The sequence below is a fragment of the Blastococcus sp. SYSU DS0539 genome (assembly GCF_054050855.1).
Genome location: NZ_JBJHAF010000001.1, coordinates 227,233 through 284,903, shown reverse-complemented (window position 1 = coordinate 284,903; position 57,671 = coordinate 227,233). Strand labels below are relative to the sequence as shown.

The following is a 57,671-nucleotide window of genomic DNA, read 5'->3' as shown; positions in this document are numbered from 1 at the left end:
CTCGCCCGGTGCCGGGTCCAGCCGGACCAGCCGGTCGGTGACGTTGATGGACCGGCCGGTCGGGTCGACGTCGCACAACCGCAGGAAGACGTCGGCGTACGGGTTGTCCGACTCGTGGAACAGCCGGATCCGCGCTCCACCGAGCAGCTCGACCGGCTTGCGCAGCGGCGCGGTGGTGAAGGTGCGGACGTCGTCGCGCGCCTCGAGCTCGCGGTTGTCCCGCTGGCCGGCGCTGGCGGCGAGCACCCGGCCGCCGACCGACGGCGTCGGGTCCATCGGGTCGTAGCAAAAGGTGGTCGGCTCGTCGGGTCCCGTCGGGACGTCGTCGTCCAGCCGCCCGCCCGCGGCGAGGTACCAGGCGCGGTCGGTGGTGGCCGGGGGCCAGTCGGGCATCGTCCGCCAGGTACCGGCACCGGTGACGTGCACCCGCACCCGGTCCGTGCGCTCGGGGGCGGGTGACGCGCCGGCCACGGGCAGGTGGGTGGTCAGCCAGGCGAGGCTCTCCGGCGTCGTCACGGCGGCGTCGATGGTGAGGTGCGCCCACGGGCCGAGGGTGAGGCCGACGTCGACGCCGCGGTCGTGCAGGACCGCGTACTGGTACAGCGTCTGCTCGACGAACCAGTCCTGCCAGCCGCCGATGAGCAGCGTCGGCACCGTCGAGGAGTGCACGGCCGGGGTGGCGCGGTAGCGGTCCCAGTAGGAGTCGGACAGGTCGGGATGCGCCAGCCATTCGTCGAACCACGGGGCCGGCATGCCGCCGAAGCGCTCGGCCAGGCCCTGCAGCGGCAGCTCGCCCAGGTGCGGGGCCAGCCGCCGCTCGGCCGTCATCAGCCGGTACAGCCCACGCAGGAAGCTGACCCGCTCCTGGTGGGCGACCAGCTCGGTCCAGATGGCGAGATTCGTGAGCTGGAAGGCGCCGTCGACCAGCCCGGCCTGGGCGAGGTCGTGCGGGCCGATGTGCAGCACCATCGCCTTGAGCTCGGGCGGCGGGTCGAGCGCCAGGGCCCACTGCGTGTAGCCGAGGTAGCTGGGGCCCAGCGTGGCGAGCCGGCCGTCGAACCAGGACTGCTCGCGCAGCCAGGCGACGGTGTCCTGCCCGTCGTACTCCTCGTGGACGACGGGGCTGAACTCGCCGCCGGAGCCGAACGTGCCGCGCACGCTCTGCACCACCACGGCGTAGCCGCGCTCGGCGTACGGCACCGTCATGGGGAGGGCGAACCCGAGGCCGCGGCCGTAGGGCGAGCGCAGCAGCACGGTCGGGTGCGGGCCGGTCGAGGCCGGCAGGTAGACGTCGGCCCGCAGGGTGGTGCCGTCGCGCATCGGGACGTCGATGCCGCGCAGCACCCGCACGTCGTTGGTGGCTGCGGGCAGCTGCCACCGGCGGCCGAGCGCTGCGGCGGCGACGCGGGCCGGCCGCGGGAGCGGCGTGGGGAGCGTGCGGTCCTTCCAGGGCACAGGGCCTCCAGGTCGATGGGGACGGCGGTTCCGGACCCTAGCCGCGAGCTCGGTTCGCGAGGTGCGGCTCACGGCTGGGGCAGTCGGAAGGCGCACCGCAGACCGGGCGCAGCGGCGAGACGCCGGTCGAGCGTCCACAGCGGCGCCTCGAGCGCCTCGGCCAGTGCGACGTAGGCGGCGTCGTACGCGGTGACCCCGGGGTGCAGTTCCCACACGCGGTCGGCCAGTGGCTCGAACGGGAAGCTCGTCAGCGGCAGCTCGACGAGATCACGGTGGGCCAGTGCGCCGACGTCCGCGCCGAGCCGGCCGGCGAGCACGGCGCGCCGGAGCACGTCGGACACCTCGACGTACAGGTGCTGTGGCGCGGCGAGGTCCTCGCCGCGCAGCCCGGCCCGCGCCCAGGAGCCGTCCGGTCCCCCGTCGATCAGCGCGGCGACGACGGCGGATGCATCGACCACGATGGTCACCTGCGGTCGGCATCCCGCAGCTCGAGGACCGCGTCACCGGACAGCTGACTGCCGGTGGTGAGCACGCGGTGCTGCACGCGGTCCCACAGGGCGTCCGGGCTGGGGCGCCGGGCCAGCGCCACCAGTTCTGCCCGCAGGTACTCCTGCAGCGACTGCCCGGCTCTGGCCGCGCGGGCCGCCAACTCGTCCCGAACGTCGTCGGGAACGTCGCGGATCGTCATGGATACCGGCACGCATGCAGATTAGCAGCGCATGCAGCACTACGGCGGCGCTGAAGCCGTGGTCGGGCTCAGCCGAGCAGCAGCCGCCAGGTGGCGTAGCCGTCGTCCGCGGCGTCGCCGAGCCGGCGCCATTCGGGAGCGTCCGGATGGCCGAGCACCTGGTCGAGGCGCTGCAGCCGCTTGCGGTCACTACCGGCGAACCGGTCCCGCTCGGCGAGCGGGTCGGGAATCAGACCGGCCAGGAAAGCCGCGTCCCCGCTGTGCCGCTCCCGATCGCGGGCGTCGGTGGCCCAGGCGGCAGCCTTGAGCACCAGGGCGCCGAGCAGGTCCGGCACCGGGACCGACGCCGCCCGCTCGCCCTTCGTCACCTGCACCGGCGTCGCCCGCTGCAGGGCCTGGGTGCCGCCGTCGATGCGGAACGTGTCCCCGCCAACCGTGCGCAGCCGCCGCCGCGGGGGCGTGTGGTCCGGTGCCAGGACGTCGGCGCGTGCCTGGTCCCGGGCCCGGACGAAGCGGTAGACCTTGCCGGCGGCGTCCGGCTGCGGTTCGAGGTCCAGGTCTCGCACCGCGCGCACGCAGCGCACCAGTCCGGCCTCGTCGGTGAGCAGGTCGGCGAGGACGTCGACGTCCTGGCTGGCCCGCGTGGCCACCCGCCCGGCGAGCAGCCCGTGCAGCATGACCATCTGGCCGCCGACGAGCACCCAGCCGGTCGGCGGCAGCTGTTCGGCGAGGTCGAGGACCAGGTCCCAGAGGATGTCCAGCGGACCGGCCACCGCCGGCAGTTCGACATGCGGCTCGGCTGCCGCAGCGCCGGTCACCGGGGAAGGTCGCCCAGCGCGTCGGTGAGCAGGTCCAGGCCGGCCCGCCGGGTACGCACGTCGGGTGACTCGGCGAGGTCGACGGCGACGACCGCAGCCGGCATGTGAGTGCGGCCGGCCAACTCCAACCCGTCGTACCGCGGCACACGCACCACGAGGTTGGCCTCCCCTCGTTCGGACAGGCCCAGTTCGCGGCGCAGCTCGTCCAGCGTGCCGTGAGCGCAGTACACCTCGGCCGCGGCCTCAGCGGCGACGATGTCGGCGCCGACGGCAGCCGCCGCGGTCAGTCCGGAGGGGACGACGCCGTCGGCGGCGAGCAACCGCTGCCGGTAGGCAGGCAGGACCCGCAGCTCGTGGCGCTCCGCTCGGTCCCGGGCTGCGGCGACCAGTCGCTCGGCGTCGTAGCCGTGCAGCCGGGTCAGCAGCCGGGAGCGGTCAGCTGGCGCCAACCAGTCGACGTCCTCCCCGGAGAGCTGCCACAGCGCGGCCCACACCGTCCGCGGGGCCAGAGCACGCCCCGCCGTGATCGGCAGCCGCGCCCGCCCCTCCACGGCATCTTCGTCGAGCACGAGCGTCCGACCGACCCTGCGGGCCGCCAGCTTCCCGGCACGGATCAACCGGCGGACCTGCTCCGGTTCGACGCCGAGACGTTCGGCGGCCTGGTCGACGGTCAGCATGCCGGTCCCCTCGGTCGCACAAATGGGTGTCTGATGGGCCCTATTGTGCCAACACGTCGCGTCGACCGTGTCCGCGACGCGCCGCGCAGCGAACACTCAGCCGGTGGCGACCTCGCCGGAGTGGGGGACCAACTCGACCCAGGTGGTCCCGGGCGCCAGGGCCACGGGGTCGCCGTCCGCATCGGTCAGCTCCACCCGGTCGCCAACGGCCGGCTTGGACCACGTCGCCTCGACCGTGTGCCCGCCGGAGGCGACGAGGGCCCGCCCGCTGCCGGTCAGGATCGTCTCCGGAACGGGGTTGCCGGCCGGATCGCGGGCTCCCGTCTGGACGACGTCGACGCGCAGGACGACGACGTTGGCGGCACCGATCCGCGCGCCGTCTGCCTCGACCGCCGGGGTGCTCCCCTCGGCGCGCAGCCAGCGACCGTCCGCGGCGCTCCAGGCCCACCGGGGACTGCTGATCCCCGACAGCGTGAGGTCCAGCGTGGTCGTCGGCTGCCCCGCGGCGACGGCGGTGGACTGCTCTCCCGTCGCGGCGTGGTCGAACTGGGCGCCGGGCGAGGCCCGATGCGTGGCGTCGGCCTGGTCGACGAGCGTCTGCGGCACCGCGTGGACGTTGTGCGGCGCCGAGCGGCTCGTCGTCCGGAAGAACCCGTCGGCGCCGGCATCCTGCGTGACCACCTGCAGTCCGGCGTCCCGAGCGGCGGTGACGTAGGCGGGCACCCCGCCGGAGAACGCGAGCAGCCCGCCGAGGGGTGCGGCGATCGCGGGGTCCATCGGCCGGATCGACCGCACGGGGCCGATCTCGGGCGGAAGGGTGGAGTGGTAGACGGCGACGAACCGGGTGATGCCGCCCTCGACGACCTGCTCCCACACCATGTCCGCGGCGTTCAGCCCGGTCTGCGGGCGGGCGGCGACGGAGTTCTCGATCTTCACGGCGAGCGCCGGGCGGTCGGGGATCGTGTCGGCCGGCACGCCGGTCAGCGGCCAGGTGGGCCCGGACGGTGACGTGCCGGCGAGCACCGAGTCGAGGAGCGGCAGTGCCGACACGTGCGGCTTGACCGCCGGCCACACGACGACGCCGGCGACCACCAGCACCGCGAGCAGGAGAAGCCGGCCGGCGCGCCGGGGCCCGGAGCGCCGGCGACCTCTCGCGGTCCTCCGCTTCGCCGGCCCCGATCGCCGACCGGAGCCCTTCGTCGGCCGGGAGCGCTTCGGAGACCCGCGGCCGGCCGTCGACCGGGAGCGCGGCCGCGGTGCGGTCGACGTGGGCACGGGGAGCTCCCTGACTCGGTGACGTCTTGCCCCTTCTGTATCGGCACGATTCACCGGACCCCCGACCCGGTCACCGCCGAGCCGCTTCCAGGAACTGGACCGGCTGCTCGTGGATCGGCCTCGCCGAGTCGGCTGCCGCCGCTCAGGTCGGCGTCGGGTCCTCGAACGGCTCGACCAGCCCGGAGAGCGGAGTCGGGCCGTCATCCCCGTCGTACACGTACTCCAGCCGGCCGTCGGTGAGCACCGGACGCCCCAGGATCGGCCGGATGCGGCGCGGCTCCGCCATCGCGGACGCCACGTCCCGGTGGGCGGTGAGGTCGCGCAGGGTCGACGCGGTGGCGTTCATCATGACCAGCGACCCGTCGCGGAATCCCCGGTACGCCTCGGCGACCGGCATCCAGGTCACCCGGTCGGCCTCGCCGCCGACGTCCCGGGTGCGCTGACCGGCCGGGAGCGCGGCGAGGAAGAATCGCGTGTCGAACCGGCGGGTCTGCCACTCGGGGGTGACCCAGTGCGCCCAGGGGCGGAGCAGGTCGGCGCGCAGCAGCAGGGAGCGTGCTCTCAGGAAGTCGCTGAGGGCCAGCGTCCCCTCGATGAGCGCGAGCCGGTCGCGCTCCCAGTCCTCCCCCGTCGTGTCGGTGACCAGGGTGCCGTCCCGGTGCGCGGCGAGCAGGACGCCGGACTCCTCGAACGTCTCGCGGACGGCCGCGGAGACGAGCGCGACCGCCAGCTCGGGATCGCAGGAGAACGCCTCGGCCCACTCGGCGGGTGGCGGGCCGGCCCAGTGCTCCGCGGCCTCGCGGTCGCGGGGGTCGACCGAGCCGCCCGGGTAGACGTGCATGCCGGCGGCGAAGGCCATCGTGGGACGGCGCCGCAGCAGGTAGACCTCCGGGCCGGCCGCACCGTCGCGGAGGAGGACCACGCTGGCGGCGTCGCGAGGCTCGACGACGTCGGTCTCTCCGCGCAGGTACCGCTCGACGAGTTCGGTGCGATCGGCTGGCATGGCCTCATGCTCGCACCGGGGCGCGGCGTTGGCGCCGTGCCCCTGATCGCGCGGGGGCCGCAGGGCTCGCCGCCCGCCGCGGCGAGGCCCTAACGTCCGAGGAGACCTCGTCCCGGTCAACGGAGGAGCAGGCGTGCGTGCGGTGCAGTACCGGACCATCGGCGGCGAGCCCGAGGTGGTCGACGTCCCGACGCCGGAACCGGGACCGGGGCAGGTCCGGTTGCGGGTGACCGCCGCGGGGCTGTGCCACTCCGACGCGTTCGTCATGAGCCTGCCGGCCGAGCAGTACGCCTACGGCCTGCCGCTGACGCTCGGCCATGAGGGGGCCGGCGTCGTCGACGCGCTGGGTTCCGGCGTCACCGGCGTGGAGGTCGGCGAGCCGATGGCGGTGTACGGGCCGTGGGGCTGCGGGCTGTGCCACGCGTGCGCGCGCGGCGCGGAGAACTACTGCCCGCGCGCGGCGGAGCTGGGCATCGCGCCGCCGGGGCTGGGCTCCCCCGGCGCGCTGGCCGAGTACCTGATCGTGGACGACGTCCGGCACCTGGTGCCGCTCGGCGACCTCGACCCGGTGGCCACCGTGTCGCTCACCGACGCCGGGCTGACGCCGTACCACGCGATCGTCTCCAGCCTCGGTGCGCTGCCGGCCGGGAGCACGGCCGTGGTGATCGGCGCCGGCGGGCTCGGGCACGTGGGCATCCAGATCCTGCGGGCGATCACCGGGGCCACCGTCGTCGCGCTGGACATCAGCGAGCAGAAGCTCGAGCTGGCCCGCGAGGTGGGCGCGCACCACGTGCTGCTGTCGGACGCGTCCGCCGTCGGGGAGATCCGGGCGCTCGCCCGCGGCGTGGGTGCGCAGGTGGTGTTCGACATGGTCGGGGCCCCGCCGACCATGGAGATCGCCCGGAAGTCGGTCGCGCTGGACGGCGTCATCCAGATCGTCGGGATCGGTGGCGGGCTGCTGCCCACCGGCTTCTTCTCGACGCCGATGGGCGCGTCGGTGCGGGCGCCGTACTGGGGCACGCGGTCGGAGCTGATGGAGGTGCTCGACCTGGCGCGGGCCGGTGTGATCCACGTCGAGGTGGAGAGGTACTCACTCGACCAGGCGCCGGACGCCTACCGGAAGTTGCACAAGGGCACGATCCGCGGCCGCGCCGTCGTCGTCCCCGGCGACTGATCTCCCGGCCGCCGGAGCCCCCGGTACGGCTACGCCGACGCCGCCGTGGCCTCGCGGTGACGCACGACCTGGGTCGGCGTGCCGGGCGGGAAGTACGCCTGACGGCGTCGCGCCAGACGGTCGAGCTCCCAGGTCCACGGGATGCGGTTCGCCTTGCGTGCGTTGTGCCGGCCACACAGGACCTGGCCGTTGGCGAGGCTCGTCGCCCCGCCGCGGCTGTGCGGGTGCACGTGATCGGCCTGCAGCCTCTCCGTGGTCGGGCAGCGGCCGGACAGCCAGGAGTGGTGCTCGCAGCGACGACCGGCACGCGCCAGGAGCGTCGCCCGATCGGCGCCGACGAACAGCCGCTGCGGATCCCGGGGATGACGCCCGTGGACCGCCGTCCGCACCGCGCGGACCATCCGCCCCAGGACGAGGAGAGCGAGGAACCCGGCCGGCCACGGATGCGCTGCGGCCGCATCCACGAGAGACCGCAGCAGGTCACTCAAGACGTCGGGCAGGCCCGCCTCCACCAGACCACCCGGGACCGTTCCGGGCTCGGTCCCCATGGCTGGAACATCGGTCCCCAGACCGGTCACCTCGAGCGGCAGCAGCGGGTCGAGCCCCGTAGCGGCGTACGCCGCTGTCCCGTCCGTCATGCGGGCACGCGAGCAGGATGACGGCGACGCGGTCGCGGCAAGACGCTCCGGTCGTGGGGGCCTCTGCTCGTGTCGGCTCCAGAAGTCAGCACGGGATGGGACTCCACGTCTTGCCGCCCGGTGCGTAGCTACGGCAGCCGGTGTACGTGCTGGGGTCGAAATCGGACCGAGCCGGGGGAGGTGGCGCAGTCGTCCGTGGCGTGCCGGACGTCCCCGGCGAACGGGAGGTGCTCCCCGACCCGGACGACGACCGTTCGGCTGCACGGGCAGCAGCCGCAGCCGCGGCCCGTTCGGCTTCTTCGGCGGCCTGGCGGGCGGCTTCCTCGGCGGCGATGCGCGCCTCCTCAGCCGCCTTGCGAGCCGCCTCCTCCGCTGCACGGCGGGCCTCGGCTGCCAGCTGACGCTCGCGCGCCTGGCGCGCAGTGCTGTTCGCGGAGGTCGCCCTCTCCACCCGGCTCTCGACCGCCTCCACGAGCGCCCGGTAGACCGCCACGTGCCCGCCGCCGTGGGCGACCAGCGGGAAGGCATCGATGTCCCCGTCGAACAGGTGGATGAGAGTTCTCGCGGACGACGCCACGACAGCGAGCTCGGCCGCGTGTGCATCGAAGTCCGCCAGGTCGGCGGTCGCAGAAGGGGCCTGATCGACCGCTTCCGTCGCCGACTCCTGCAGCTGCTCGACCTGGGCCGGGATGGTGCAGGCGACCTCGGCCGAGTACAGACCGCGACCGGCCACCCGAGCCTCGGCCTCGGCCGCCTGAACGGGAGGAAAGTACTTCGTGTTGCCCCCGACGGACATCGCATATCCCAGACCGGCGCGAGCGATCTCCGCGTTGACGAGTTGCTCTCCGAGGAACACGGCGGCCAGCTCGCGGCCGTACTTGTCCTGGACCTCCTCGTCCCGCTCGAGCCGCACGTCGGTCCCCACGGGCAACCGCTGTTCCAGCCAGGCCGTCGCCTCGGGCCCGAGGCATTCGACCGGCTGATCGGGGTCGACGGACTCGGGGGTGTCCACGTTCAGCAGCCGCACGCGGTGGGTGTCTCCGTCGTACCGGACGTCGATCGTGTCGCCGTCCACGACCTTGGTGACCGTCGCCGTCGTCGTGTCATCCGTGGCCGCGTGCACGATCCCACCGCCGGCGACGACGGCCGCCACGGCGACCGCCGTGGCGGCCTTGTGCGCACTCGCGACGGCGAGCAACTTTGCCAACGTCGATTCCTTGCTCGAAGACGACACGCGACCGAGCCAGGCTAGGGGCCGATCCGGTCATCGACCGGCAGACGCCGAGCTCGGCCACCCGCAGGGGGGATGGCCAGGCCGGCTACGGCCGACGGTCGACGCGGCTCAGCAGAACCGGGCGGGGCAGAGCCAGCCGGGCACGTCGACGTCGTCATCGCCGTCGGAGTACCCGGGGTCCACGTAGACGTCGCTCCCGCCGAGCGCCGCCTGCACTGTGGGCATCGTGGGGTTCGCCTGGAACCTCGCCCACTCGGTGTCGCGCAGGACGAAGAGGTGCAGGTCGGTGCCGTCCGGGTGACGGGCAGCTCGCCGCTAGAACGCCGGAGGTCGAGTCGGCTGGGCCAGCGGCGCCCGGGTTCGTGTCATCAGGTCGATGAGCTCGCCGACGGTCTGGCGAGCCGCGGTGATCTGCTCCGACACCGGCAGCTGCCCGGGACTTCCGGGCGTCGCCGAGGTCGCGATGGTCAGGTCGTCGATCACGAGCGCCGAGCGCTCCAGCCGCTCCAGCTCGGCGAGCTGCGCCAACTCGGCGGAGAGGTCCGCGGCCTGATCGCGGTGACGGATGAGCGCGTCGGCCCGCTCTCCGAGCCTCAGCGCGGCCCGGTCGAGGGCGTCCAGCTGCTGCTGCCAGTAGTCGCCAGCCGGCCCCTCCGGCCGGGCGCCGAGTGCTTCCCGGGCCTCATGGATGCGGATGGCCAGGTCCACGACCGTGTCGACCTCGGCCCGCCCGTCGAAGGCGTCCCGAGTTCCGGCCAGCGCCGGCGAGGACCACGACGGCTCCCGCACCGTCTCGTCCCACGCCCGGCACGCGGCACCAGCCACCCGGGCTTCGACCGAGCGCGAGGCGGCGAGCACGGCCTCCGGCGAGCCCGGCCGTGGGCGTCGCCGCGCGGCGGTCGCCTCGGCGCGGCGGTCCGCCGTGGTGGCCGGGTCGGTCCCGCCTATGAAGAGGAGCATCAGCACGGCGAAGACCACCCCCGCAGGCACCGCGACCGTCTGCAGTAGGAAGAACACGGCGATGGCCAGGGCCCACTGCGCCCACCGGGGCATGCGCCGCCACGCGCACCCGGCCGACATCAGCCATTCGGTGCCGACTCCGGTCCGGTCGTCAGCGGGCGCGCGGGCGATCAGGATCTCGCCGTCGACGAGGTAGCGGCTGCTCCAGAGGCCCGGGTACTGCACGTCGTCGTCGACCGCAGGCTCAGGCGCAGGGACGACGGGTCCGGATCGCATCGGCCCCCCGTTCGGCCGGTCCAGGTCCAGCACCGCCTGCTCGAGGTCCTGATGGCGGTTCGCGCCCGCCGGCGCGGTCAGTTCGATGGCGCCCGCAGCGGTGTGGATGAAGATGGCCTCGGAGGCCAGCCCGACCCGGAAGATGTCGTCGCGAGGCACGACGAGGACCTTCGAGTTGTAGCGGTACTTCGACGGAGCGCAGGCCAGAGCCCGCTGGAGGTGGCGCCCGGGGTGGGCGGCACCCACCAGCAGGGCCCGTGACGTGATGACCAGGGCGCACGAACTGACCAACCCGGGGGCGAGCCGGTGGACGGACACGACCGCGTCGGAGCGACGGACGGCTGCGGCCACCGCCTCGACGTCGAGCTTCTGAGGTCGATCGGACCAGGAGAGCCTCTGGGCTGACCGCCAGAGCTCGTCGACCACTGACGTCACGACCGGTTCCTCCGAGCACTCGAGGGGCGTCTGTCCGGCGCACCGTGCCATCCCCCAGTGACAGCGATCGGGCCTTGCCGCCGCCCACTGCGTGCAACCACCCGAACAGGTGAGTGTCGGCGGCGTCGCCTCGTCCGGCTGGTCAGGCACCCGAGGGGGCCGGCTGTGCACCCGTCATGGCAGGCAGATGGACGGCCTCTCGGCCCGCAGACGCGTGCCGGATCCGCGGTGCCCGGCGCCGATCGGGCCGGAACGAGGACCTGACCCGGCTACGCGGGCGCGGCCTCCGAGGTGAGCCGGCGGACGACGGCATCGCCACCCACTTCGCCGATGAGGCTCAGGTCGCCACAGACGACCAGCAGGTCCCGGGCGCGGGACAGCGCGACGTAAAGCATCTCCTTCGCGCGCGCCTCGTCCCGGAAGCCGTTGACGGCCAGCACGACGGCCGGCCGCTCCAGCCCCTTGAAGCCGAGCACGTGCCCGTAGAAGACGTCGTCGTCCTGCCAGTAGGTCGCCCAGTAGGCGTCCTGCCCCTCGGCCTGCCGCTCCACCTGGACCGGGTGGCGCCGGTGCGTGGTCAGCAGCGCCACCGACTCGGGCGGCCACCCGTCGTCCAGCAGCGACTCGGCGACGTCGTCGGCCGCGTCGACGGCGTCTTCCGTGGAGCACTGGACGAACCGCACCGGCACGCCGGACGAGCCGCGGATCTTCATCTGCTCGGGCGCGAGGCTGGAGAAGGTGCCGGCGATCTGCTTGGTGTTGCGCAGGTTCTCGTTGAGCGGGATGGGCATCAGGTCGACGGTCGGCCGGCCCTGCCGGGCGAAGATCCGCTGCCCCTCGTCGGAGAACACGTACAGGCAGCCGGTGACCGGGTCGCGCAGCGCCGCGAGGACGGCGTCCCACCAGCTCTGGGCGAAGTCCTGCCCCTCGTCGATGACGATCGCGTCGAACCGCTCGCCCACCGGGAGCTCCGCCGCCAGCGACACCATCGCCGCGGGCAGGAACTCCTCCCAGTAGCCGCTGTCGTCGTCCGAGCCCGGCGCGACGCCCCAGCCGATGCCGAGGTTGTGGAAGGTGCCGACGTAGGCCGGCCGCTGCCGCTTCGGCAGCGTCTCGACGCGGCGCTTGAGGAACTCGGCCAGGCCCCGCGAGTAGCACATGACCGCGACCCGTTGCCCGTCCGCGGCGAGGCGGCGGGCCTTCTCGACGGCCAGCCAGGTCTTTCCCGAGCCGGCGCCGCCCCGGATCTCGACCCGGGGGAAGGACGCCAGCAGGTCGAGGACCTTGGCCTGGTCCCTGGTGAGCAGGTCGCAAGCGGCCTCGCGCTCGGCGAGCTGGGCGAGCAGGTGCTGCTGCGGGATGGCGGTGCCGGCCAGGCAGTCGACGAGCATCTCGACGTCCTCGGCGGTCGGTGGTTCGGGCTCGTCGCGGACCTTGTCCAGCGCCGCCCTGATCCGGGCGGCGGCGTGCGGGACGTCGGTCGTGTCGATCGCCATCCAGCGGGCGAGGCCGGGCGCCCTGAAGTCCGATGCCAGCGTGGTGGCCGGCAGCGCGACGAGGTGCGCGGTCCTGGGCCGGCCGGCGGACCAGCGGGGGTGCTCGGCGAGGTAGTTGCACAGCAGGTGCTTGCAGGCGACGGCCTGGACGACCGGGTGGATCACCCGGTCGGTGCCGTCCCCACCCTGCCGCCACTCCCCCCGCTGCAGGGTGACGCTGCCACCCTTGACCTCGACGACGGCGACGCCCACGCCCGGCCAGGCGACGACGACGTCGGCCTCGCGGTCCTGCGAGCGGTCGCTCAGCCGGACGTTGCAGAAGACGGCGGCGTCATCGGGCAGCTGCTCGCGCAGCGTCCGGACGAAGAGCTCCTCGGACGCATGGACGAACTCCGGGTCGTCGGGGAACAGGCGGGCGGTCACGCGCGTGCCCCGGTCACCGAGAGCGCCTCCCAGAACACCGCCTCGCTGATCACCCGGACGCCGAGCGCCCGCGCCTTGCTGGCCTTGCCCGACTGCGAGTGCGGGTCGGCGCACACGAGGACGCCGGTCTGCTTCGACACCGAGGACATCGGCCGCAGGCCGGCGTCCCGGGCGGACTGCTCGAGTTCGTCGCGGGTCCGGCTCATGGTCCCGGTGAAGACGACCCGGTCGCCCGGCGCGAAGACTGCCTCACGCTGGGGCAGCGAGACCCGCGCGCCGCTGCGGACGACCGACAGCGCCAGGTCAACGTCCTTGCTGCGCATGCCGAGCAGCGACGCCACGCGCTCGAGGTCGGTCCGCTCCCCGTCGGTGACCACGCCGTCGGCGTACGCCGCGGTGGCCAGCGCCTCCAGGTAGACGCGATGCGCGGCCGTGACGTGGTCGGGCCCGCAGCCGAGCTCGCCGGCGAGCGAGACGAGCTGGTCGGCCTCGGCGACGCTGACCAGCCGGTCCTCCAGCACCTGGTCGAGGACGGTCAAATACGGCGCCATGCTGGGCGGTGCGTCGTCCAACGCCGGCAGGGCGGTGACGAGGCCGGCGAGGTAGCCGTCCCGTTCGCGGACGGCGGCGGTGGCGGCGTCGCGGGGCAGCGTCCGGCACGGCGGGCACGTGCTGCCGTCGGCGTACGCGCTCGCGGCAGCAACCAGGTCGGTCCAGCCGCCGTCGAGGGCCTCGAAGCCGCGGTAGCTGCCGTCATCGGCGAAGTCGACCCGCACCCCGGCACCGGCCAGCGACCCGCCGCCGAGATCGGAGGCGAGCATGGCAAGCATCAGCTCCGCGGTGGCGCGGGCGTCGTGCAGCGCAGCGTGCCCGTGGACCAGCGGGATGTCGAGGAAGCCGCACAGCGCCTGGAGCGACCGCGTGCCCGACCCGAAGAACAGCGGCGCCAGGCGCATCGTGCACAGCGTCGGCGACAGGGCGGTGGGCTGGCCGGCGCGGCCGAACTCGCGGGCGAGGAAGCGCAGGTCGAACAGCGCGTTGTGCGCGACGAGCACCCGCCCGGCGAGCAGCGAGCGCAGGTGCGCCGCGACGTCTGCGAAGGCCGGTGCATCGACGACGTCGGTCGCGCTGATCCCGTGCAGCGCGGTCGGGCCGACGTCCCGGCCCGGGTTGACCAGGGTCTCGAACTCGGCCTCGACCTCGCCGCGGTCGTCGAGCAGGACGACGCCGATCTCCACGACCCGGTCCGTCCGCGGGGACAGGCCGGTGGTCTCCACGTCGACGACGGCAACGGTCACGACGGCTCCTTCGCGCTCGCGGCCGGACGTCGACCGAGGGGTACGAACGCGCGGACCATGACACGGCGGAGCGACGGAAGCCGGGGTTTCGGGCCGAACCGGTCCGCTCATGCCACATCAGCCCCAGGGCCACCTCGCGGCGATCCGACGTTGGCTCATCGCCGGCCGGGGCGCTACGGGAAGCACTGGACCCGGCCCGGAGGAACACTCAGCGAGAAACGACTCGGAGGCGGGACGCGATCTCCTCGACGTCGACGCCACCAGCCGCCACGTCCATCACCAGTGTGAACGCTGCATCGTCGTCCAGGTCTGGGGCGTGGCCGTTCAGGTCGAGGAAGACGACCGTCGCCAGCCAGCCCAGCCGCTTGTTGCCGTCGACCAGCGCGTGATTCCGGACGAGCGAGTGCAGCAGGGCCGCAGCCTTCAGCGGAAGCGTCTCGTAGGCGTCCTGCCCGAACGCCTGTGCACGAGGGCGGCCGGCGGCGGAGTCCAGGAGCCCGACGTCCCTGACCGGGCCCGCGCCCAGTACTCGGGTCAGGCTCAGCAGGTCCTCCAGGTCGAGGTACTCGACCTCGGTCACGCCGTACCGAGGCGGTGCAGGACATCGCCCCACTGCTCAGCCAGCCGTGCGGAGCTCTCCTGCACCCGCGCGGCGTGGCCGCTGCGCGCATGCCGCTCCAGGACGGCCCGCCGGACGATCTCCTGGCGCGAGGTCCCCTCCGCCTCAGCGAGCGCTGCGAGCGCCCGCTCCAGCTCGTCGTCGATGCGCAGCGTCATGGCCATGAGCGCCATGGTATCGCTCTGATACCACTTCCGGTAACCCATTCCCGCTCCGGCTCCCCCGGCCGCCGCTCGGCCATGGAGCCCGATCAGCCCGCCGACTGGCGATAGCGACGGAGCAGGTCGGCCGGTATCCGGCCGCGGTCGCTGACGTCGATGCCCTGCGTCCGGGCCCAGGCCCGGATCTCGGCGGACGACGCGGGCCGGGCCGGCACCGGCCGGCCGGGAGCGAACGAGCCCTCGACCGTCTCGGTGGCACGCGCCGCACCCAGCTCGGCGAGGCAGGCGCCGAGCCAGCGGTAGGTCCACTCCTGTGCCAGCGGCCCGGTCTCGCAGAAGACGACCGGCACGGAGGGGAAGCGCGCCTGCGCCTCGGCCAGCGCTTCGGCGACCCGGGCGCCCGGGGCTGTGCGGCAGCTTGAACAGCCGGCTGTAGCGGTCCTCGACCACGACGGCGGCGCGCGGCAGCGCCGTCAGCTCGGCGAGGGCGTAGGTGAGCTTCCCCGACAGCAGGCTGCCGGCGAGGTCCTCGAGGGTCTTCCGCTCAACGGCGGCGACCACGTCTCTGCCGAGCTCGACGGCGTAGTCACCGGCGGCGAGCCGCTGCCGCCGGGTGGTGGCCTGCTGGCCCCCGAACGCGTAGGGGTACTTCTCGCCGGTGTCGACCAGGATGTCGAGCACCTGGCCGTGTGCCCGGGCGGTGGGCAGGTGCACTCCGGGGCGGGCCTGCTTCGTCGTCCGGGGCGACTGCCAGAAGATCACCTCTCGGCCGCGGGCCCGGGTGATGACCAGCTGCGAGCGGTTCTCCCGTGCACGGGCGAGCACCAGGTCGATCGCGGGGCCACGGCGGGAGCAGGACCGGACGGGGTGCCGCTCGACGATCTCCGCGTCGGCCGGCCACTCCTCGGCCCGGTGGCAGTACACCTTGGCCGCCCGCGGCCACGGCTCCTTAGCCTTGACGACGACGCCCGCCGGGCCGAGCGGGATGCGCACCAGGTAGGGCAGCGTCGAGTCCGGGTCGGGGTTGCGCGCGATGAGCAGGTCGTCGACCACGGCTCCAGCCTGGCACGGCGAGGTCGGCCCCTGGGCATCTTCACCGGTGAGCGGCGCAGTGCAGTGCGACGTCGGCGGACGGCGGGGATCGACCGCACGCCCCCGATGCCGTCCCAGCAGGCCTCCCGCGCCCTGACGCCGATCACCCGTTGGCGGGGCCCCAGCCGAGCGCGGGCCCGAGGCGGGTGGCGATGTCGGTGAGGATCTGCACGTAGTCGTCGTGCTCGAAGCTGAACGGCAGCGCGAAGACCACTTCGCGCACCTCCCGGAAGCCGGCGTGCGCGTAGAGCGCCTCGGCGATCTGCTCGGAGGTGCCGAGCAGATCGGGGGCGAACAGCAGTCGACCGGGCCCCTGCGGGACGCCTACGCGCGGCATGCGCGACTCGACGTAGGCGGCGTACCTGGCCCGCTGCTCGTCGGTGGCCGAGTCGGTGGGGATGACGACGAGGCCCTGCGAGGCGCGAGCAGACTCCCCCGCCGGCGACGCGGCGCGGAAGGCGCGGATGTGCGCGGCCTGGATCTCGGCGAAGTCGACGGAGCCCTCCTCCGCCTTCACCACGCTGCTGGTCAGGAAGTTCATGCCGTGCTCGCCGGCCCACTGCGCCGAGCGCGTGCTGGCGCCGCCGTACCAGAGGCGGTGCTGCAGCCCCGGTGAGTGCGGCTCCACCCGGTCGGACCACTCCTCGATGCCCTCGCGGCCGCGGACGGTGCCGGCCTGCTCGCCGCGGATGAACCGGAGCAGCCGCTCGACGCGCTGGTAGCTGAAGTCCTCGGCGTCGGCGGTGTCGGGGTACAGCGACTCCTTGACGTCGTCCCAGCGCATCGGCGGGCCGACGCTGACGCCGGGGTTGAGCCGGCCGCCGGAGAGGATGTCGACGGTGGCGAGGTCCTCGGCCAGCCGGAGCGGGTTCTCCCAGCCGAGCGGGATGACGGCGGTGCCGAGGTCGATGCGGCTGGTCCGCTGCGTGGCGGCGGCGAGGACGGCGATCGGCGAGGAGATGCCGTACTGCAGGTGGCGGTGCCGGACGAAGGCGCTGTCGAAACCGAGTTGCTCACCGAGTGCGATGACGTCGAGGGTCGTCTCGTGACCGGCGCGGGCATCGTCACGGTCGAAGAGGCCGATCGTCAGAAAGCCGAGCTTCTCCAGCGGGGTACCGGGGGCGGGCATGCTCGGCTCCTCAGGTCGACGTCGTCGTCCCATGGTCACAGAGGAGCGCTGTCCGATGGCTCGGTCCGGGCACCAGGCACCGGGCTGGCGCGGGCGTCGTCGTCGGCCCTGCGGGGCTCGGCGTCACTCGTCCGCGTCGGCGAAGGCGGAGACGCACTGCTCGCAGGAGCCCTGGGCGGCGACGAACGCCTCCGGCGCGGTGGCCCGGCGGCAGGTGCGGCACCAGCGGAAGGACCGGCGCCGGTGCGAGGCGATGGCCTCTGCCATATCGGCGACGAGATGTGGCTGATGCAGGACGTCGTCCCGGGTCAGGCGCGGACCGTCACCCATCAGCGGGCCAGGGCGGTGCTCACCCCACGACGTGAGCGGCCGGGCCAGGACGAACCACGGCCCCTGCACGCCGACCGCGAGCTGCGCCGGCTCACCGCTGACGAACCACCGCACGCCGTCCTGGCCGTCGGCTGCGCTCTCGCGCCGCCACCCGGCGCCCAATGCGCGGAGGAGGTCGGCGTGCCCGACGTCCAGCAGCCCGGCCAGCTCGGCCTCGTCGGCGGTGGGATCGGACTCGCTCCCCCACTCCAGATCGCAACTGCGGCAGACGAACGCCGCCGTCTCCTCCGGCATCAGGCAGCCACCGAGGGCGACCCGCCCGCGCTCCGCCTGCTCGAAGAGGTCGGGGCCCGGCAGCCCGTAGACCACCGGGATGGAGTCCTCCCGCCCGCACCCGGGGCACACCCGCCCCGCCTGCACACCGAACGATCCGCCCATGCCACTCCCTGGTCCGCGCCGTCCCCGTGACGGCAGGGGCGGACCATGGCAGGCACCACCGACAGCGAGCGGCCACCCGGGCAGGCATCCGCCGCAGCGCCACCCGATCGGGCGCCGGCACGTCCGCCCGATCCCCGGGGAACCGCCTCGGCCAGACTGCCGGTCATGGAGTTCGAGGCCTTCTACCTGCCGCTGGGCGACAACCGGTTCGCGCCCACCCGGGCCACCGAGAGCCCGTGGGACCACAGCGCCCAGCACGGCGGACCGCCGTCCGCGCTGCTGGCTCACCTGGCCGCCGACGTCGCCCGGGCGACGGGGACGCGTACCCGCCCGGCGCGGATCAGCGTCGACTTCTTCGGCGCCATCCCCCGCCGAGAGCTCACCGTCGAGGTGTCCCCCGTCCGCCCGGGACGGCGGATCGACCTGACCGAGGCGGTGATGACCGTGGAGGGCCGCACCGTGGCCGTCGCCCGCGTGTGGTCGCTCGCCGTCGGACCCACCCCGCCGGTGGTGACCGAGCTCAGCCCACCACCCGCGGTCCCCGAGTCCTCGCCGCAGGTCTTGTTCGGCCTGCCCGACTGGGGCTTCGGGCAGGCCATCGACTGGCGCTACACCGCCGGATCACCGGAGGAGCCCGGGCCGGCCGACGTCTGGACCCGGGTGCGCGTCCCGCTGGTCGCCGGTCTGCCGCTCACCGGTCTCGACCGCGCGCTCATCGCTGCCGACGCCGCCAACGGCATCTCCGTGGAGCTGCCCATCGACAGCTGGTGGTCCATCCCGCCGGGCATGACGACGCACCTGACCCGCGAGCCGGACGGCGAGTGGGTGCACCTGGCCTGCCGGACGCAGATCGCCGCGGACGGCATCGGTCTCTGCCACGGCGAGCTGTCGGACGTACGCGGCTCGATCGGCGAGGTCGCGCAGCCGCTGCTCGTCCAGGCCCGCTGACGAAGCCACCGACCTCATCCGGCGTCGCACGCACGCGCGGCACCGCCGTCGGCCAGGATGCCTGGGTGACCCAGCGCATGCACCGCTCCCACCGCGTGGCCGGCGCGCTCGTCGGCTCAGCCGTCGGCGACGCCCTCGGCGCCCCGTTCGAGTTCGGACCGCCGGGGCAGTTCTCGGCCCGCTTCCCGGTGCCGGCCCGAGGGTCGAAGACGGAGATGTGCGGCGGCGGCTCGATCGGCTGGGAGCCGGGCGAATTCACCGACGACACCCAGATGGCACTGCTGGTGGCCACCTCGCTGGTGGAGCGGGGCGGGATCGACGAGGCCGATGTCTTCGATCGGTGCCGGGCGTGGGCGGAGGCTGGGCCGCCGGACATCGGCAACCAGACCCGCGCCGTCCTCGGCTCCGGCCGGCCGTGGGACGTCGCCGCGGCCGAGCACTTCGCCCGGTCCGGGCACGCGGCCGGCAACGGCTCGCTGATGCGGACGACGCCAGCCGCCATCCGGTTCTCGCGTGACGGTCGTGAGGCGACCATGGACGCCGCCCGGCGTATCTCGGCGCTGACCCACGGCGACCCGTCGGCCGGCGAGGGCTGCGCGATCTTCCACGAGCTGATGCGCGTGGCACTGGACGGCGATGACCCGCTCGCGGCGATCCCGACGGCGCTGGAGGCAGTGCTGCCCGAGCACCGCGAGCGGTGGGCGGCGGTGCTGACCTCGGACTGGACACCTGACCGGGCCACCGAGTCCAACGGTGCGGTGTGGCCGACGCTCGGCCAGGCGGTGTGGGCCCTGCGGCACGGGCGGGACTTCGCCGAGGTGCTGCGGCTGGTCATCGACCTGGGTGGCGACACCGACACGGTCGCCTGCGTGGCCGGCGGGCTGGCCGGGGCGGTCTTCGGGATGGGCGGTATCCCGAGCCGCTGGGCGTCAGCGGTGCACGGCCGGGTGCCCGGCCACGGCGACAAGGTCTGGCGGCTGTCCGATCTGCAGCAGCTGGCGGCCGCTCTGGACGGCGGGGTACAGCAGAACTACGACCCGGGCGTGATCCCGCGGATCGGCCCGACCGAGGTGCTGCCCGGCATCTGGGCCGGCAACCTGGACGGCGCCCGCTACAGCAACGAGGACTTCGCCGTCATCTCGCTGTGCCGGCTCGGTGAGCCGTTCCCGCACCCGGTGCACCGGATGGCCTACATCGCCGATAACGACCACAACGCCGATCTTGACGTCATGCTCGCCGACGTCCTGGATGACATGAAGGCGCTGCAGGACGAGGGGCGCCGCTTGCTGGTGCACTGCCACGGCGGCGCCTCGCGCACCGGGCTGGTGCTGCGCGGCTGGCTGGTGCGCGAGCAAGGGATGTCGGTCGAGGGAGCGACGGCGCACGTCGCCGAGCGCTGGCCGCACCTCGGCCTGTGGAACGACAGCTTCACCGCCGCGCTCGAGCGCCTCGCCGCCCGGCCCCACGACGACGGAGGACACCGGTGAGCACGTCGCTGAGCATGGAGGGATCGGCCGCCGGGTGGGCGAGCACGTCGCCGGATGGGACGACGAGGACGTCGCCGTCCGCGTGGAGCACCCCGCTCAGCGACCACTGCACGTGACGATCAGCAGCAACCACCCGTCCACCTACTACAACCAGTGGGTCGACCTGCACAGCGACGGCGCCGTTCACCTCCCGGCTCCCGACGACGGCTTCACCTCCGTCGGTGCGAAGGGCACGACGTCGGGTCAGGCGACCACCACCGAGGAGGCGGTTGAGCTCGTCGTCCGCGAGGTGTCGGACGCGGTGCGCGTGCTCAAGGAGCTGCAGGCACGAGCCGTGAAGCGGCGCCGACCCTCCGTTCAAACGCCCGTGCCGGACGACGCCCTGGCCGAAGCGTGCACGCTCTGGCAGGGCGGTCAGAACGTCGGCTCGTCGCCGGTGCGCGCCGCCGCGCGGGTGCTCAGCGGGGAAACGAGTCGGGTAAGCGGCGCGGGACGTGGCAGGCGCGGAAGCAGGCGTACGTCGACGGGTTGCCGTCCAAGCCGCTCGACGCGCTGCTCGTGACGGCAGCGGACAAGACGCACAACGGACTGTGCATCGCCGCCGACGTCCACCGCTACGGGGACAGCTTTTGAACGACGTTCAATGGGAGCCGCGAGAACTGCTCTGGTACTACACGAGCGTCGAGGCGGCGGTCGCCGAGCGCCTACCGGGCCACAGCCTCGCCAACGCCCTGCGCCGGGCGGTCGAGGAGCTCGTCACGGCCGCCGGCGCCGACCGACAGTCTTTCAGCGCCGACATGCCGACGTGCGCCTGCGGCGGTGCGGGGGACGCTGACCGTCACTCGGTCCGTCGGGAGCGCCGGGCGGCGATGAGGATGGAGCCATGACCGAGGTCGATGACGCCGCTCCGCGAGCGCCCCTCGTCCGGATCGTCGCCACCCCCGCAGGTGCGGTTACAGCTCCCAGACGTGGTCGGGATCGTCGAGCGCCTTGCGAACCTGCGTCAGGTCTCCCATCGCGGCCAGGGGTGAGGACTTGGCCAGGTCGACGATGCCCTCCAGGGCGGTCGCGGCCGCTGCTGAGTCGCCGCTGGTCATGGCGTCGTCCAGGTGCCGGAAGAGCCCGTCGATGGCCTTGCCCCGCTCGGCGAACACCTGCTCGAAGTAACCCTTGAGCAGCGAGCTCGCCTGCTGGATGCGGGCTACCTCGACCGTCGCGTAGGCCTCGATGCCGGCGCGCTTGGTCTGCTCCTCCTCACGCAGGCGGAGATAGTCGAGTGCGCCGTCGACGACGTTGTTGAGGGCGCCGAGCGCATCGACGGAGCGCAGTGGCGACTTCTCCGCGGGCGGCAGGACGACCCCCTCGACCGGCTTCTTGGCGGCTGTCACGCCAACTCCTTGTAGTGGGGGATCAGACGGAGCATCTCGGAGTTGATCTGCCCGTCGTCCCCGATCAGGGGCACGGTGCAGATGTCCTTCACAGCGCGGGTAAGGCCCATCGCGCGGTCGAACTCGGCGGTGTGCTTCGCCGGGTCGAAGTCCAGCGGCTCCAGGTCGGACAAGGCTGCCTGAGCGCGGTGCACCAGTCCGGCGAGGACCTCGCTGACCTCGGCGGTCCGCGCGTCCAGCGCGTCCAGGGAGGAACGGAAGGCTGCCTGGTCCTCGACGGCGACGGTCACCTTCGCCTCGTGCTCCTTCGCCTTGGTCATCGCCTTCTCGCCCTGGGAATTCAGGGTCAGGCCACCGATGAGCATCGTCGGGCCGATGGTCACCACGCCGAGAGCCGCGGTCCCGACCGCGACACCGCCCCCGCCGGCAGCGAGGGATCCGCCGCCCAGCCAGGCCATGGTGGCGTTCTGCGCGGCGGCGCCGGACAGCGAGCTGATGGCGGTGCCGGTGCTCGCAGCACCCAGGGCGGTGACCGCGCCCGGGATGCCCGCGGAGGCACCGGCGCCGGTCAGGGCCGCCATACCGGCGCCCTTGAGCCAGTTCACGTCGGCAGTCAGAGCTCCGGCGAAGGCTTCCAGCTCCCGCTGCTCCGCCTCGATGCCGTCGAGCAACTGCGCCGTGCCCGGCTTGACCTGCCGGCGCTGGCGCTCCAGGAAGGCAGCCATTCGCTTGACCACCAATTGCCGCGCATGCTCCTGCTGGCGGCCGTACTCCTGGATGCGCTCGTTGCTCTCGCTGACGCGCTTCTGGGTCAGGGACAGCGACTCGTCGTAGCGCTTCTGGGCGGTGTCGGCGACGGACTGGGCGTCCTTCAGCTTCAGGCCGCCCATGACGCCGGTGACCACGCCACCGAGGCCCGTGCCTGTACCGAGCCCGATGAGGACGAGAGGGATGAGGGGCAAGACCACCGGTGGGACCTCCGAGTTGCGGGGATGAGCTCGGCGAACCTACGGCCGCGATCCCCGACCGCCAGCTCACCGACACCCCGCGGACCCGCAACCTTCTGCCCGGCCGTCGCGGACTGACCCTTCCGTCACACCAGTCCCGCTCCTTGTCAGCCGGTCGGCGGGTGATCGATGACGGCGAGGTGCTGCCAGAGCCGATCCGATGCGTCACCGGCACGGTGCGGGTGCCCTCGCCGAGCGGTTCCCCGGTACCGAGGTTGCGGGCGTAGCGCGGATGGGCGCCGCCGGAGATCTGCAGCGGGATGCGGTGTTCGGCCGGGAAGCGGTGCGCGACGTCGGGCAGCGTCGTCTCGACCGTGCGCTCCCCCGGCGCCGACTCCTCGCCCGGAACCGGATCGAGCCGCACCAGCCGGTCGGTGACGTCGATCGACCGGCCGCTCGGCTCGACGTCGCACAACCGCAGGAAGACGTCGGCGCCCGGTGAGTTCACCGACGACATGCAGATGGCGCTGCTGGTGGCGACCTCGCTGGTGGAGCACGGCGGGCTCGACGAGGCCGATGTCTTCGGCCGGTTCCGCGCGTGGGCCGAGGCCGGGCCGCCGGACATCGGCAACCAGACGCGCGCCGTCCTCGGCTCCGGCCGGCCGTGGGACGTCGCCGCGGCTGAGCACTTCACCCGCTCCGGTCACGCGGCCATCGTGTGGTCTCCTGCACGATCCCGCAGACACACCCGCGCTGACCGACCCAGGCTTACACGCTCGGAACACACTCTCCTCGTCCGAGTTCCACCAGCCCACTGAGGTCTCCGGGTGCGAAATCGAGCACCGCGCTGGTCGATGGGTACATGAGCTGGCCGGCGTCCGCGACGTGGGCGAGCCCGACCAGATGGCCGAGCTCATGGAGGACGACTGCCCGGGCCCCTGCAAGCCTCACCGGGTCGGCCAGCATGTCAGCGAAGGCCGCCGCATCCAGCTGCACGGTTCCCGTGACGAACACACGGGGCCCGCCGGGCGGCTCGACGCTGGCGCTCCCGGCGAGCCCAGCGGTGCCTGTCGCGAACTCCGGGGTCTCCACCTCGGTCTGCCAGGACACGAGCACGGGCGCCCACCGATCCCCGTAGCGGTCGGGCTGGAAGCTCTCGCGGGCGTCCGATGCGGATTCGGCCGTTGCACCGTCGTACACGAACTGCAGGCCGGTTACGCCGGAAATCCGGACGAATGCCTCGTGGATCAGCGCCTCACCACCTGCCGGCGCGTTGTCCGGGCGGATCACGTAGTGAATAGGCCGGCACGGGTCGTAGGCCACCGGCCGCACATCGTCCTCCTGCATCGCGACGAAGAGATGCGTGCCGCCGGACGCCGGAGCCGGCACGGGGCTCCCGAGCGGATGATCCGCTGCCTCGAAGCCCGGTGTCGGCCAGGAGGCGTGCGGCACGCTGCCGGGAACGCCGCTGACAAGGCCTCGTGGATCGAGCCCCATGGCGAACAGGATCACCGCCGTCACTGCGACGCCCACGAGCAGGAATCGGCGGCGCCTGCGGGATCTCCCTGCACCGCTCGACAAGTTGTCCGGTGCCCATGCCCGCCACGGCACGGCATCAGGCGAGCACCCGTTCGCCTCGTCGATCACCCACTGCGGAACCCGGCCGGTCGGCGACGCGCGGAGCCCTGCGGGCCCTCGTCCCGATCCCGCGTGGTCGTCGTGCACTCGCTGTTCCCCGTGTCTTGCCGGACCGCTCCCCGATAGCGTCGTGCGCACTGTTGCACGGGAGTCACGCTCAGCGACATGCCTCTCGCGGGTGAAACCGCCGCGCCTCTAAGCTGGCCCGACACGGACATCGACTGCGTCTCGCGCGCGCAGACGGGCACAGCAGGGGCGGGGACCTCGCACAGCTGTGACAGCCGGGATTGCCGTGTCGGTTGAGCATCCCCCTTCGGGGCACACGCCTGCATGGAACCGCCAACCGCCACCGGCGGTTGTTACGGTCCGCCGTGGTTTCGACCACGGGGGGATGCATGACTGCGTACGGCCGCGCTGCGCTGGAGGAGCTCCGAGACGTCGTCCGGGAGGTCAAGGGCGGCGATCCGCTCGCCCCCGTGACGGTCCTGGTGCCCAACAACATCGCCGGCATCGTGGCCCGCCGCTTCCTCGCGCAGGGCCTCGGCGACGGGCACCGGGGGGTCGCGGCGCTGTTCCCCACGACGATCGTCCGCCTCGCCGAGCAGCTCGCGGCCCCTGCGCTGCACCCCCGCCGTCCTGCCACCACCGCAGTCGTCGCCGCCTCGTGGCGGGCCGCCCTCAGCAAGGAGCCCGGCGTCTTCGAGGCGGTCGCCGAGCACCCCGCCACCGTGGAGGCCATGGTCCGCGCCGGCCGGGAGCTGCGCGATCTCGGCGACGCCGCCCTCGATGCCGTCGCCGGCGCCACCACCCTCGGCCCCGACCTCGTCCGCCTGTACCGGGATGTGCGGTCCGGCCTCTCCCCCGCCTGGTATGACGAGACGGATCTCCTGCACACCGCCACTCGTATCGCGCAGGAGCAGCCGGAGCGGATCCGCGAGGTCGGCACCGTCGTCCTCTACCTGCCGCAGCAGCTCACCCAGGCCGAGGCCGACTTCGTGACGGCGGTCGCCACCGCGGGCACCCTTCGAGTCGTCGCCGGACGCACCGGCAGCGACAAGGCCGATGCCGCCGTCCTCCGGTCTCTGGACCGGGTGGGGCTGGGCGCCGACGGCAGTGCACAGGAACCCGCCGCCACTCGCGTCCTCACCGCCTCGGACGCCGACGACGAGGTCCGCTGCGTCGTCCGCGAGGTCGTCACCGCGCTGAAGACGACGAAGGCCCACCGCATCGCCGTCCTCTACGCGAAGGGCAACCCCTACGCGCGCCTGCTGCACGAGCACCTCGGCGCAGCCGGCATCACCGTGAACGGGCCCGGCACCCGACCGGTGCACGAGCGCGCCGTCGCTCGGGCCGTCCTCGAGCTGCTCGACCTGGCGACCGACGAGGTCCCCCGCGGTGACCTGTTCCGCGTGCTCGCCGCCGTCCCGATGCGCACGACCGACGGGCAGCGCATCCCCGTCTCCCGCTGGGAGCGGCTGTCCCGTGCGGCCGGCGTCGTCCAAGGCAACGACTGGGACACCCGGCTGCAGCACTACGCCGATACTCATCGCCAGGAGCTGGCCGAGAGCGAGAGCGAGGGCCGGCGCGAGAAGCTGGCCGCCGACATCGAGAACGTCGAGCGCCTCCGCGGATTCGCCACCGACCTGCGTACCGAACTGCATCGCGGCGCGCACCTGCTCAGCTGGGCGGAGCTGTCCGGCTGGGCGCTGGACCTCGTCCACTCGCTGATCGGGAAGGCCGAGGAGCTGACTGCCCTTCCGGTCGAGGAGCAGTACGCGGCCAGCGCTTTGGAGCAGTCGCTCGGCGCCCTCGATGCCCTCGGCGCCCCGGCCGGGCTCAGGCAGCTGCGCGAGACGCTGGCCAGCCAGCTCGAGGCTGCACTCCCGCGCGTCGGCCGGTTCGGCGACGGCGTGCTCGTCGCCCCGGTCTCCGCCGCCATCGGGCTGGACGCCGACGTCGTCTTCGTCCTCGGCCTGGCCGAGGGCGTGTACCCCGGCCGGCTCCGCGAGGACCCGCTGCTGCCGGAGCGCGCCCGCGAGATGACCGGCGGCCGACTGCTCGGCTACCGGGAGCGGATCGACGCCGCCCACCGCCACCTGCTCGCTGCCTTCGCCGCCGCACCGCAGATCGTGGCATCGTTCCCCCGCGGCGACCTGAGGACCAAGAGCCGGTACCTGCCCAGCCGCTGGCTCCTGCCCACGCTCAGGCGGCTCTCCGGCGACCCGGGGCTGACCGCCACGAAGTGGGAGACGGCCGCGGGGCACCTCACCACCTCCCCTTCTTTCGCCGGCTCCCTGGCCACGGCAGAGCAGCCGGCCTGCGAGCAGGAGTGGCGGACGCAGGCCGCGCATGGGGGTCTGCAGCTGGACGACGCCGTCGTCACCGCCGCGCACACGCTCACCGCGGGCCGTGAGAGCGATGCGTTCACCCGGTTCGACGGCGACCTCTCCGCTGTCGCGGACGGGCTGCCCGACTTCGCCGCCGGCGAGCGCGCTGTCTCCCCCACCGCGCTGGAGAAGTACGCCGGCTGCCCGCACTCCTACTTCATCGACCGGGTGCTGGGCGTCCAGCCGATCGAGCAGCCCGAGGACGTCCTCACCATCAGCCCCGCCGACATCGGCACCCTGATGCACGAGTCGTTCGACCAGCTGGTCACCGAGTTCGCCGACGACCTGCCCGGCTACGGCGAGCCCTGGACCGACGCGCATCGCCGCCGGCTGGCTGAGATCGCCGACGCCCGGGCCGCGGAGATGGCCGCCGACGGGCGCACCGGTCACCCGCGGCTGTGGCAGCAGATGCTGGTTCGCATCCAAGCGGATCTGCAGGCCATGCTCGCCGCCGACGACGTGTGGCGGGCCGAGCAGCAGGCCCGCGTGCTCGCCAGCGAACTGGCTTTCGGCATGAACGGTGCGGAGCCGGTCGCCGTCCCGCTGCCCGACGGCGGCAGCGTGCTCATGCGCGGCTCGGCGGACAAGGTCGACGAGACCGCCGACGGCCGGCTCGTGGTGACCGACATCAAGAGCGGCAGCGCCCGCTCGTTCGCCGGTCTCTGCGCCGACGACCCGGTGCTGGGTGGCTCGAAGATGCAGCTGCCCGTCTACGCCCACGCGGCCCGGCAGGTCCTCGACCGGCCCGATGCCGCGGTGGAGGCCGCCTACTGGTTCGTGCGGCGGGACAAGGGGCGCATCGCCGTTCCGCTCACGCCCGAGGTGGAGCAGCGGTACGCGCAGACGCTGCAGGTGCTGGTCACCGGCATCCGCACCGGCCTCTTCCCGGCCCGGCCGCCGGAGAAGGACGACTTCGCCTACGTCCAGTGCGCCTTCTGCAACCCCGACGGCATCGGCCACGGCAACGCGCGCGCCCGCTGGTTGCGCACCAAGACCGATCCGCGGCTCGCCGAGCTGGTCGCCCTCATCGAGCCGCTGCCCGCCGACGGAGGCCAGGCATGAACCTCACCGACGACGCCGCCCGCCGCGCGATCCGCGAGGACCTCGACCGCACCCTCTTCGTCGAGGCGGGCGCGGGGTCGGGCAAGACGACCTGCCTGGTCGACCGGATCACCGCGCTGGTCACCGAGGCGCGCGTCCCGATGCGGTCGATCGCCGCCGTCACCTTCACCGAGAAGGCCGGCGCCGAGCTGCGCGACCGGCTGCGCGCGGCGCTGGAGCGCGACGGCAGGGACCTCGCCGAGCAGGCCCTCGACGACCTGGACGGCGCGGCGATCGGCACGCTGCACTCCTTCGCGCAGCGCATCCTCGGCGAGCACCCGATCGAGGCCGGCCTGCCGCCGCTGCTGGAGATCGCCGACGAGCTGAGCAGCTCGGTCGCCTTCGAGGAGCGGTGGGCCGAGCAGCGCACCCGCCTGCTGGACGACGACGCGATCGCCCAGCCGCTGTTGCTGGCGATGTCGGCCGGCGTGACGCTGGACCACCTGCGCTCGCTGGCGAAGCTGTTCAACGCCGACTGGGACCTGGTGACCGAGCGGGTCCTCAACGACGAGGAGCTGCCACCCGCCGAGTTGCGCGGTCTGGACGAGCTCGCTCGCCGAGCGGCCGCGCTCGTTGCTCGAGCCGAGGAGTGCACCCTCGGCACCGACTCGATGCGCCTGAAGCTCGACGACTTCGAGGCCTGGGCGTCTCGCCTCTCTGCCGCCGCCGACGAGGGCCAGCGCTTGGAGACGCTCAACGAAATCCTTGGTTGGAAGTTCGGCAGGACCGGCAACAAGAACAACTGGCGCAACGGCGTCCAGTCCGTGCGTGACGACTGCGCCGAACTCGTCGAGGCGGCACGGTCCGCCGTGCAGGAGGTGTGCAACTGCGCCCTCCGGCTGCTCAGCCGGTGGATCGCCGCGCGGGTCCTGGAGGCCGCCGAGAATCGCAGGTCCGCCGGCCGCCTGGAGTTCCACGACCTGCTGGTAATCTCCCGCGACCTGCTGCGCCGGGACCGCTCGGTGCGGGCGGCGCTGCACGATCGCTACTCGCACCTGCTGCTGGACGAGTTCCAGGACACCGACCCGATCCAGATCGAGCTGGCGGTCCGGATCGCGGGCGGCGCGGAGGCGAGCCAGGAGCGGTGGGAGGACGTCGTCGTCCCACCGGGGTCCCTGTTCGTCGTGGGCGACCCCAAGCAGTCGATCTACCGGTTCCGCCGGGCCGACATCGCGATGTACCTGCGATCGCAGCGGGTGATCGGCGGCGAGGTCAACCTGACGTCGAACTTCCGCACGACCGAGCCCATCGTCTCGTGGGTGAACAACGTCTTCGGCCGGCTCATCGTGGCCGAGGAGGACAGGCAACCGGAGTACCGGGCGCTCGACGCGGTGCGCGAGCCGCGCGGCGACTCACCGTCGGTCGTGGCGCTGGGCGCGGAAGCGAACCCCGGCAAGCTGTCGGCGGCGGAGCTCCGCGAGCTCGAGGCCACGGACGTCGCCGGGGTGGTCCGCCGGGCGATCACCGAGGGCTGGCAGGTCTGCGACGACGAGACGAAGGAGTGGCGGCCGGCTCGGCTGGACGACGTCGCGATCCTCGTACCGGCGCGCACGTCGCTCCCCTTCCTCGAGGAGGCCCTGGACGCTGCCGGCATCCCCTACCGCGCCGAGGCGAGCTCGCTGGTCTACGAGGCGCAGGAGGTGCGGGACCTGCTGGCCGCCGCGCGGGCGGTCGCCGACCCGAGCGACGGGCTGGCACTGGTCACCGCGCTGCGCTCGCCGCTGTTCGGCTGCGGCGACGACGACCTGTGGACCTGGAAGCGCGACGGCGGGGTGCTCAACCTGCTGGCGCCGGTGCCCGAGGAGCGGCACGACCACCCGGTGGCGGTCGCGCTGGCCTACCTGCGGCGGCTCCACAACGACTCGCGGTGGCTGTCGCCCGCCGAGGTCCTGGCCGCCCTGGTGGCCGACCGCCGGATGCTCGAGGTCGCCGCGACCAGCCCACGGGCGCGGGACCAGTGGCGGCGGCTGCGGTTCGTCGTCGACCAGGCGCGGGCGTGGTCGGAGTCGGAGCACGGCGGGCTGCGGGCGTACCTCGCGTGGGCGGAGCTGCAGGGCCAGGAGAGCTCGCGGGTCGTCGAGGCATCGCTCCCGGAGACGGACGCAAGCGCGGTGCGGATCATGACGATCCACGCAGCGAAGGGGCTGGAGTTTCCGATCGTCGTGATGAGCGGCCTGACCGCGGCGCCGCGCAGCCCCTCGGGGGTGCGGGTGCTGTGGCCGGCCTCCGGGGGCTACGAGGTGTCCCTGCGCAAGGGCGTGACGACGGGTGACTTCGACGCCGCGCAGCCGGTCGACGAGCAGATGGACGAGCGCGAACGACGGCGGCTGCTCTACGTCGCGGCGACAAGAGCCCGGGACCACCTCTTGGTGTCCCTGCACCGCTTGGCGGTGTCGCGCACCGAGACGGCGGCCAAGTTGATCGCGGACGCGGGAGGTAGCGCGTCCGGCGCGGAGTCGTGGTCGGTGGCGGAGCTGGGCGACGGCTCGTCGGTCGTCGTCGATTCCACGGCGCCCCGAGCTCCGGAGGAGTACGGCGACTGGCTGGCGGAGCTGACCCGGGTGCGTTCGGCCAGCGCGGTCGCCTCCGCCACGTCGGCATCGGGGCTTGAGGGGACAGAGCCTTCGGTCGCTTTCGGCGGGGCCGACACCGGTTCAGCGAAGGGGGCGCTGAACGTCGAGCTGCCGGCCTGGTCGAAGGGCCGGTACGGGACGGCGATCGGCCGGGCGGTGCACGGAGTGCTGCAGCAGATCGACCTGGCCACCGGGTGCGGTCTGGACGACGCCGTGGCGGCGCAGTGCGTGGCCGAGGGTGTCGAGGCGCATGCCGACGTCGTCACGGCGCTGGTGCGCTCGGCGCTGGAGTCGGAGATCGTGCGGCGGGCCGCTGCACGAGAGCACTGGCGGGAGATGTACGTCGGAACGGTCCAGCAGGACGGCACCGTGCTCGAGGGCTACGTCGACCTGGTCTACCGCGAGGACGACGGCTCGCTGGTGGTCGTCGACTACAAGACCGACGCCATCCCGGCCGAGGCGGTAGCTGCGCGAGTGCAGTACTACGCGCCCCAACTGCGCTCCTACACGACGGTGCTCAGCGCTGCGACGACCAGTCCGGACGTCAGTCCACGCCTTCTCTTTCTCAACCCGGTGGAGTCGGCCGCCGTGACCGCTGCACCCGGCTGACCCCGATCGGTCGACGAGGGAAGGCCTTCTTCCTCACACCGGACCCAATGGCATCACGCAGCAGCGCCCTTGGCCCGTCGCGTCAGTAACGAAAGGTAGGAAGACCGCATGGGTGACAGCACGGGGGCCGACCAGATGCCGTCCGACGCCGAACAGGGCACGACCGCATCGGTACCGCCGGTCGAGATCGACGTGACGGCCACAAAGGTCCTGAGCTACGCACTGGCCCACAACCAGGTGCCGGTCATCTCGCGCCTGGTGGTCACCAACAGGGGGCGACCCGTCGATGCCGCCATCGTGCGGCTGTCGGTGCGCGACGCCGAAGGGGCGATCGGCACACCCGTCGAGCTCCTGGTGGATCTCGAGGCCGGAGCGACGGCGGTCCTCACCGACGTGCCGCTCCGCCTCGATCCCGCTGCCATGCTGCAGGTCGAAGAGCAGCGCCCCGGCACGGTGGACGTCGAAGTGGCCCAGGGTGAGCAGGTGCTGGCTCGCAGGGCCGTTCCGGTTCAGGTGCTCGCCGCCCAGCAGTGGCTGGCCACACCACCGGCGTTGGCTCTGGAGATGCTGGCGGCCCACGTCATGCCGAACCACCCGTCCGTCACCGCACTGGTCAGCGAGGCTGCGGAGCTTCTCCAGTCGGCCACGGGCAGCTCATCGGTGCAGGGCTATCAGTCGGGCGCCGAGCGCGTCGACCAGATCGCGGAAGCACTTGCAGAGGCGATGCGGCGTCGCGCCATCCGGTACAGCGAGCCGCCCGCGAGCTGGGCCGACAACGGACAGAAGGTCCGGACGCCAGGCGATGTCCTGGACGGCCGGATCGGCACCTGCCTCGACACAGTCGTGGTGCTCGCCGCAGCGCTCGAGCAGGCCGGCATTCGGCCGCTGCTCTGGGTCGTGGAGGGCCACGCGTTCCTCGGCTACTGGCGGGAAGAGGTCCCGGTCGAAAGCACGGTCTCGACCGAAGTGGCCTCGCTGGTCAACCTCGTCGATCTCGGACTGATCCGACTGATCGAGACCACCATGCTCGCCGGCGACGGCCAGTATTCGGCCGGCGACCTCCACCGGCAGCCGTACGCCGCGTGGCTTGCCGGAGATCTGGATCGAGTCGTCGGCGTCGTCGATGTGCACCGCGCCCGGCAGGACCACATTTTGCCGCTCCCTGCGCGGACCCGGGACGCCGATGGCGCGATCAACGTCGTCGAGTACCGCCCTGCCGAACACAGCGCTCCGCTCCGCCCGGTTCAGCCCGGGGATCGTCCGGCCGCCCCCGCCGATCGACCGGACGTCCCCGCTCGCGTCCAGCAGTGGAAGAACGCCCTTCTCGACCTCAGCCTGCGCAACCGGCTGATCAACTACACCGAGCGATCCGGGCTGGCACTGACCGTGCCGGATGCGTCCCTCGCCGACCTGGAGGACATGGTCAACGGAGGGACGCCGATCACCCTGCTCCCCTCCGACCACATTGCCGAGATCCAGCGCGCTCGCGGGTTGCGATCGGCGCGCGAGCTCCCTCAAGAGCAGCTGACGGAGATCCTGCACAGCCGGCGCGCCGTCTTCGCGGATGCCACCGAAGCCACCTACCTCACCCAGTTCCGCAACCTCGCGTACAAGGCGAAGACGATCATCGAGGAGACCGGCGCCAACAACCTGTACCTGGCGTTGGGCAGCCTGGCGTGGGAGCTCGATGGCCGCCCGCTCCGGTCGCCGCTCATCCTGGTGCCGGTGAATCTGGCCGCCGGCGCGCGCAACAGCGGATACCGGATGGTTCTCGACGAGTCCGGGACCAGCACGCCCAACTACTGCCTGCTCGAGAAGCTGCGCCAACTCCACGGCCTCTCCGTGCCGGGCCTCGCGGAGCCGGCCGAGGACGGAGCCGGCATCGATCTCGATGCCGCACTGCAGGCGATGCGGCTCGCTCTCGCCGAGAGCGGGCTCCCCTACCGGGTCGAGCCGACGGCCGATCTGGCCATCCTGCAGTTCGCCAAGTTCCGCCTCTGGAAGGACCTGGACGAGCACTGGGCCGAGCTGTCGACCAATGCGCTCGTCGCCCACCTGGTCAGCAAGCCCACCGAACCATTCATCGACCCCGTCACAACCGGGGCCGACCACGCCGACCTCGATGACCTGGCCGCACGCTGTCCAGTCCCGGCCGACGCGTCCCAGCTAGGCGCCGTAGCCGAGGCCGCCGCCGGGCGGACCTTCGTGCTCGAGGGCCCGCCCGGCACGGGCAAGTCACAGACGATCACCAACTTGCTGACCCGAGCCGTCGCCGACGGCAAGCGGGTGCTGTTCGTCGCGGAGAAGCGAGCAGCGCTCGACGTCGTGTCCCGACGGCTGGCCGCGGTCGGGATGCGCCCGTTCGCGCTCGACCTGCACGACAAGGGCAGCAAGCCCGCGGTCGTCCGCGCCCAGATCCGGCAGGCGCTCGAGCACGCTGTCGCAGTGGATGACCAGGGGCTGGCGACCGACCAGGAGGACCTCCGATCGGCACGCCGGAGCCTGGACCGGTACACCCAGCGGCTCCATGAGACCAACGGTGCGGAGTTGTCGCTCTACACCGCGCGCACCGCCGTGCTCTCCGCCGGAACCGAGATCCCGGCTCTGCCGATCCCCGCCACCTTCGTCGCGACCACGTCACCGGAGACGGTCGCCGGTATCCGGCAGCTGCTGGCCGGGCTGCCCGACCTGACCGACCAGGCCCGCCCTCGTCCGGACCACCCGTGGGCGTTCATCGACACCGCTGACGTGATGCCCGCCGCCGTACGGCAAGCGGCTATGGACCTGACCGAGGCATTGGCGGCACTGCCTCGCGAGGGACGTCTCGCTCCAGCCGTACGTGCAGCTCGAACGCCGACAGAGCTGGACTCCCTGGCTCGACTGCTGTCAGGGCCGGCCGTCGGCCTGGATGTCCTGGACGAGACTCGTTCGCCACGATGGAGCGACGCAACCCGCTCCGTGGCCGGCGAGGTCTCGGCATTCGTGGCTGCCACGCACCCCGGGCTCGACGCCGCCACCCCGGCCGCTCTCGGCCTGCCGCTGGCCGACATCCATGCAGCCGCAACCGCAGCCGCGGCATCGAGCTGGTTCGGGCGGAAGAAGCGACTGATCGCCGTCCGGGAGCAGCTGGCGCCGGTCCTGCGGCCCGGCGCCGAGGTCGCGCCGAAGGCGGTGCCCGAGCTGACCGGCGCGCTGCTGCAGGTCCAGTCCGCAGTCCGCGCCATCGCCGAGCGGGCCGCCGGCGTCCCAGGACTCGCTGTGCCCTCGCAGTGGAACCCGCTCACCGACGCCGGGCGCGAGGTACTCGACCGGCAGGTCGAGTGGCTCCGCAGCGCCGGCGCGGCCGTCGACGCCGCAGACGGGTTTCCCGGCGTGCTCCGTGCGCTGCTGGCGGCCGGGCCGATCGTCGACGCGGAAGCCGGGGCGGCAGTCGAGCGCGCACGCGACGCTCTCTCGCAGTTGCTGACCGCGTGCCAGACCCCGGAGGAGCGGTTCGCCGAGTGGGCAGGTGCCGACGGTGTGCTCACCCGTTGGGAGGCCACCGCCGCAGAACGAGCGACGCAGGTGCCCGGGCTGCCCTCGCTCCAGTGCTGGCTGGACCTCGTCGCGGGCGTCGAGCCGTTGCGCGCAGCTGGTCTGGGGCAGGCGCGCCAGGCCATCCTGTCCGGCCGGCTCGAGGCCGACGACGCAGTTCGCGCATTCGACCGAGGGCTCGCCGAATCGTCGGTGAGCGAGCGCCAGGCGGCCACCGGCCTCGACGGCTTCCAGCCGGACCGGCACGAGCGCGCCATTCACCGCTTCACGGCCGCTTCTCGAGCCGTGCGCGAGCACCTGCGGTCGGCAGTGCCGGCAGAGGTGCTGCAGAGCCGCCCCTTCGATCCTGCGACCGGCCTGGGCCAGGTGGGCGCACTGCAGCGTGAACTGGCCAAGCAGCGCCGCGGTCTCGGAGTACGCGGCTTGCTGTCCACCTACGGCGAGTTGATCACCGCGGTGATGCCGTGCGTCCTGGTGAGCCCCGACTCGGTCGCGCGATTCTTCCCCGCCCAGGCCGGGCTCTTCGATCTGGTGGTCTTCGACGAGGCGTCACAGATCCGCGTGGCGGATGCCATCGGCGCCCTGGGCCGAGCGAAGGCTGCCGTGGTCGTCGGGGACAGCAAGCAGATGCCGCCCACGACGTTCGCCGAGCCCGCGTCCGGTACCGACGACGAGGACGTCGAGAACTCCGCTGAGCCGGTCGTCGAGGATGAGGAGTCCATCCTCTCCGAATGTGTCCAGGCCCGCGTACCACGGCAGTGGCTCTCCTGGCACTACCGCAGCCAGGACGAGTCACTGATCGCCTTCAGCAACCGGCAGTACTACGAGAACCGCCTCTCGTCCTTCCCGGCACCGGTGCACGGCCCGGCGACAACAGCTCCTGACGGGCGCGGAGTCGCCCTCGTGCGGGTGGACGGCGCCTTCCAGCGAACCGGGAAAGGCAAACTGCTCCGCACCAACCCTGTCGAGGCGGAAGCAGTCGTCGCCGAGATCCGCCGCAGGTTCGCCGCCTCGCCCGACGAGCTCCCGTCGCTCGGGGTCGTGACCTTCAACCAACAGCAGCGCGCCTACATCGAGGCGCTGCTGCGCGATGCCGGAGACGAACGACTCGTCGAGGCGCTGGACCGCACCGACGGCGAGGGACTGTTCGTCAAGAACCTGGAGAACGTCCAGGGGGACGAGCGCGACGTCGTCTTCTTCTCCACGGGCTTCAGCGTCAACGAGCGCGGCGTGCTGCCGCTGTACTTCGGTCCGCTGAACCGCGCCGGGGGTGAGCGGCGGCTCAACGTGGCCGTCACACGGGCGCGCCGGCAGGTGGTGGTTTTCTCGTCGTTCGACCCTGCCCAACTAAGGGCGGAGGAGACCTCGTCGGTGGGGGTCAAGCACCTGCGGTCCTACCTCGACCTTGCCGCTCAGGGCACCGCAGTGCTTCCTCGCGATGGGCAGCGCCCATCGGTACCGGACCGGCACAGGGAAGAGATCGCTGACGGACTCCGTGCGCGTGGCCTGGCCGTCCGTACCGACGTCGGCCTCTCCGATTTCAGGATCGACCTGTCCGTCGCCCGGGCCGACGCTCCTGACCGCCCCGTGATGGCCGTCCTGCTCGACGGTCCGGCGTGGGCAAGTCGTGGCACCGTCGGTGACCGCGACGGGCTGCCGGTCGACGTCCTCGGCGGCATGCTCCGCTGGCCCGCGGTCGAGCGAGTGTGGTTGCCGTCCTGGCTTGCCGACCCCGCAACGGTGCTCGATCGGCTGGTTGCCGCGCTAGACGCGCCGGCTGAGCAACCGCCGGCGCCCGCAGTGATCGCGCCTCAGCCCGTGGCCATGTCCTCGGACCCCGACGGAACCTTCGCAGCCGAGACGGCAGCGCCGTCCGTAGCAGAGGAGACGGCTCCAGCGCCGAAAGCAGCGGCGGCCACCTTGGACGGCCAGTCCGAGTTCCTGGCGTGGCAGCCGGGCGTGGCCGGTGATCGCAGCATCCTTGACCAGTTGCCCAGCCGCCGTGCCGCCGAGATGGTTCGAACGGTTGTCATGTCCGGTGTCGAGGTCGAAGGACCGATTCACCGGGACCGTTTGGTGCGCCTGACGGCGGCGGCGTTCGGCCTCGGCCGGGTTGCCCAGGGACGCAAGGACGCCATCACCGCGGTCATCCCTGCGCCGCTGATGGCAGGCGACTTCGTCTGGCCCGCTGGCCTTCAGCCGGGGACCTGGAACGGATTCCGCCGTCAGGCCAGTGGTACCGATCGTCCCCTGGAGCATGTGGCTCCGGAGGAGATCGGCAACGCGATGGTGGCGCTCTGCCGAGCCGCGGCCGGCATGAGTCAGGACGAGCTGTTCGCCCAGACGCTGGACGTCTTCGGCCTGCGCCGGAGGACACCCGCGCAGGTTGCGCTGCTGGAAGCGGCCTTGACGCAGGCCATCGCGTCGGGGCGCTTGACGACGCAGGCGACGGGCTTGGTGCTCCCCGGATGACCACGGCAAGCCGGCCGCAGCAAGCGTCGGCCGACGGTGGACTGCCTGCCGGACTCTACGAGCATCTGGTCACCGATCGGCTCCTCCAGTCACTAACGAAGCTTCCGCCAGAGCTCGTTGACCTCGGCGGGCTCGACCCTGCGGACGCCCACGAGGCGCTGACCCGCCACATCACCGAGCTGACCAGACGGGCGTTGCGGGCTGCCGGCGGCTCCGACGCCGCTGCCGTCGCTCGCCAGGTCGCGCTGGCCAATCGCATCGTCAGGGTGATCAGCGAACTCTCAGCGGATGCGATCGACCCCGACGAGCCGATTGTCGACCCGCCGCGCACCCTTCTCGCCGTTGCCGAGCCACGTGCGGTTCCCGGCCCCGTGCTCTTCCCCGAACGGCCCGCCACCCCGCTATCCACGAGCGCGCTTCTGGTGAACGGCCGCGGCCAGCCTCGAATCGGCTACGAGGTGGCTCAGGAGCTGTCGTCGGCAAACCACGTGGACCTGCTCTGCGCGTTCATCAAGTGGCAAGGCGTACGTGTGCTGGAGAGGGCCCTGCTCGGCCTGCGAGAGCGCGGGGGTCGGCTGCGGATCATCACGACGACGTACATGGGTGCGACCGACCAGCGCGCTCTGGACCGTCTCGTCGAGCTAGGCGCCGACGTCAAGATCTCCTACGAGACGCGGACGACGCGGCTGCACGCGAAGGCCTGGCTCTTCCGCCGTGCGACCGGCATGTCGACCGCCTACGTCGGCTCGTCGAACCTGTCCCGGACGGCGATGACCGACGGCCTCGAGTGGAACGTCCGCCTCTCCAGCGTCGAGCAGGGGCATCTGCTGGACACCTTCGCTGAGACGTTCGACAGCTACTGGGCCGATCCGTCGTTCGAGACGTACGACCCCACCCGCGACGGCAACCGGCTCCGCACCGCGCTCAGCGCGGAGCGCGGTGGCCCGATGGACTTGCCCATCGAGATCACGTCGCTCGACGTGCGGCCGTTCGGCTATCAGCGCGAGATCCTCGACGAGCTCGAGGCCGAGCGCACCGTCCACAATCGGTGGCGCAACCTCGTGGTGATGGCGACGGGAACCGGCAAGACCGTGGTTTCCGCACTGGACTACAAGCGGTTACGGGCCGCAGGAACCGCCGACCGCATCCTCTTCGTCGCCCACCGGGAAGAGTTGCTGGCACAGAGTTTGTCGACGTTCCGCCACGTGCTGCGCCAAGGCGACTTTGGTGAGCTGTACGTCGGTGGCCAACGCCCCCGGGAGTGGCGCCACGTCTTCGGCTCGGTGCAGTCCCTGGCCCAGCTGGACCTGGCGGAGCTGGATCCAGCGCACTTCGACCTGGTGGTCGTCGACGAGTTCCATCACGCGATGGCCGCCACCTATCGCCGCCTCCTGGACCACCTCACACCCGAGGTTCTCGTCGGGCTCACCGCGACGCCCGAGCGGACGGACGGCGCCGACGTACGCGAATGGTTCGACGGTCGCACCGCGGTGGAGCTGCGGCTGTGGGAGGCGCTGGAACAAGGGCTGTTGGCCCCGTTCCAGTACTTCGGCATCCACGACGACGTCGCCCTGAAACAGGTGCGCTGGAGGCGCGGACGCGGCTACGACCCCGCCGAGCTCACCAACATCTACACCGGCGACGATCACCGGGTACGGCTCATCCTCCAAGCGGTCCGGGACAAGGTCGACGACCCCGGCAAGATGCGGGCCCTGGGGTTTTGCGTGAGCATCCAGCACGCCGAGTTTATGGCGCGCCGCTTCACCGACGCCGGCATCCCCAGTTTCGCCGTCACTGCCCGGACCTCACGCGAGGATCGGGCAGCCGCTCTCGCCGCGCTGCGCGATCGCACGGTCAACGTGCTCTTCACGGTGGACCTGTTCAACGAGGGGCTAGACGTGCCGGCCGTCGACACCGTGCTTTTCCTCCGCCCGACGGAGAGCGCCACCGTCTTCCTTCAGCAGCTCGGGCGCGGCCTGCGGTTGTCCGAGGACAAGTCCTGCCTGACCGTTCTCGACTTCATCGGGGCGCAGCACCAGGAGTTCCGCTTCGACCTTCGGTTCCGCGCTCTCACCGGCAGCTCACGGCGAGGGCTGCAGCGAGACGTCGAGCAGGGATTTCCGCTGCTTCCCGCCGGTTGCCACATCGAGCTCGACCGGGTGGCACAGCAGCTCGTGCTGGACAACATCAAGTCGTCGCTGAACGTCTCCTGGAAGGGGCTCGTAGCCGAGGCTCGTGGCCTCCAGCGGCCGACGCTGGCAGGCTTCCTCGAGGAATCCGGGGTAGAGCTCGAAGACCTGTATCGCGGCAGCGGTCGCAGTTGGCTGGACCTACAACGAGCGGCAGGGTGGGACGACAGCGTTGCCGGACCCGACGACGCCGCTCTGGGTGGAGCGCTCGGCCGCATGCTGCACGTGGACGACGTCGAACGGCTGCAGTTCTTCCAGTCGATCACCGAGGGCGAGGTCGAGCTCAACGACAGGACCCGCCGGCTCGCAGCCATGCTGCACTTTTCTCTCTTCGGTAGCCGGACTCCCTTCAGCAGCATCGAAGCCAGTCTCGCGCGATTTCTGGCCCATTCTGGGCGCGCGTCCGAGCTCCGCGAACTGAGCGGTGTCCTGCACGACCGCATCCACCGCGTCGCACCGGCTCTGGAGATCGCCGGCCCCCGACCGCTGCACGTGCATGCCCGCTACAGCCGAGACGAGGCGCTGGCGGCATTCGGGATGGAGAACCTCAACGGCACCTTCGGTTCGGGAGTGCGATGGGTGCCGGACGATCGAGCCGACGTCTTCTTCGTAACGCTGATGAAGTCAGAAGCGCACTTCTCACCCACCACCATGTACGCCGACCACGCCATCTCCCCGACGCTTTTCCAGTGGGAGTCGCAGAACAACACGGCCGAAGGCTCCGCGACCGGGCGGCGGTACATCAACCACCGTGACCTAGGCACTTCTGTGCACTTGTTCGTCCGCGAGACCAAGACGGCTGATGGAACGCTGGGGACGCCGCCGTACCTGTACGCGGGGCCGATGACCTACCTGTCCCACACCGGTGAGCGGCCGATGCGAATCCTCTGGCAGCTCGACCACGCGCTTCCTGCGGACGTCTTCCACGCGGCCAAGGTGGCCTGAGAAAGTCCGGGACGTCACTGAGTTGGCGCCCGCAGGTCGATGACGTCCGTCGCCGAGATCTCGTCGTCGCTGCGGCGATCCAGAAGCTTGAGCAGGTCTTCCTGCCGCGGCTGCCCAAAGGCCAGGCGGTACATGGCCAGATCGCGCTTCAACCGGTCATAACGCGGTCCGTCAAGGCTCAGCGCGTAGGGGTAGACGTGCCGCTCGATCTTGGCCTCGCCCTCGTAGACCCAGAACGGCACGAAGTCGCCCCGGTCCTTGGTGGCCTCGTCGGCGGCGTCGTAGGCCGCCTTCCACGGATCCGAAGACGAGGAGCGCAGCGCATCCGCACGGTGCGCGGCGGCGACGTTCCGCCGCACCGCATGACCGCCGAACCGGTGCACCCGGCCTTCGCGCTGCTCGAAGTCGACGGGGTTGGCGGGTGTGTTCCAGTGGACGATCGCCGAGCACCACCAGTGGAAGTCGATGCCCTCCTGCCCGGCTGAGGTGGTGGTGAGCACAAATGGCCAGAACGGGCTGTTGAAGGCCGCGCGCACGTCCTGCTGGCGGATCTGCGCTCCCTCGGCAGCCTCAGTCGCGGTACCGCGCGCAGAGCCGTAGCGGAGCGCGAAGCGGCTGCGCAGGCGCGGTCCACTGCCCGCCGTGGGGTAGTACGGCGCGTAGTTGACCACCCGAAGGGTGACTGCCCGAACGATTCCGTCGGCAAGATTCCACAGGGACTCGCCGGTCATGGGTGCGTCGGACAGCGAGCTGCGCAGATGGTGCACGTACTCGTCCACCACGGCCTGCAAGTTGCCAGCGGCGCAGTAGTCCAGCACCGCCCGCCAGTAAGCCGACCCCTGGTCACCTCGGTCCAGGATGAGCGTGCTCTCGAGGCGGTTAAAGAGAGAGCGCAGGCCTGCGGCCAGGTGCGCCGCGGCAGCCCAGTGCTCCCTGGGCGTCACCTCGTCCTCCCCGCCGAGCACCCGGGCAAGCGCCCGCCACGCGATGTTGCCGGGCGAGTGCGCAGCCAACCGGACCACGTCCCGCGAGAGGCTGTCCCGTCGCTGGAGACCCGCAGCGCCTCCGCTGTTGACCACCCGTAGCGCCTGCTCGATGTGGGCGCTCAGACCGGCGTGAGCCTCCGCCGAGGTCTGCTGCGCATGCGTGCCATCGCCCGCGTCCCCGGCGAGGAGGTGCAGCAGGTCGTCCTCCATGCCGTCCGGCAGGGCACCGGGCCAGCTGAGAAAGCGGCTCCAGGGTGTGGCATCCGCGTCGCCCTCTGCCTGATCCCGACCGCGTCCAGCCTCCTCGAGCACGTCACGGACGGCGGTCTCGAGCTGCGCTCGGCTCAGGAGTTCCGCAGGGCGCGCGCGAGCGGCGGTGAGCGGGTCCGCCAGCCGGGCCAGTTCGGGGTGCGGCCAGAACAGCGCCAGAGCGCTCATCGCCCCAGGCCGCCCCTCGACCAGTCGGTAGTCCAGCCGGCTCGCCACTGCAGCGCGGGCTTGGACGGTGTTCTCCACCAGCGTGCCCTCGGCGATGCGCCGTTCGGCCTCGTAGCTGAGCAGGCCGGCGATGGCTGTGGGAGTCGCTGACCAGGACGAGAAGACCAGCCGCTTGGTGATCCCGGCCGCCGCGTGATGGGCGAACGGCTTCCCGAGCTTGAAGTAAGGCATAGAGGGGGGAAGCCAGAGCAGCTCGGCCCACCCCTGATCCACCGTGTCACCGGCCAGCCGGCGGAGCCGGGCGTTGCCCGGGTCCACCGGTTTAAACGCGGTCAGGGCCTCGGCATCGAGCTGCTGGGTGCGCGCTGTCAGCTCCTCGACACCCGCGGTGCCTCCATCCGCCAGCGCCTGCTTCAGCTTGTCGCCGAGCTGGTAGCCCTCGACGAAGTTGACGAAGTAGGGCGCGGACTTCCAGTACTCGAGGGTCGCGTTGGCTCTCAGGGCAGACGCGAGCTCGCGCAGGCGCACGTACCCGCGGACATCGTCTGCTGTCAGATCAGCGAGGTCGGTGCGCACTTCCCGGACCATCTCACCGGAGGTCAGGCGGGGACGCTCGGACCGCGTCATCACCGTGGTCAACAGGCCCCTGACCCGTTCCGCGGCCGCAGCGGCCCTGGTCCCCCGGGCCAGCGCGTCGCGATAGGCCGACAGCGCGTCTTCCACCTCTCGCAGCCAGACCGCGTCGTCGTTGAGGAAACGGAGGGTCTCCACGAAGTCCCGGTGGTGGCTCTCGCCCGACGTCTGGGTCTCCTGGTCGAGCGTGAACGGCTTGTAGGGCGTCGCCGACAGCAACAGCACCTTGGACTGGCCGTAGTCGAAAAGCTCCTGCGCGAGCTCGGCGCTCGGGCCGCCCTTCTCGACCGAGAGGAGGTTCTGGAAGCGCTGGAACTCGTCGAGGATGACGAGGTCCGGCTCCAGGGATTCGATCGAGGCGCGGGCCAGCCGGCCGCGCAGCTCTCCGATCAGCGTCGTGGCCCTATGTCTTTGCTCGTCCGACAGCTGGTGCTTGCGGCCGACGTCGTCGAACAGTTCTTCTGCGCGTCTCGCGAGATCGTCCGCCGTGATCGCTCTCCCGAACGCGCTCGCGATGACCGGGTCCGGGCCACCCGCCAGGGTCCAGCGGAGGTTCTCGACGACGTTCTCGAACCGGTCGTACGACCTCGTGGTCGCCCGAAGTGCCTGGAGCGCGCTTCGCCTCGTCCAGCCGGACAGCCCCAGCTGCTCTTCCAGCAGCAGGTAGATGAGTGCCCGCTCCTCCGCTTGCCCTGTGCGCCAGCCCTGCTCGAAGCTCGTTCCAGGCGTGAACGCGACGAGGTTGACCGGCTTGTCCAACGCGCCTGACGAGGCGCCGTTCAACATCGCGGTGTGCTTGGCCAGCATGGTCAAGCGGGTGGACATGTGCGTGGCGCGATCCCCGGTCACCTCGAGGCGGGCCAGGTTCTGCCGGGCGATGTCTGCGTTGGAGCAGATGTAGACGATGTCGATCCGGTCGACCGAGTTGTCGTCCTGCAGGTGTTCAAGTGTCTTGGCGATAACCCCACGCGCCACCACGCTCTTGCCCAGGCCCGTCTCATCAGCCACGAGGAAGCGGCGCGTGGGTTGGTTGTCGGTGAAGAACCTGCGCGTGACGTGTTCGACGGTGGCTCGCTGGAAGTCCTTGAGACCTGCGAGCACGGGGGCCGCATCGAACCGCGTCATGCCTTGACCGCCTTGTCCTGCCGAACGGTGTCGACGACCGCCCAGATCTCCGTGAACCCGTTCGGGAGGACCGACGCCGCATCAACCCGGGCGCCGAGCCTGTCCACGAGACGGGCGAGGTCGTCCAGGCGGTCCGGATGCTCGACGAGGGCTCGCATCAGCAGTTCGAGCATCCCGGGCGCCTCGAATCCGGTGGCGGAGGATGGGGCTGCAGCTCCCGCCGGGGGCGCGCCCACAGCCCAGGCGGGTTGCCCGATCCCCAGCAGCAGGGCCAGGAATCGTAGGAACTTCTCCGGGGTGTCGACCTGTTTGGCGATGACTTCGTCCAGCCGGTTCTCTGGTGCACCCACCAGCTCAGCCAGTACGACGGCGTGCACGGTCTCACCGCTTCGTGCCGTTGCTGTGATCACCGTGAAGGCCGAGATTTGATCGACGGCCATGGGACCGAACGAGGCGTTGACCGGCTCGCGAGCCGGCACCTCGACGGCCAATTCGGGCACCGTCACTGGGCGCACCGTGACGCGGGCGCCGTCGGGCAGGGGCGGGATGACCGGACCGGTCAAACCAATCCGGTACTCGTCAGCAGCTGCGTGCACCGAGGCGACCCACTGCCCCATGGCCAGGTCCATCACCACATCGCCGAGCTGCCCTGCGGCGTCGTCGTCCTCCTGGACGTCCTGCGGCGAGTAGTCGGTGAGAATGCGGCGCAGCGGGCTGTCCGGCTGGACGAGGTCGACCACGCCCAGCTTGGCCGCCGATCCCACCAGCGAGACCAGGATCTCGACATTGCCGTTGAAGGCGGCTTCCGTGGCGTTCGCCGAGCCCACCCGGATCCACGCGTGGCGTCCGTACCGCACGATGAAGCACTTGGCGTGCAGCCCCGTGAGTCCGGTGGCGGTGGCCTCTGTTCCGTCGCCCTTGTCCTCCATCTCGCTGGTCAGGGGGTCGAGGATGAGCAGTGCATGCCTGTCACGGGTCTCCGGCGCCAGTGCGTCGAACGTCTTCTGCCGGCTGACGACGGTCGCCGGACTGCCTCCGGTCACGGTTGCCAGCCCCCCGTCTGTGCAGAACGGCGAGATGACCAGGTGGTCGTCGCCGACGAAGTAGTCGTCCTCCAGGGTGTGGCCCAGCCCCAGGACGTCGAAGGCGACGTCGTCGATGTGCTCCGGAAGTTCCCATTCCGTGCGCAGCAGGTCGTGCGCCAACCGGTCGAGGCGCGCGAAACGGTCGCCGGGCAGTTCAGCGAGGCACAGGGACGGTAGGGCCCGCAGCAGGTCGGCGATCGGTCGGTTGGCTTCCACCAGCCCTGTCGCGAAGGCCCCATCCAGCTGCAGGCAGAGATCCCAGCTGCGATCCCCGGTGAGATTTCGGCTCGGCACGATCATCCGCATGCGGACGTCGTCCGCGTCCTCCGCGACATATCGCAGCACCCACAGCTTTGGGTGGAAGAGGTGCCCTGGCTTGGGCCGCCGAACGGCATGCAAGACCGGCTCGAGGAACGAGAAGATGGGCGACCGCGACGGCGGCATGGCGATCGCGCCGGCCTGGTGGAAGATGTCGAGCCGCTCAGCCGAGGCCCGCACCGCCTCCATCAGTGCAATGGGGTCGCCGGAATCCGCCAGCCGGCGCGAAAGGAAGGACAGCGGCACCGACAGGGCCGTGTCCAGGTGCAGCGTGAAGGTCGTCGCCGCAGCGTAGTCGAGCCGGTATCCCTCCGGCGGGCGGAGCGCGTCGAGCAGCAGCGAGCGACCGTCGGGCTCAAGCAAGGTCTGACTCCAGGCCCTCATCGATGTCCGCGATGAGGCCGGCCACGTTGCCCCACCGGTAGTTCAGCCGCCGGCTACCGGATGCCCCGGCCCAGCTGCGCAGGAGCTTCTCGTTGACCAGCCGCGACTGGGCGCCCTTGATCGAACGCTCACGCTGCCGGATCAGTTGTCGCAGGGCTTCGTCGTCGGCCATTCCCCGCAGCTCGCCGCCGACGAAGGCGTCCAGCCAGTCGCCGATGAATCGGCGAGCGCGAACATTCCCCTCGATGCGCGGGTTCTGATGCATCACCCGGCTCCACATCGCCGCGACGTCCCAGGACTTCCGTCGCGGGTGGGCCAGGGCGTGCTGCGCCCAGTCATCCAGCGCCTGGCGATAGCCGGCCACCGGGTCCGAGACGTTGGTCAGCGCCTTGCTCTCGTACCACTCGCTGATGAGCAGGTTGTAGAGCAGCGCCGCCCCGTGCATGGCGAGAGAGAAGAGTTCCGCGTCCTCGACGATCGAGGCCATCCCTGCGGGGGCTGTCTCCACCGCGGGATGGGTCCACGGCCAGTCCACACCGTCGACGGTCCAGTCCGACAAGAGGATGTGGGTCAGGAAGGTGTCAGGGCAGGACGCAGTAATCTGCTCCAGCAACCAGCCGGCCTCGTCCGGTGTCATCCGGACGCCCTGCTCCATCGTGTCGGGGAAGCCGGGCGGCATGGCAGGCAGGGAGGACACCCATCGTCCGGTGGCCTCGCGGGCGACGTGTTCGCCCAGCTTCTCCTCGTCCAGGGCTCCGCTGCTCACTGCAGGCCGAGCGATTCCGTAGCGCTCGAGTGCCTGGTTGTAGAGGACCGACGGCAGGTTCTTCACCGCGGTGCCGGCTCGCGCGCCGATGATCCCCGGCTCGCCCGGCGCCGCGCTCTTGAGCGCGACGAGCGCCTTGCGCTCGACCTGGTCGAGCGTCAGCCTCCTGCTTCGGTAGTGAGCCGTGCCGTCGGCGTACTGCGCGCACCACGGGATGATCAGGAAGTATCGGGCCCGGGTCAGCAGCACCGAGGTGCCGGGGAAGAGCAGGTCGGAAAAGGCGTCCCGCACCTGACCGATACCGAGCTCGTCCCGGCTCTCCTTCTCTTCGAAGAGGCGCAGCATCTCCCGGGTGCGGCGTTGGTCGTCCGCCGAGAAGTCCAGCCAGGACAGGGCGGAGGCCATCAGGCGGCCGACTCCGTATTGGGGGCCTGCGTCAACTGCCGGGGCTGCATGCCTCTCGCAGTCATGTACGTGAGGGCTCGCCGAACGACCTCACGCTTGCGGCGCAAGTCTTTGAGCCGTGGGGAGCTCCCGTCACTCAAAGGCTCCAGTCGGTTGAGCTCGGCAGCCAGCTCCGCCTCCAAGGCGACGACGTGGTACCAGAGCATGGCGTCGACCGACAGATCCAGCAGCTGGCGGGCACGGGCGGCGGAGATGCGGGCTGTCAGGTCGACGACGATCTGCTCGAGCGGCGCGTCACCGGCGCCGCCGACTGCAGCCGCGCCCGTGGCCACCGCAGCTCCGGTTGAGGCCAGCCCGCCCAGCAACGCGATGCCGCCCACCATCCCACCAGGCCCGAAGGTGGCGAGAGCGCTCGTGATCGCCGCCGCCCCCGCTAACCCGGCCGGCGCTGCCAAAGCGATGCCCAACGGCCCCGCCACCAGCAACGCGACGCCGCCGAGGCCGAAGGCGATCCGCGACCAAGGAACTCCGGAGCTGTCTTCGAGCACGCCCCTGACTTCCTGAATCGCCTTGCCGATCGTCGTCCCGCTCTCCGGCTGGATGCCGATCTCGATCGCCATGTCGCGCAGCGCAGCGGTGGGTGCCTTGCCGGCATTGATGTCGTACGGCTGGACGAGGTTGGACAGCGCGCACAGAACCAGGGGATCGATCGCCTCGTCCAGGTTCCAGTCCCGACGCGAACGAGGGGGCGTGCCGTTACCGAGGCTCTCGACGATCGGCGGGACCGGCCGCCCCTCGTTGACCAGCATCAACTTGAGCCGGTTCGCCATGTCCTCTTGGACGAGCTGAAGCGCTTGCCCGTAGCGCTCGGCCGTCTTGCGGTCCTCGATCAGGCGTCGGACGTGATGAGCGAAGGCCAGGAAGAAGATCGCCTGTTCGACCGGCGCGGGGATACGGAGTTCGACGCTGCGCTCGACCGGCACGAGACCCGTCTCCTGAGAACCGTGCATCGCCTCGCCGATGAGGGTCCGCACGGAGGGGTGCTCGAAGTAGGCCTTGGCATAGTGACGCGGTCCGACTGCCACGACGAAGTCCTGGGCAGCGGGAAACGTGCCGGCAAGGCCGCGTCCGGCTGTCACGATGTCGCCGCGGCCGTAGACGTTCGCCCAGTCGTCGACGATGCCGTACGGGAATCGCTTGAGGAGCCTCTCGCACTTCTCGTGGATGAAGGCCGAGCCAGCTGGGCTGCCCAGAGTGATTAGGCGCCGAACTCTTAGAGAGGGCGGCAAGTGGTCGAGGAGATCGATCGCCACCACGGAACCCAGGCTGTGCCCGACGATCACGATGTCGCCCTCAGCCGGGACCGCCTCGAGAACGCGGCGTAGGACCGCGCCCCTCAAGCCATCGTTGTCGATGTACCGATCGACCTGGCCCAGCTGGCCGAGGCGGAAGTCGACGACGGCTTTTTGCACCACGTCGACGACGACTTCGGGTACCGCTTCCAGGCCCACCCCCCACGCGTCGGGGTCATGACCGATGAGCCGGCTGACGCGTGCCTGCCGACGCTCGTAGTCACGTCTGCGAGCGTCCTCGTCCTTCGCCGAGTACGTGCGGGCGGGCATGGAAGCGCGGACCCCATCGGTCTCGAGCAGGTCGCTGTACCGCGGCGCGACCGTCTGCGACTTCGGCAGCGGGTCGTACCCCGCCTCGACCAGACCGTCGTTCAACGCTTGCAACCAGGTTCCCTGCGGATCGCCGTTGCCGACTCCGTGGAGAAAGACGAGTACCGCAGACAAGAAACAGGCTCCCTAAGTCCAACCGTTGTGCTGCTGCCGCAGCCTGCCACGCCGTACCGACGTCCCCGAACCGCCGCGCGCCGATACACGATCCAGCAAGCCACTACACGAGGCGTTGTCGGGACTGGCGGTCCGTTGCGACTACTGGTCGAGCCGATCAGCTGGAGCGCGCCGCAGCTCATCCGGCAGCGCTTTCGCATGCACGACCGCAAGCGAGCGATTGGCTCGAGTGAGGCTCGTGTACAGGAGCCCGTGCCGTCCCAGGTTCTTGCGGAAGTCAGCTGGTTCAACAACGACGACGGCGTCGAACTCCAAGCCCCGCGCGTCATCGGCTGAAAGCACTCGCACCGTCAGCTGCCCGTCCGAGTACTCGTCGCTGCCCGCGGTGCGAGCCCTCCACCCTTGCGCTGCGAATGCCGCCCGCAGCGGAATCGCCTCCACGCCGATGACAGCAGCCGTCCCGCCAGCGTGGTCCCTGGCCAGCTTGGACGCCGCTGTGACAACGACCGTCGGCAAGTCCGCGGACCGGACCTTCCACGTGACCGGGCGACTGCCCTCTTCCTGCACAGCCATGCCGTGGCGCTCGTGTCGTGGCAGCAAGTGGCCAGCGAACTTGTGGATCGCTGTCGTCGAGCGGAAGACGCTCTTGTAGTCCTCGATGTGCGTGTCCACGGCAAGATCCAAGAACTCGAGGCTCTGCTGCCACGACATGCTGCTGTGGTCCGAGCGGCGCTGGTTCATGTCACCGACGAGAGTCCAGCCAGCATCAGCACGGACGAGCAACCGCAGGATGCGCCACTCGATCGGGCGCATGTCTTGAGCTTCGTCGACGATCACGTGGCCCGGGGACTCGAACCGGTGCATCCCTGAGGCCAGCGCACAGTAGGCGATCAGAGGCGACAGGCGTTCCGAGCGCAAGGCAACGCCCCAGTCCGGCAAGGACCGCAGGTACGCCTGCCAGTCAGGCGGCGCGAGATGCGCGTTGCGACTCAGCCGGTCGTAGATGAGCCTGCCCGCCTCGGTCCTGGACTTCGCCGTCTCCAACCGCCCGCGCCTGCGTAGGGAAGCCGCGACAGCGTCGACCAACGTGCAGAGCTCAAAGTCGAAATCCCGATAGGTCGCAGAGTGACCGCTCTCGGGATCTAGCCCGTCGTTCAGCTCCGGGACGATCCTTCTGAAGATGTCGCGGAGACTGCGCACGATGACAGCGCCGTCGGGAACGAGTGCGCGTACCGCCTTCGACGTGTGCCGCACGTAGTAGTTCGTGGGGCCCAGCAGCAGCACCTTGCCCCGGATGGCAACGCCCTCCCGCTCCGGGTGCACGAGGAAGGCCGCGCGGTGAACCGCGACGATCGTCTTCCCGGCACCGGGGTGCCCCTGCACCACGAGGGGCACCCCCGCATCCCACTTGACGAGGTCGTGCTGACGAGGCTGGAGGGTTGCGAGGACCTGGCGAAGCTCGGTCCGTCGCGGTTGAGCGAGTGTCCTGAGCAGCGCTTCCCTGTGCCGCAAGGCCACTGCATCGGGAACGCTGGTGCCGCTCCGTCCCTCATCTGCATTCTGTCCAGTGGCAGCCGATTCTGGGACGGTCGCGCGCTGCGGGGCTTGGTGGCTTGGCTTCACCGGTTGCGGCGAAGGCGCCGAGTCTTGCCGAGAGCCCCCAGCCGGAGCACTAGCCGACTGACTTCCCGCCGGCGGCCGTGGCACAGCGAGCGCCGCTTTTCGGTCGAAGGCTGTCTCTCCTGCGCCCTTATCCCGCCGCTCGTCGTCGTACCCGACGATGTCATCGCCACGAGGAGTGAAGATCCGCGTGATCTGCACTTCGCCGATCAAATCGGTACCGGGGCCATGGCCGTAGAACGCGTCGGCTGCCGGCGCCGCCCAACTAATGACCACGAAGTCTTGTTCCCGGGCGTACCACTGTCCGACGTAGATGCTGTCCGTTCCCAGGAGCGGATCCGGGGCACTCAGGCCCATTCGTCCGACGAAGGGTTGGGGCACCGGGCGGTCCAGTTGCACCACACCCTTGCGGCCCCTGGCGGGTCCAGACACACGCGGCTTAGCGATCCTGACCGCTCGGTTGGCCTTGTCCGTCAGGGTCTGCACGTAGCGCTTGTTGCGCGCCCGCTCGTCAGCCAGGACAGCTGGGTCGTGCGCGCTCACTCGCACACCTCGACGACGCAGATGGCCAGCGGGGACACCGTCACGTCCGGGGCCCCGGTCTTGTCGAGGTCGTTGAGCGTCTGGCGGTGCGCCTCTTCTCGCCATGCCAGCTGGCTGTCGAAGAGCTTCACGCCACGCGTCTTGCCGCGCTCGAGGGCGGTCCGCCGGCGGGCTCGGATCGAGGCGCGCGCCCGCTCGTGCTGGTCTTCGAGGAGAACCCGCCGAGACTCGATGAGCGCGGCGATCGCGCTCCTCCGATTCTCGTTCTCGCGGAGCATCCGGTCGTCCATGAGTCCTTGGAGAACGTCCACACACTTGTCGAGCGCTGCGGGCACCGGCTGCGTCCCCTCCTGCAGCTCCCCCGTCGCCAGGCGGGCCAGGAGGACATCGACGTACTGCTCACCGACGAGTCGAGCGTCGATGCTCACGGCCGTCCCCCAGATCTCCTGACCGGCACGGGGCGCCTCCCAGCGCGCGACCGCGAGCTGGACGACGAAGGTCCCGGGCTGCAGCTCCCCTCGGGCCGGCACGCGCATGACCGCGAAGCGGGCCTGACGTTGCTCGGGCACGTTGGCGGCCGCCAGGACGAGCGGGTGCCGTGCCGAGAGCAGGTCCATCGTCTGACTTGTCCGCGCGGTCTCCTGATCCAAGACGAGGTGCAGCTCTTCCTCGTTCCGCAGGGCGCGCTCGTAACGGCCGGCTTCGTCGCGGCTCAGTCGTTCCTCGGCCACCAGCCGATTCAGCCGGTCGGCCATGTCGCGGTTTCCTCGGAGGCGTAGGCCCGTGCCTGCGTCGATCGCCACTGGCGGCGACGCTTGGCACAGGGAAGCCCAGTCTTCGAGGAGGTGGAGGAGCTCAGCAGCACCGACGTACCGCCCGGAGGCCACGAGGTCGCGTTCCAGGCCCGCAACGTCGTCACTGGACGCCCCGAGCAGGAACGGTGTCGCCGTCGCGAGGTCCTCGAGACTGCTCCGCTGTTCCTCGATGGCGGCCAGTGCATGGTCCGCTTTGGCCGCTCGTTGGGCGTCGCTGAGATCGAAGTCGAACACGACGTCCTGAAGTGCCTTCAGGTGGTCTGTCACGATCGGCTCGAGGGCCCCGATGCTGCCTTCGAAGACGCCGATCCTGGCGAGGAGCCGTTGCTTGATGCGGTCGTCGAGAGCCGCCGGGCACCAGACGTTGAGGATGGAGATCTGCTCCTCCGGCTGACCGATTCGATCGATGCGCCCGATCCGCTGTTCGACCTCCATCGGGTTCCACGGCAGGTCGTAGTTCACGATCACCGAGCAGAATTCGAAGTCCAGTCCCTCGCTGGCCACCTTGTTGGCGAGGACGAGGTCGTAGTGGCCATCACGGAATTCCGCCATGACCTGGCTTCGGCGATCACGGTCGATGCCACCGTGGAGGACAGCCACTCGGCACCGGTCCCGGAGGCGCCTCTCCAGGTACGCGAGGGTCGGACGCGAGAAGGTGAAAAGCAACGCCCGGCGACCCGAGTCGATGACCTCCAAGAGCTTTGGGACGACGGCGTCTAACTTGCTGTCGACGCCGTCGATCGCTTCGGCGGCTTGCACGAGCTCGATGTGCGGCCTAAGCATTGGAGGTTTGGACCCCGATGGCAGGCTGGTCGAGTCCTCGTCGGCGACGACCTCTTCGGTGCTCCACCGCAACACCGCGTTCCGAGCGGCGGGCAAGCAAGCAGATGCCAGACGCAAGGGCATCTGCATCGCGAAGCCGGCGGGTTGACCGGCGGCCGCCGCGCGATTGCGGCACCAGGTGACGTACTCGTCGTAGAACCGAGATTCGGCCGGCGTCCACACGACTTGCGTGTCCATGGCCTTCCGTACCGCCTTCTTCTCATCGACCTCCACCCGCCGTGTGCGGGTGAAGACCGAGGAGAGGACGTTCAGCTCGGAGAGGTAGCGCCGTGCCTGCACGATGTCACGAGCGCTGAGGTCGTCCCGCCCGACGATGTCCCGCAGGGACGCGAACTCGACCCGCTTGACCAGCGGGCGTCCCATAGTTAGCGACCGCATCTCGTCCAGCACGCGCACGCGATCGACGCCAGCGACATCAGGGGCGGCGAGGAGGCCACCCACGCGGTTGAGGACGACGTTCGGCTCCAGCTGCAGCTCGAGGGAACCGGCGTCTCCGAAGTCGCCTGGCGCGAGCAGCTCCAACAGGTTGTACAGATCTTCGTTGCGCAAGTTGATGGGGGTCGCGGTCAGCAGGACGAGGGCCTCGGCCCACTCGCTCAAGAGGGAACCGGCTTGGTGAGACGCCGTGCTGGCGTTCCTCATGTTGTGCGCCTCGTCGACGATGGCGAGGCTGAGGGGACCTACCAGATCGGCTAGCTCCTCCATCGCGTGCCACATGCGGAATCGCTCGAGGCTGACGACGTAGGCGAACCGGCGAGGCAGCCGGTTCTCCCGCGCCCGCTGCTCGAACTCGGTGGCCGCAGGACCCGAGAGCTCGACGAGCTGAAATCCGAACCGGTCCTCCATCTCACGTCGCCACTTCGCGATCAACGACGCGGGACATACGACGAGGACGCGGTCGGCGGACTTCCGCGCCTCCAGCTCCGTCCAGACGAGACCAGCCTCGATGGTCTTGCCGAGGCCGACCTCATCAGCGATGAGGATGCGCGACTTGCCCGACTCCAGCATGCGGATGACTGGGCGGAACTGGTAAGCGCGAAAGATGGTTCGTGTCGCGCGGAACGAGAACAGGGTATCCGTGAAAGCCCCGGCTAGCTTTTCCCGAGTCAGCGTTGCGCTCAGTCGGCGGGCAGTGTCCGGCGCCTGCTTGATCCAGTCGAACACCGTGTCACTGGATTGGAGCTCGGCGAGCAGGTCTTCGCCGTAGGCGACCTGACGTCCGTCGACACGAAGGTCGTAGATCCACTTTCCAGCGTTGAATCGGCGGCCCCGTACGGGATGGTCTCGACCGGTACTGACCACCATGACGTCGTCGTTGACCCCGAACTTCGGGGCAGGCACGTCGGTTCCGAGCGACCACAGGTGGTCCAACCACGCCTCCGCGTCACGCAGTGCGTGGTCATCGGAGAGTGCATCTGCGTGGACGTGCTGGCTGGTCCCGGGCGGCGCTCCACGAGAGACGATCAAGCTCCTGGTCTCCACTCCCCCCGAGAACCAGTAGACGCCTTCGGGAAGCTCAACATCGGCCTGACCGAGATGGCGGACTTGCCCGAAGAGATCGCGCTGCTCCAACCGAGGCGGCCCGACGAACAAGGCTGCGAGGCCCGGGACCAAGGCGGCGAGCTCCGCCGCATCCTGCGCTTCGGGGTGGTACCCGTAGCTCGTCTTGACCTGCTCCGCCGTATACCCGAACAAAGCCTCTGACTCCTAGATCGCACCCCCTGCTACAGAACGTCATCAGCAAATCACAGCCAGCGGCCTGGATCACTCCAGCCGGATAGGTGTCATTCCGATGAGTGGGGCAGTCGTCGCCACCTCGTCGACAGCGGTCGGCAGTTGAACGCGAGTGTCAAGCCATCGCCGTGGCCGTTGACGTCCGAGATCCGCGTGCGCGGTCGCCGGACTACTTCGGGCTGGCCTTCGACGGAGGCTCGAGCCACTGCTCATGACCGAGCGGCGCGTCGTTCAGCTGATTGCGGCGGCTGCGCCAGTCGGGCAGGTGGCGGTCCATGAGCTTCGTGAAACGGTCCCCGTGATTCCGTTCCAGGTAGTGCGTCATCTCGTGGACGACGATGTACTCCAAGCAGTCCGGGTGCTTCTTGGCGAGCTCAACGTTGAACCAGATGTGTCCGGTTTCGCGGTTGCAGGAACCCCACTTGGTCTTCATGCGCCGGACGCTCCACTTGGGCACGGAGACATCGATCCTTTGCTCCCACATGGCGATCGCGGCGGGGATGGCGTGGCGCAGCTGCTCCCGGTACCAGTGATCGAGAAGGTCGCGGCGACGCTCCGTGCTCGTGCCCGTCGGGACGTAGAGCAAGAGCCGGCTGCCGTCGAGCTCCAGGTGGGCGCGGCCGGGTCGCTCGACCACCTTGAGGCGATGCCGCGTGCCCCATACGTAGTGGGACTCCCCCGTGACCATCTCGCGCTCGGACTGGCGCTCGGCGAACTGCAGTTGTTCGCGTTGCCGCTTGATCCAGGGCAGGCGCTGGATGACGGCCAGCCGCACCTGGTCGTCGTCGAGCCGCTCCGGGGCGGCCACGCGTACGCGACCCATCGGCGGATAGACGCCGATGTGCAGGTTCTTGATGTCCTTATAGACGACGTCGATGTCGATGCCGCGGACGCTGAGGTAGGCGTTAGCGGTACTCATCCCGGGCCTTCACCAGGTCGAACAGCTCATCGAGACGGTCGAAGTCAACCGGCAGAGTGCGACTGATCGCTCGCTTGACAACCTTCTCCTTCATCGTGTTGCCCACCCAGTCGTGCGGCTTGCTCGTCAGGATGGCGGTGTCGACCTGGATCGGCATGGCCGGGTCAGGCCAGCCGAAATCCACGAGGGCTCTGCGCGCGCCGTTGTCCGCCCAGGCGGGGTAGGCGGTGTCCGATTCCTTCGTCCCGAGCTTCTTGGCGGCGTCGAGCAACTTCGCCAGGTACTCCTGATAGTCGATGGCCTGTTGACGACGCTCCTCGATGATGGCATCGAGCAACTCGGACATCTTGTCGTAGTACTTCGGGTTCATCGCCCGCTCGTCGACGATCACCTTGCGCATGTTGTTGGTGATCGTCGCAGCAACCGCCTCGGGGTCCTTCTTGATTCCGGTCGGGAGCTTGTCGATGGCGTCCGCGCCCAGCTTGACGATCAGGTCGATCAGGCCGGCATCCTCGAAGTTGGAGACGACCCGCGAGGCACCGGCCTGGATGTAGGTGTCGAGCAGGAACCGCATGCCGGCCTCGTGCTGCTTGAAGTCGACGTCCTCGCCTGCACCGAGCTTCACCTCGGCCCGCACGTCGACGTAGTGCGCGATCTCCTTCTTGATCGCCTCAGCTTCGGCCGCGCTGTAGCCCGCGGCGGTCATCTCGTTGGCGACGTTGCCGTAGGCGCGGGTGACGGCGGCGACTGCCTTGTACAGCTCGACGCGCTTCGGCTCGTTGACCTTGAGCTGCTCGGCGTTGCCCTGCTCTATGGCGCAGAAGTACTGCTGATACTGCAGGGTGTTCTTCGGCGGCGCCACCGGCTCAACGAGCGCCCGGACGCGTTCGAGCGCTTCGTCGAGATCCTCCCGTGCCTTCTCGATGCGATCCGACAGCAGCCCCTCGATGTCCTGCTTCTCGTAACCGTCCAGGGCACCCGAGGTGTAGTCGGTGATGGCGGACTCCAGGGAGTTGAACAGGTCCTGGTAGTCGACGATGTAGCCGTAGTCCTTGTCGTCCCCGTCCAGACGGTTGACCCGGCAGATCGCCTGGAACAGGCCGTGGTCCCGCATGCTCTTGTCGATGTAGAGGTAGGTGGCGCTCGGGGCATCGAAGCCGGTCAGCAGCTTGTCAACCACGATGAGCAGCCGCATCTGGCCGGGGTTCTCGAGGAACTGCTTCTTGACCGCCTGTTCGAATTCCTCGACCTTGTTGACTGCGGTGTCTTCCGGCTCGTCGAAGTAGTCGGCCAGCATCCTGCGGTAGATGTCGTACTGACGGACCTTCTCGGTCTTGCCCGCGCCGGCGTCCTCCTTGGCGATGTCGCTGGCGTTCGGGACGTAGCTGGTGACAATGGCGCACTTGCCTTTGAAACCAGCCGCTACGAACATCTCGTAGAACTTGCAGGCCTGGTAAATGCTCGAACCGACCAGCATGGCGTTGCCGCGCCGGTCCATCAGGCGAGGCTTGGTCTCCATGTCCAGCAGGATGTCGTTGACGATCCGCTTGGCTCGGGGCTCGGAGGAGACCACCTTCTGCATCGTGCCCCAGCGCTTCTTCAGCTCGGCCTTGGACAGGTCGGTCATGCCCTTGGTCTTGACCTCGAACCACTTGTCGACCTGGTCGGGGCTGGTCAGCTCTTGGTCGATGTTGCGGGCTTCGTAGCGCAGGTCGAGTACGACGCCGTCCTCAACGGCCTCGTCGAACTTGTAGGTGTGGATGAACGAGCCGAAGGTCTCGATGCTGGTGGCCTTGTCGGCCTTGAGCAGCGGGGTGCCGGTGAAGCCGATGAACATGGCCTCCGGCAGGAGCTGCTTCATCGCCTGGTGCATCTTGCCGGACTGGGTGCGGTGGGCCTCGTCGACGAAGACGAAGATGTTGCCCTTGGCCTTGAAGTCCTTCGGGATGCGTGCGTGCAGCTCCTTGATGAAGTCGGCGGTCGCCTCGTCGTCCTCGTCGTCGGTGTCGGCGGCCCGGAATTTGTGGACGAGTGAGCAGATCAGCCACTCCTCGCTCGCGTTGAGGGTGCCGATGAGGTCGGCGCCGCTCTTAGTGCGGTAGATCTGCTCGTTGACGCCGCCGAACACTTTCTCGATCTGTTCATCGAGCTCGGTGCGGTCGGTGATGAGCAAGACGCGGGCGTCGGGCTGGTTCTCGCGGATCCACTTGGCGAGCCACACCATCGTCAGGGACTTGCCCGAGCCCTGGGTGTGCCAGATGATGCCGCCCTCGCGCTTAGCGATCCGCTTCTGGGCGGCTTTGATGCCGAAGTACTGGTTGTGGCGCGGGCCCTTCTTGATGCCCGCATCGAAAACGATGAAGTTGTGGATCAGCTCGAGGAAGCGTGCCTTGCTGCACAGCTGCAGCAGTGCCCGGTCGAGCGGGTCGCCGACGTCGGACGGCTCCTTCCACTCCAGCCAGTACTTCTCGGGCGTGTCGATGACGCCGTAGCGGAGGCCCTCGACGTCGTTGCCGGCGAAGACGAACTGGACGGTGGAGAAGAAGGACCGGATAAACTCCGGCTTCTGATTGCCGATGGTTTGCCGGATGCCCTCCGACACCGCGACCTTGGATCGCTTGAGCTCCAGCGTGGCGAGCGCCAGGCCGTTGACGTAGAGCACCACGTCGGGCCGCTTGGTGTGCTGGCCGAGGACTGTGACTTCCTCGGCGATGCCGAAGTGGTTCGCCTCAGGGTTCGTCCAGTCGATCAGCCAGACCGTTCTGGTCTGCTCGCCAACGCCCGGCCTGACCTTCACGCCATAGCGCAGCAGCCCGTAGACGTCCCGGCTCGCCTCGTAAAGATCGTGGCCGGCACCGACTGCGGCGGCCTTGCCAAGCTGATCGAGGGCCCGGGTGATGAGCTTGTCGTCGTAGCCCCGTGCCTTGAGGCTCTGCGTCAGCAGGCCGACCTCGACGTTGGCGTTGTGACCGCGGTATGCCCAGTTACCGAGCCACTCGTACCCGAGTTGGTCGCGAAGCAGCGCAACCACGCGGTCCTGGGCCTTCCGTTCGATCTGTCCCACGTCACTCATCACGAACCTCCTTCTGCATCGCCTCCTCAACTCCTTCCGTTTCCCACTCCCCATAGGCTCGGCGCGTGCCTTGCACTAGCCATTCAACCCGGCCGTTGGCGCTGCGCCCAGCCACGATTGCCGCTGCGGCACTCGGACTGGCGAACACGTGGTTGCGAGTGAAGCGCATTGCTGCACCGTCGGACGCTGGCACCAGCGTGCCGTCTTGCTCCAGCTTTGCCCGCAGGCCCGCGTAACTGTGCCCGGCGACGCCGGTCCACTTGAGTCGCGCGCCCGAGCCTTCGAGCACGGTGAACTCGCCGTCGACTTCTTGTGCGGTTGCGGTGATGCCCGACTTCTTTACGGACATTT

At 70.6% G+C, this 57,671-nt stretch carries 37 protein-coding genes and 1 pseudogene (2 of these 38 only partly in view); 9 read left to right on the top strand and 29 right to left on the bottom strand.

The window, feature by feature from the left end:
* The 7 genes from ACI790_RS01230 to ACI790_RS01200 form a co-directional block, all read right to left on the bottom strand.
* A protein-coding gene (locus tag ACI790_RS01230; protein WP_456567952.1) for a CocE/NonD family hydrolase crosses the window boundary here: on the bottom strand, positions 1–1,455 show its 5' portion. Its footprint begins 237 nt before the window's first position; the window shows 1,455 of its 1,692 coding nt (coding positions 1–1,455); it begins with the start codon at positions 1,453–1,455; its stop codon lies off the left edge, out of view.
* Positions 1,456–1,523: 68 nt separating this feature from the next.
* A complete protein-coding gene (locus tag ACI790_RS01225) occupies positions 1,524–1,913 on the bottom strand; it encodes a type II toxin-antitoxin system VapC family toxin (RefSeq protein ID WP_456567951.1) in 390 nt (129 codons plus the stop codon).
* A gap of 5 nt (positions 1,914–1,918) precedes the next feature.
* Positions 1,919–2,155, bottom strand: a complete 237-nt coding sequence (locus ACI790_RS01220; RefSeq protein ID WP_456567950.1) for a FitA-like ribbon-helix-helix domain-containing protein — start codon at positions 2,153–2,155, stop codon at positions 1,919–1,921.
* Between the two features lie 56 nt (positions 2,156–2,211).
* Entirely contained in the window at positions 2,212–2,916 is a 705-nt protein-coding gene (locus ACI790_RS01215) for a hypothetical protein (RefSeq protein ID WP_456567949.1), read from the bottom strand.
* A 41-nt stretch (positions 2,917–2,957) separates the two neighbouring features.
* Entirely contained in the window at positions 2,958–3,638 is a 681-nt protein-coding gene (locus tag ACI790_RS01210; RefSeq protein ID WP_456567948.1) for a helix-turn-helix domain-containing protein, read from the bottom strand.
* Positions 3,639–3,734: 96 nt separating this feature from the next.
* Positions 3,735–4,736 (bottom strand): DUF3048 domain-containing protein, encoded by a 1,002-nt coding sequence (locus ACI790_RS01205; protein WP_456567947.1) that lies wholly within the window; start codon positions 4,734–4,736, stop codon positions 3,735–3,737.
* Between the two features lie 319 nt (positions 4,737–5,055).
* Positions 5,056–5,916, bottom strand: a complete 861-nt coding sequence (locus ACI790_RS01200) for an NUDIX hydrolase (protein ID WP_456567946.1) — start codon at positions 5,914–5,916, stop codon at positions 5,056–5,058.
* 133 nt (positions 5,917–6,049) lie between these two features.
* On the opposite strand from ACI790_RS01200, the gene ACI790_RS01195 reads away from it, so the two are divergent.
* Complete coding sequence (locus tag ACI790_RS01195) at positions 6,050–7,090, top strand: NAD(P)-dependent alcohol dehydrogenase (RefSeq protein ID WP_456567945.1); 1,041 nt, start codon at positions 6,050–6,052, stop codon at positions 7,088–7,090.
* 29 nt (positions 7,091–7,119) lie between these two features.
* Here the strand turns inward: ACI790_RS01195 and ACI790_RS01190 are convergent, their stop codons facing one another.
* From ACI790_RS01190 to ACI790_RS01150, 9 genes are all read right to left on the bottom strand, one after another.
* Positions 7,120–7,728: an HNH endonuclease gene (locus ACI790_RS01190; protein ID WP_456567944.1), complete on the bottom strand. Its 609-nt coding sequence runs from the start codon at positions 7,726–7,728 to the stop codon at positions 7,120–7,122.
* 85 nt (positions 7,729–7,813) lie between these two features.
* On the bottom strand, positions 7,814–8,962 hold the full coding sequence (locus tag ACI790_RS01185) for a thermonuclease family protein (RefSeq protein ID WP_456567943.1): 1,149 nt from the start codon (positions 8,960–8,962) through the stop codon (positions 7,814–7,816).
* A gap of 315 nt (positions 8,963–9,277) precedes the next feature.
* Positions 9,278–10,633: a hypothetical protein gene (locus ACI790_RS01180; protein ID WP_456567942.1), complete on the bottom strand. Its 1,356-nt coding sequence runs from the start codon at positions 10,631–10,633 to the stop codon at positions 9,278–9,280.
* 269 nt (positions 10,634–10,902) lie between these two features.
* The gene (locus tag ACI790_RS01175; protein WP_456567941.1) at positions 10,903–12,552 is read right to left on the bottom strand and encodes an NERD domain-containing protein; all 1,650 of its coding nucleotides are present in this window, start codon (positions 12,550–12,552) and stop codon (positions 10,903–10,905) included.
* Positions 12,549–13,850: an exonuclease domain-containing protein gene (locus ACI790_RS01170; protein ID WP_456567940.1), complete on the bottom strand. Its 1,302-nt coding sequence runs from the start codon at positions 13,848–13,850 to the stop codon at positions 12,549–12,551. Before ACI790_RS01170 ends, ACI790_RS01175 begins: the two co-directional genes overlap by 4 nt.
* A 208-nt stretch (positions 13,851–14,058) precedes the next feature.
* A complete protein-coding gene (locus ACI790_RS01165) occupies positions 14,059–14,430 on the bottom strand; it encodes a type II toxin-antitoxin system death-on-curing family toxin (protein WP_456567939.1) in 372 nt (123 codons plus the stop codon).
* Complete coding sequence (locus ACI790_RS01160; protein WP_456567938.1) at positions 14,427–15,683, bottom strand: ERCC4 domain-containing protein; 1,257 nt, start codon at positions 15,681–15,683, stop codon at positions 14,427–14,429. Before ACI790_RS01160 ends, ACI790_RS01165 begins: the two co-directional genes overlap by 4 nt.
* Before the next feature lie 142 nt (positions 15,684–15,825).
* On the bottom strand, positions 15,826–16,851 hold the full coding sequence (locus tag ACI790_RS01155; protein WP_456567937.1) for an LLM class flavin-dependent oxidoreductase: 1,026 nt from the start codon (positions 16,849–16,851) through the stop codon (positions 15,826–15,828).
* A gap of 123 nt (positions 16,852–16,974) precedes the next feature.
* Positions 16,975–17,619 (bottom strand): hypothetical protein, encoded by a 645-nt coding sequence (locus tag ACI790_RS01150; protein WP_456567936.1) that lies wholly within the window; start codon positions 17,617–17,619, stop codon positions 16,975–16,977.
* Positions 17,620–17,784: 165 nt separating this feature from the next.
* Here ACI790_RS01150 and ACI790_RS01145 point away from each other — a divergent pair, with 165 nt between their 5' ends.
* From ACI790_RS01145 to ACI790_RS01135, 3 genes are all read left to right on the top strand, one after another.
* Positions 17,785–18,567 (top strand): thioesterase family protein, encoded by a 783-nt coding sequence (locus ACI790_RS01145; protein WP_456567935.1) that lies wholly within the window; start codon positions 17,785–17,787, stop codon positions 18,565–18,567.
* A 65-nt stretch (positions 18,568–18,632) separates the two neighbouring features.
* Positions 18,633–20,054 carry an ADP-ribosylglycohydrolase family protein gene (locus ACI790_RS01140; protein WP_456567934.1) on the top strand — a complete coding sequence of 474 codons (1,422 nt, stop codon included), beginning with the start codon at positions 18,633–18,635 and terminating at the stop codon, positions 20,052–20,054.
* Between the two features lie 34 nt (positions 20,055–20,088).
* Positions 20,089–20,616 carry a hypothetical protein gene (locus tag ACI790_RS01135; RefSeq protein ID WP_456567933.1) on the top strand — a complete coding sequence of 176 codons (528 nt, stop codon included), beginning with the start codon at positions 20,089–20,091 and terminating at the stop codon, positions 20,614–20,616.
* A gap of 391 nt (positions 20,617–21,007) precedes the next feature.
* Here the strand turns inward: ACI790_RS01135 and ACI790_RS01130 are convergent, their stop codons facing one another.
* The 3 genes and pseudogenes from ACI790_RS01130 to ACI790_RS01120 all read right to left on the bottom strand — a co-directional run.
* Positions 21,008–21,442: a hypothetical protein gene (locus ACI790_RS01130; protein ID WP_456568132.1), complete on the bottom strand. Its 435-nt coding sequence runs from the start codon at positions 21,440–21,442 to the stop codon at positions 21,008–21,010.
* Complete coding sequence (locus ACI790_RS01125) at positions 21,439–22,410, bottom strand: hypothetical protein (protein ID WP_456567932.1); 972 nt, start codon at positions 22,408–22,410, stop codon at positions 21,439–21,441. The genes ACI790_RS01130 and ACI790_RS01125 overlap by 4 nt, the downstream gene beginning before the upstream one ends.
* A gap of 223 nt (positions 22,411–22,633) precedes the next feature.
* Positions 22,634–22,906, bottom strand: a pseudogene (locus ACI790_RS01120) (CocE/NonD family hydrolase C-terminal non-catalytic domain-containing protein); the annotation flags it as partial.
* On the opposite strand from ACI790_RS01120, the gene ACI790_RS01115 reads away from it, so the two are divergent.
* Positions 22,824–23,207 (top strand): ADP-ribosylglycohydrolase family protein, encoded by a 384-nt coding sequence (locus ACI790_RS01115; protein ID WP_456567931.1) that lies wholly within the window; start codon positions 22,824–22,826, stop codon positions 23,205–23,207. The pseudogene ACI790_RS01120 and the gene ACI790_RS01115 overlap by 83 nt on opposite strands.
* Here the strand turns inward: ACI790_RS01115 and ACI790_RS01110 are convergent.
* Positions 23,158–23,901, bottom strand: a complete 744-nt coding sequence (locus tag ACI790_RS01110; RefSeq protein ID WP_456567930.1) for a matrixin family metalloprotease — start codon at positions 23,899–23,901, stop codon at positions 23,158–23,160. The genes ACI790_RS01115 and ACI790_RS01110 overlap by 50 nt on opposite strands.
* Before the next feature lie 521 nt (positions 23,902–24,422).
* Here ACI790_RS01110 and ACI790_RS01105 point away from each other — a divergent pair.
* The 4 genes from ACI790_RS01105 to ACI790_RS01090 all read left to right on the top strand — a co-directional run bounded on the left by ACI790_RS01105 (position 24,423) and on the right by ACI790_RS01090 (position 39,837).
* A complete protein-coding gene (locus ACI790_RS01105; protein WP_456567929.1) occupies positions 24,423–27,476 on the top strand; it encodes a PD-(D/E)XK nuclease family protein in 3,054 nt (1,017 codons plus the stop codon).
* Positions 27,473–30,697 (top strand): UvrD-helicase domain-containing protein, encoded by a 3,225-nt coding sequence (locus ACI790_RS01100; RefSeq protein WP_456567928.1) that lies wholly within the window; start codon positions 27,473–27,475, stop codon positions 30,695–30,697. The genes ACI790_RS01105 and ACI790_RS01100 overlap by 4 nt, the downstream gene beginning before the upstream one ends.
* Positions 30,698–30,805: 108 nt before the next feature.
* Positions 30,806–36,703 carry a DUF3320 domain-containing protein gene (locus tag ACI790_RS01095; protein WP_456567927.1) on the top strand — a complete coding sequence of 1,966 codons (5,898 nt, stop codon included), beginning with the start codon at positions 30,806–30,808 and terminating at the stop codon, positions 36,701–36,703.
* Positions 36,700–39,837, top strand: coding sequence for a DUF3427 domain-containing protein (locus tag ACI790_RS01090; protein WP_456567926.1), 3,138 nt, complete (start codon positions 36,700–36,702; stop codon positions 39,835–39,837). Before ACI790_RS01095 ends, ACI790_RS01090 begins: the two co-directional genes overlap by 4 nt.
* A gap of 14 nt (positions 39,838–39,851) precedes the next feature.
* Here the strand turns inward: ACI790_RS01090 and ACI790_RS01085 are convergent, their stop codons facing one another.
* The 9 genes from ACI790_RS01085 to ACI790_RS01045 all read right to left on the bottom strand — a co-directional run.
* Positions 39,852–43,019: a helicase-related protein gene (locus tag ACI790_RS01085; RefSeq protein WP_456567925.1), complete on the bottom strand. Its 3,168-nt coding sequence runs from the start codon at positions 43,017–43,019 to the stop codon at positions 39,852–39,854.
* Complete coding sequence (locus tag ACI790_RS01080; RefSeq protein WP_456567924.1) at positions 43,016–44,785, bottom strand: phospholipase D family protein; 1,770 nt, start codon at positions 44,783–44,785, stop codon at positions 43,016–43,018. The genes ACI790_RS01085 and ACI790_RS01080 overlap by 4 nt, the downstream gene beginning before the upstream one ends.
* Entirely contained in the window at positions 44,778–45,977 is a 1,200-nt protein-coding gene (locus ACI790_RS01075) for a DUF6361 family protein (RefSeq protein WP_456567923.1), read from the bottom strand. Before ACI790_RS01075 ends, ACI790_RS01080 begins: the two co-directional genes overlap by 8 nt.
* Positions 45,977–47,773, bottom strand: coding sequence for a hypothetical protein (locus ACI790_RS01070; RefSeq protein WP_456567922.1), 1,797 nt, complete (start codon positions 47,771–47,773; stop codon positions 45,977–45,979). The genes ACI790_RS01075 and ACI790_RS01070 overlap by 1 nt, the downstream gene beginning before the upstream one ends.
* A 141-nt stretch (positions 47,774–47,914) precedes the next feature.
* Positions 47,915–49,936: a UvrD-helicase domain-containing protein gene (locus tag ACI790_RS01065; RefSeq protein ID WP_456567921.1), complete on the bottom strand. Its 2,022-nt coding sequence runs from the start codon at positions 49,934–49,936 to the stop codon at positions 47,915–47,917.
* On the bottom strand, positions 49,933–53,289 hold the full coding sequence (locus ACI790_RS01060; RefSeq protein WP_456567920.1) for a DEAD/DEAH box helicase: 3,357 nt from the start codon (positions 53,287–53,289) through the stop codon (positions 49,933–49,935). Before ACI790_RS01060 ends, ACI790_RS01065 begins: the two co-directional genes overlap by 4 nt.
* Positions 53,290–53,497: 208 nt before the next feature.
* The gene (locus ACI790_RS01055) at positions 53,498–54,247 is read right to left on the bottom strand and encodes a M48 family metallopeptidase (RefSeq protein ID WP_456567919.1); all 750 of its coding nucleotides are present in this window, start codon (positions 54,245–54,247) and stop codon (positions 53,498–53,500) included.
* Positions 54,234–57,320, bottom strand: a complete 3,087-nt coding sequence (locus ACI790_RS01050) for a type I restriction endonuclease subunit R (protein ID WP_456567918.1) — start codon at positions 57,318–57,320, stop codon at positions 54,234–54,236. Before ACI790_RS01050 ends, ACI790_RS01055 begins: the two co-directional genes overlap by 14 nt.
* Positions 57,313–57,671: the 3' end of a GIY-YIG nuclease family protein gene (locus tag ACI790_RS01045; protein WP_456567917.1), read on the bottom strand. The gene runs 586 nt beyond the window's last position; the window shows 359 of its 945 coding nt (coding positions 587–945); its start codon lies beyond the right edge, outside the window; its stop codon occupies positions 57,313–57,315. The genes ACI790_RS01050 and ACI790_RS01045 overlap by 8 nt, the downstream gene beginning before the upstream one ends.

What these genes read in the sequence shown, in the direction of transcription:
- ACI790_RS01210 (WP_456567948.1), bottom strand. Translation starts at nt 3,638, where the DNA reads ATGCTGACCGTCGACCAGGCCGCCGAACGTCTCGGCGTCGAACCGGAG.
- ACI790_RS01200 (WP_456567946.1), bottom strand. Translation starts at nt 5,916, where the DNA reads ATGCCAGCCGATCGCACCGAACTCGTCGAGCGGTACCTGCGCGGAGAG.
- ACI790_RS01190 (WP_456567944.1), bottom strand. Translation starts at nt 7,728, where the DNA reads ATGACGGACGGGACAGCGGCGTACGCCGCTACGGGGCTCGACCCGCTG.
- ACI790_RS01155 (WP_456567937.1), bottom strand. Translation starts at nt 16,851, where the DNA reads ATGCCCGCCCCCGGTACCCCGCTGGAGAAGCTCGGCTTTCTGACGATC.
- ACI790_RS01150 (WP_456567936.1), bottom strand. Translation starts at nt 17,619, where the DNA reads ATGGGCGGATCGTTCGGTGTGCAGGCGGGGCGGGTGTGCCCCGGGTGC.
- ACI790_RS01145 (WP_456567935.1), top strand. Translation starts at nt 17,785, where the DNA reads ATGGAGTTCGAGGCCTTCTACCTGCCGCTGGGCGACAACCGGTTCGCG.
- ACI790_RS01105 (WP_456567929.1), top strand. Translation starts at nt 24,423, where the DNA reads ATGACTGCGTACGGCCGCGCTGCGCTGGAGGAGCTCCGAGACGTCGTC.
- ACI790_RS01100 (WP_456567928.1), top strand. Translation starts at nt 27,473, where the DNA reads ATGAACCTCACCGACGACGCCGCCCGCCGCGCGATCCGCGAGGACCTC.
- ACI790_RS01095 (WP_456567927.1), top strand. Translation starts at nt 30,806, where the DNA reads ATGGGTGACAGCACGGGGGCCGACCAGATGCCGTCCGACGCCGAACAG.
- ACI790_RS01090 (WP_456567926.1), top strand. Translation starts at nt 36,700, where the DNA reads ATGACCACGGCAAGCCGGCCGCAGCAAGCGTCGGCCGACGGTGGACTG.
- ACI790_RS01085 (WP_456567925.1), bottom strand. Translation starts at nt 43,019, where the DNA reads ATGACGCGGTTCGATGCGGCCCCCGTGCTCGCAGGTCTCAAGGACTTC.
- ACI790_RS01075 (WP_456567923.1), bottom strand. Translation starts at nt 45,977, where the DNA reads ATGGCCTCCGCCCTGTCCTGGCTGGACTTCTCGGCGGACGACCAACGC.
- ACI790_RS01055 (WP_456567919.1), bottom strand. Translation starts at nt 54,247, where the DNA reads ATGAGTACCGCTAACGCCTACCTCAGCGTCCGCGGCATCGACATCGAC.
- ACI790_RS01050 (WP_456567918.1), bottom strand. Translation starts at nt 57,320, where the DNA reads ATGAGTGACGTGGGACAGATCGAACGGAAGGCCCAGGACCGCGTGGTT.